61 protein-coding genes and 3 pseudogenes are annotated in these 55,083 nt (G+C 69.7%); 26 read left to right on the plus strand and 38 right to left on the minus strand.

The genetic code is table 11. The annotated features are described in order from the left end of the window. The 5 genes from ACEXOX_RS46780 to ACEXOX_RS46800 all read left to right on the plus strand — a co-directional run. A partial coding sequence (locus ACEXOX_RS46780; RefSeq protein WP_406527065.1) for a Helicase associated domain protein occupies positions 1-1,916 on the plus strand: 1,916 nt, incomplete at its 5' end. Between the two features lie 96 nt (positions 1,917-2,012). After that, positions 2,013-2,717: a hypothetical protein gene (locus ACEXOX_RS46785; protein WP_406518327.1), complete on the plus strand. Its 705-nt coding sequence runs from the start codon at positions 2,013-2,015 to the stop codon at positions 2,715-2,717. After that, a complete protein-coding gene (locus tag ACEXOX_RS46790) occupies positions 2,714-4,723 on the plus strand; it encodes a hypothetical protein (RefSeq protein ID WP_406518328.1) in 2,010 nt (669 codons plus the stop codon). The genes ACEXOX_RS46785 and ACEXOX_RS46790 overlap by 4 nt, the downstream gene beginning before the upstream one ends. Before the next feature lie 41 nt (positions 4,724-4,764). Further along, complete coding sequence (locus tag ACEXOX_RS46795) at positions 4,765-6,483, plus strand: hypothetical protein (protein ID WP_406518329.1); 1,719 nt, start codon at positions 4,765-4,767, stop codon at positions 6,481-6,483. Then, positions 6,480-6,854, plus strand: a complete 375-nt coding sequence (locus ACEXOX_RS46800; RefSeq protein WP_406518330.1) for a hypothetical protein — start codon at positions 6,480-6,482, stop codon at positions 6,852-6,854. The genes ACEXOX_RS46795 and ACEXOX_RS46800 overlap by 4 nt, the downstream gene beginning before the upstream one ends. Before the next feature lie 158 nt (positions 6,855-7,012). Here the strand turns inward: ACEXOX_RS46800 and ACEXOX_RS46805 are convergent, their stop codons facing one another. From ACEXOX_RS46805 to ACEXOX_RS46850, 10 genes and pseudogenes are all read right to left on the minus strand, one after another. Further along, positions 7,013-8,038, minus strand: a complete 1,026-nt coding sequence (locus tag ACEXOX_RS46805) for a hypothetical protein (RefSeq protein WP_406527182.1) — start codon at positions 8,036-8,038, stop codon at positions 7,013-7,015. A gap of 236 nt (positions 8,039-8,274) precedes the next feature. Then, positions 8,275-8,439, minus strand: a pseudogene (locus ACEXOX_RS46810) (DNA-binding protein); the annotation flags it as partial. 25 nt (positions 8,440-8,464) lie between these two features. Further along, positions 8,465-8,821, minus strand: coding sequence for a hypothetical protein (locus ACEXOX_RS46815; RefSeq protein WP_406518333.1), 357 nt, complete (start codon positions 8,819-8,821; stop codon positions 8,465-8,467). A gap of 95 nt (positions 8,822-8,916) precedes the next feature. Then, the gene (locus ACEXOX_RS46820; protein WP_406518335.1) at positions 8,917-9,108 is read right to left on the minus strand and encodes a hypothetical protein; all 192 of its coding nucleotides are present in this window, start codon (positions 9,106-9,108) and stop codon (positions 8,917-8,919) included. A 581-nt stretch (positions 9,109-9,689) separates the two neighbouring features. Continuing rightward, positions 9,690-10,433 carry an AAA family ATPase gene (locus tag ACEXOX_RS46825; protein WP_406518336.1) on the minus strand — a complete coding sequence of 248 codons (744 nt, stop codon included), beginning with the start codon at positions 10,431-10,433 and terminating at the stop codon, positions 9,690-9,692. A 72-nt stretch (positions 10,434-10,505) separates the two neighbouring features. Then, complete coding sequence (locus tag ACEXOX_RS46830) at positions 10,506-12,032, minus strand: Mu transposase C-terminal domain-containing protein (protein WP_406526678.1); 1,527 nt, start codon at positions 12,030-12,032, stop codon at positions 10,506-10,508. Between the two features lie 166 nt (positions 12,033-12,198). Next, positions 12,199-12,402: a hypothetical protein gene (locus ACEXOX_RS46835; RefSeq protein ID WP_406518337.1), complete on the minus strand. Its 204-nt coding sequence runs from the start codon at positions 12,400-12,402 to the stop codon at positions 12,199-12,201. Further along, positions 12,396-12,773: an ATP-binding protein gene (locus ACEXOX_RS46840; RefSeq protein ID WP_406518339.1), complete on the minus strand. Its 378-nt coding sequence runs from the start codon at positions 12,771-12,773 to the stop codon at positions 12,396-12,398. The genes ACEXOX_RS46835 and ACEXOX_RS46840 overlap by 7 nt, the downstream gene beginning before the upstream one ends. Positions 12,774-12,804: 31 nt before the next feature. Beyond that, complete coding sequence (locus tag ACEXOX_RS46845) at positions 12,805-13,455, minus strand: hypothetical protein (protein ID WP_406518340.1); 651 nt, start codon at positions 13,453-13,455, stop codon at positions 12,805-12,807. Between the two features lie 286 nt (positions 13,456-13,741). After that, complete coding sequence (locus ACEXOX_RS46850) at positions 13,742-14,221, minus strand: hypothetical protein (RefSeq protein WP_406527066.1); 480 nt, start codon at positions 14,219-14,221, stop codon at positions 13,742-13,744. Between the two features lie 195 nt (positions 14,222-14,416). On the opposite strand from ACEXOX_RS46850, the gene ACEXOX_RS46855 reads away from it, so the two are divergent. Then, positions 14,417-14,881, plus strand: coding sequence for a hypothetical protein (locus tag ACEXOX_RS46855; protein ID WP_406527067.1), 465 nt, complete (start codon positions 14,417-14,419; stop codon positions 14,879-14,881). A gap of 148 nt (positions 14,882-15,029) precedes the next feature. Here ACEXOX_RS46855 and ACEXOX_RS46860 read toward each other — a convergent pair whose 3' ends face one another. Then, a complete protein-coding gene (locus ACEXOX_RS46860; protein WP_406527068.1) occupies positions 15,030-16,877 on the minus strand; it encodes a pRL2-11 in 1,848 nt (615 codons plus the stop codon). 536 nt (positions 16,878-17,413) lie between these two features. Here ACEXOX_RS46860 and ACEXOX_RS46865 point away from each other — a divergent pair. Then, positions 17,414-17,689, plus strand: a complete 276-nt coding sequence (locus ACEXOX_RS46865; protein ID WP_406527069.1) for a hypothetical protein — start codon at positions 17,414-17,416, stop codon at positions 17,687-17,689. A gap of 56 nt (positions 17,690-17,745) precedes the next feature. On the opposite strand, the gene ACEXOX_RS46870 is transcribed toward ACEXOX_RS46865, so the two are convergent. The 5 genes from ACEXOX_RS46870 to ACEXOX_RS46890 all read right to left on the minus strand — a co-directional run bounded on the left by ACEXOX_RS46870 (position 17,746) and on the right by ACEXOX_RS46890 (position 23,730). Then, positions 17,746-18,597, minus strand: a complete 852-nt coding sequence (locus tag ACEXOX_RS46870; RefSeq protein WP_406527070.1) for a hypothetical protein — start codon at positions 18,595-18,597, stop codon at positions 17,746-17,748. A gap of 94 nt (positions 18,598-18,691) precedes the next feature. Further along, on the minus strand, positions 18,692-18,973 hold the full coding sequence (locus ACEXOX_RS46875; protein ID WP_406527071.1) for a hypothetical protein: 282 nt from the start codon (positions 18,971-18,973) through the stop codon (positions 18,692-18,694). 51 nt (positions 18,974-19,024) lie between these two features. Further along, a complete protein-coding gene (locus ACEXOX_RS46880) occupies positions 19,025-19,501 on the minus strand; it encodes a hypothetical protein (RefSeq protein ID WP_406527072.1) in 477 nt (158 codons plus the stop codon). Positions 19,502-19,793: 292 nt separating this feature from the next. After that, on the minus strand, positions 19,794-20,003 hold the full coding sequence (locus ACEXOX_RS46885; protein ID WP_406527073.1) for a hypothetical protein: 210 nt from the start codon (positions 20,001-20,003) through the stop codon (positions 19,794-19,796). Between the two features lie 76 nt (positions 20,004-20,079). Next, positions 20,080-23,730, minus strand: a complete 3,651-nt coding sequence (locus ACEXOX_RS46890; protein ID WP_406527074.1) for a hypothetical protein — start codon at positions 23,728-23,730, stop codon at positions 20,080-20,082. A 270-nt stretch (positions 23,731-24,000) separates the two neighbouring features. Here ACEXOX_RS46890 and ACEXOX_RS46895 point away from each other — a divergent pair, with 270 nt between their 5' ends. The 3 genes from ACEXOX_RS46895 to ACEXOX_RS46905 all read left to right on the plus strand — a co-directional run bounded on the left by ACEXOX_RS46895 (position 24,001) and on the right by ACEXOX_RS46905 (position 25,748). After that, positions 24,001-24,420 carry a peptidase inhibitor family I36 protein gene (locus ACEXOX_RS46895; protein ID WP_406527075.1) on the plus strand — a complete coding sequence of 140 codons (420 nt, stop codon included), beginning with the start codon at positions 24,001-24,003 and terminating at the stop codon, positions 24,418-24,420. Positions 24,421-24,655: 235 nt separating this feature from the next. Continuing rightward, the gene (locus ACEXOX_RS46900) at positions 24,656-25,360 is read left to right on the plus strand and encodes a hypothetical protein (RefSeq protein WP_406527076.1); all 705 of its coding nucleotides are present in this window, start codon (positions 24,656-24,658) and stop codon (positions 25,358-25,360) included. Positions 25,361-25,520: 160 nt separating this feature from the next. Continuing rightward, positions 25,521-25,748 (plus strand): hypothetical protein, encoded by a 228-nt coding sequence (locus ACEXOX_RS46905; RefSeq protein WP_406527077.1) that lies wholly within the window; start codon positions 25,521-25,523, stop codon positions 25,746-25,748. 117 nt (positions 25,749-25,865) lie between these two features. Here the strand turns inward: ACEXOX_RS46905 and ACEXOX_RS46910 are convergent. Further along, positions 25,866-26,665, minus strand: a pseudogene (locus ACEXOX_RS46910) (NAD(P)/FAD-dependent oxidoreductase). Positions 26,666-26,751: 86 nt separating this feature from the next. On the opposite strand from ACEXOX_RS46910, the gene ACEXOX_RS46915 reads away from it, so the two are divergent. Beyond that, positions 26,752-26,916 (plus strand): hypothetical protein, encoded by a 165-nt coding sequence (locus ACEXOX_RS46915; RefSeq protein WP_406527078.1) that lies wholly within the window; start codon positions 26,752-26,754, stop codon positions 26,914-26,916. A 146-nt stretch (positions 26,917-27,062) separates the two neighbouring features. Here the strand turns inward: ACEXOX_RS46915 and ACEXOX_RS46920 are convergent, their stop codons facing one another. The 5 genes and pseudogenes from ACEXOX_RS46920 to ACEXOX_RS46940 form a co-directional block, all read right to left on the minus strand. Then, positions 27,063-27,422, minus strand: coding sequence for a hypothetical protein (locus ACEXOX_RS46920; RefSeq protein WP_406527079.1), 360 nt, complete (start codon positions 27,420-27,422; stop codon positions 27,063-27,065). Positions 27,423-27,930: 508 nt separating this feature from the next. Next, the gene (locus ACEXOX_RS46925; protein ID WP_406527080.1) at positions 27,931-28,116 is read right to left on the minus strand and encodes a hypothetical protein; all 186 of its coding nucleotides are present in this window, start codon (positions 28,114-28,116) and stop codon (positions 27,931-27,933) included. Positions 28,117-28,598: 482 nt separating this feature from the next. Then, positions 28,599-30,086: a carboxylesterase/lipase family protein gene (locus ACEXOX_RS46930; protein ID WP_406527081.1), complete on the minus strand. Its 1,488-nt coding sequence runs from the start codon at positions 30,084-30,086 to the stop codon at positions 28,599-28,601. Positions 30,087-30,516: 430 nt separating this feature from the next. Continuing rightward, a pseudogene (locus tag ACEXOX_RS46935) lies at positions 30,517-30,797 on the minus strand (hypothetical protein). Positions 30,798-30,892: 95 nt separating this feature from the next. Next, on the minus strand, positions 30,893-31,705 hold the full coding sequence (locus ACEXOX_RS46940; RefSeq protein ID WP_406527082.1) for a replication-relaxation family protein: 813 nt from the start codon (positions 31,703-31,705) through the stop codon (positions 30,893-30,895). Between the two features lie 785 nt (positions 31,706-32,490). On the opposite strand from ACEXOX_RS46940, the gene ACEXOX_RS46945 reads away from it, so the two are divergent. After that, entirely contained in the window at positions 32,491-32,688 is a 198-nt protein-coding gene (locus tag ACEXOX_RS46945; protein ID WP_406527083.1) for a hypothetical protein, read from the plus strand. 78 nt (positions 32,689-32,766) lie between these two features. Continuing rightward, positions 32,767-33,090, plus strand: a complete 324-nt coding sequence (locus tag ACEXOX_RS46950; RefSeq protein ID WP_406527084.1) for a hypothetical protein — start codon at positions 32,767-32,769, stop codon at positions 33,088-33,090. 1,361 nt (positions 33,091-34,451) lie between these two features. Here ACEXOX_RS46950 and ACEXOX_RS46955 read toward each other — a convergent pair. Continuing rightward, positions 34,452-34,622, minus strand: coding sequence for a hypothetical protein (locus ACEXOX_RS46955; RefSeq protein ID WP_406527085.1), 171 nt, complete (start codon positions 34,620-34,622; stop codon positions 34,452-34,454). A gap of 345 nt (positions 34,623-34,967) precedes the next feature. Beyond that, entirely contained in the window at positions 34,968-35,363 is a 396-nt protein-coding gene (locus tag ACEXOX_RS46960) for a restriction endonuclease (RefSeq protein ID WP_406527086.1), read from the minus strand. A gap of 669 nt (positions 35,364-36,032) precedes the next feature. On the opposite strand from ACEXOX_RS46960, the gene ACEXOX_RS46965 reads away from it, so the two are divergent. Continuing rightward, positions 36,033-36,155, plus strand: coding sequence for a hypothetical protein (locus tag ACEXOX_RS46965; protein WP_406527087.1), 123 nt, complete (start codon positions 36,033-36,035; stop codon positions 36,153-36,155). A gap of 142 nt (positions 36,156-36,297) precedes the next feature. Here ACEXOX_RS46965 and ACEXOX_RS46970 read toward each other — a convergent pair whose 3' ends face one another. Continuing rightward, positions 36,298-36,813 carry a hypothetical protein gene (locus ACEXOX_RS46970; protein WP_406527088.1) on the minus strand — a complete coding sequence of 172 codons (516 nt, stop codon included), beginning with the start codon at positions 36,811-36,813 and terminating at the stop codon, positions 36,298-36,300. A gap of 78 nt (positions 36,814-36,891) precedes the next feature. Beyond that, positions 36,892-37,065, minus strand: a complete 174-nt coding sequence (locus ACEXOX_RS46975) for a hypothetical protein (protein ID WP_406527089.1) — start codon at positions 37,063-37,065, stop codon at positions 36,892-36,894. 285 nt (positions 37,066-37,350) lie between these two features. Here ACEXOX_RS46975 and ACEXOX_RS46980 point away from each other — a divergent pair, with 285 nt between their 5' ends. Next, the gene (locus ACEXOX_RS46980) at positions 37,351-38,526 is read left to right on the plus strand and encodes a restriction endonuclease (RefSeq protein ID WP_406527090.1); all 1,176 of its coding nucleotides are present in this window, start codon (positions 37,351-37,353) and stop codon (positions 38,524-38,526) included. A 147-nt stretch (positions 38,527-38,673) separates the two neighbouring features. Here the strand turns inward: ACEXOX_RS46980 and ACEXOX_RS46985 are convergent, their stop codons facing one another. The 3 genes from ACEXOX_RS46985 to ACEXOX_RS46995 are packed head-to-tail and all read right to left on the minus strand — an operon-like array spanning position 38,674 to position 41,058. Beyond that, entirely contained in the window at positions 38,674-39,114 is a 441-nt protein-coding gene (locus ACEXOX_RS46985; RefSeq protein ID WP_406527091.1) for a hypothetical protein, read from the minus strand. Then, positions 39,111-39,344 (minus strand): transposase, encoded by a 234-nt coding sequence (locus tag ACEXOX_RS46990; RefSeq protein WP_406527092.1) that lies wholly within the window; start codon positions 39,342-39,344, stop codon positions 39,111-39,113. The genes ACEXOX_RS46985 and ACEXOX_RS46990 overlap by 4 nt, the downstream gene beginning before the upstream one ends. After that, a complete protein-coding gene (locus ACEXOX_RS46995; protein WP_406527093.1) occupies positions 39,295-41,058 on the minus strand; it encodes a tyrosine-type recombinase/integrase in 1,764 nt (587 codons plus the stop codon). Before ACEXOX_RS46995 ends, ACEXOX_RS46990 begins: the two co-directional genes overlap by 50 nt. A 212-nt stretch (positions 41,059-41,270) precedes the next feature. On the opposite strand from ACEXOX_RS46995, the gene ACEXOX_RS47000 reads away from it, so the two are divergent. The 10 genes from ACEXOX_RS47000 to ACEXOX_RS47045 all read left to right on the plus strand — a co-directional run bounded on the left by ACEXOX_RS47000 (position 41,271) and on the right by ACEXOX_RS47045 (position 47,159). Beyond that, a complete protein-coding gene (locus ACEXOX_RS47000) occupies positions 41,271-41,663 on the plus strand; it encodes a BlaI/MecI/CopY family transcriptional regulator (protein ID WP_406527094.1) in 393 nt (130 codons plus the stop codon). Positions 41,664-41,692: 29 nt separating this feature from the next. Next, a complete protein-coding gene (locus ACEXOX_RS47005) occupies positions 41,693-42,598 on the plus strand; it encodes a hypothetical protein (protein WP_406527095.1) in 906 nt (301 codons plus the stop codon). A 129-nt stretch (positions 42,599-42,727) separates the two neighbouring features. After that, on the plus strand, positions 42,728-43,486 hold the full coding sequence (locus tag ACEXOX_RS47010) for an ABC transporter ATP-binding protein (RefSeq protein ID WP_406527180.1): 759 nt from the start codon (positions 42,728-42,730) through the stop codon (positions 43,484-43,486). After that, positions 43,483-43,866 carry a hypothetical protein gene (locus tag ACEXOX_RS47015; RefSeq protein WP_406527096.1) on the plus strand — a complete coding sequence of 128 codons (384 nt, stop codon included), beginning with the start codon at positions 43,483-43,485 and terminating at the stop codon, positions 43,864-43,866. The genes ACEXOX_RS47010 and ACEXOX_RS47015 overlap by 4 nt, the downstream gene beginning before the upstream one ends. Before the next feature lie 14 nt (positions 43,867-43,880). Next, positions 43,881-44,405, plus strand: coding sequence for a hypothetical protein (locus ACEXOX_RS47020; RefSeq protein ID WP_406527097.1), 525 nt, complete (start codon positions 43,881-43,883; stop codon positions 44,403-44,405). Then, entirely contained in the window at positions 44,375-44,995 is a 621-nt protein-coding gene (locus tag ACEXOX_RS47025) for a hypothetical protein (protein ID WP_406527098.1), read from the plus strand. The genes ACEXOX_RS47020 and ACEXOX_RS47025 overlap by 31 nt, the downstream gene beginning before the upstream one ends. Continuing rightward, complete coding sequence (locus tag ACEXOX_RS47030; protein WP_406527099.1) at positions 44,992-45,426, plus strand: hypothetical protein; 435 nt, start codon at positions 44,992-44,994, stop codon at positions 45,424-45,426. The genes ACEXOX_RS47025 and ACEXOX_RS47030 overlap by 4 nt, the downstream gene beginning before the upstream one ends. Positions 45,427-45,580: 154 nt before the next feature. Further along, positions 45,581-45,844, plus strand: coding sequence for a hypothetical protein (locus tag ACEXOX_RS47035; RefSeq protein ID WP_406527100.1), 264 nt, complete (start codon positions 45,581-45,583; stop codon positions 45,842-45,844). Positions 45,845-45,918: 74 nt separating this feature from the next. Next, the gene (locus ACEXOX_RS47040; RefSeq protein WP_406527101.1) at positions 45,919-46,257 is read left to right on the plus strand and encodes a hypothetical protein; all 339 of its coding nucleotides are present in this window, start codon (positions 45,919-45,921) and stop codon (positions 46,255-46,257) included. A gap of 563 nt (positions 46,258-46,820) precedes the next feature. Then, positions 46,821-47,159, plus strand: a complete 339-nt coding sequence (locus ACEXOX_RS47045) for a hypothetical protein (protein ID WP_406527102.1) — start codon at positions 46,821-46,823, stop codon at positions 47,157-47,159. Between the two features lie 104 nt (positions 47,160-47,263). On the opposite strand, the gene ACEXOX_RS47050 is transcribed toward ACEXOX_RS47045, so the two are convergent. The 3 genes from ACEXOX_RS47050 to ACEXOX_RS47060 form a co-directional block, all read right to left on the minus strand. After that, positions 47,264-47,989 carry a hypothetical protein gene (locus ACEXOX_RS47050; protein ID WP_406527103.1) on the minus strand — a complete coding sequence of 242 codons (726 nt, stop codon included), beginning with the start codon at positions 47,987-47,989 and terminating at the stop codon, positions 47,264-47,266. A gap of 52 nt (positions 47,990-48,041) precedes the next feature. Further along, entirely contained in the window at positions 48,042-48,542 is a 501-nt protein-coding gene (locus ACEXOX_RS47055; protein ID WP_406527104.1) for a hypothetical protein, read from the minus strand. 209 nt (positions 48,543-48,751) lie between these two features. Further along, on the minus strand, positions 48,752-49,144 hold the full coding sequence (locus tag ACEXOX_RS47060) for a hypothetical protein (RefSeq protein WP_406527105.1): 393 nt from the start codon (positions 49,142-49,144) through the stop codon (positions 48,752-48,754). A gap of 547 nt (positions 49,145-49,691) precedes the next feature. Between ACEXOX_RS47060 and ACEXOX_RS47065 the strand changes: the two genes are divergently transcribed. Further along, entirely contained in the window at positions 49,692-49,922 is a 231-nt protein-coding gene (locus ACEXOX_RS47065) for a hypothetical protein (protein WP_406527106.1), read from the plus strand. Positions 49,923-50,054: 132 nt separating this feature from the next. Here the strand turns inward: ACEXOX_RS47065 and ACEXOX_RS47070 are convergent, their stop codons facing one another. From ACEXOX_RS47070 to ACEXOX_RS47095, 6 genes are all read right to left on the minus strand, one after another. Further along, positions 50,055-50,798 carry an HNH endonuclease family protein gene (locus tag ACEXOX_RS47070; protein WP_406527107.1) on the minus strand — a complete coding sequence of 248 codons (744 nt, stop codon included), beginning with the start codon at positions 50,796-50,798 and terminating at the stop codon, positions 50,055-50,057. Positions 50,799-50,871: 73 nt separating this feature from the next. Beyond that, positions 50,872-51,780: a hypothetical protein gene (locus tag ACEXOX_RS47075; RefSeq protein ID WP_406527108.1), complete on the minus strand. Its 909-nt coding sequence runs from the start codon at positions 51,778-51,780 to the stop codon at positions 50,872-50,874. A gap of 224 nt (positions 51,781-52,004) precedes the next feature. Next, on the minus strand, positions 52,005-53,114 hold the full coding sequence (gene aroB / locus ACEXOX_RS47080; RefSeq protein ID WP_406527181.1) for a 3-dehydroquinate synthase: 1,110 nt from the start codon (positions 53,112-53,114) through the stop codon (positions 52,005-52,007). Between the two features lie 46 nt (positions 53,115-53,160). Continuing rightward, a complete protein-coding gene (locus ACEXOX_RS47085) occupies positions 53,161-53,475 on the minus strand; it encodes a hypothetical protein (protein ID WP_406527109.1) in 315 nt (104 codons plus the stop codon). Positions 53,476-53,779: 304 nt separating this feature from the next. Beyond that, a complete protein-coding gene (locus ACEXOX_RS47090) occupies positions 53,780-54,091 on the minus strand; it encodes a hypothetical protein (RefSeq protein WP_406527110.1) in 312 nt (103 codons plus the stop codon). Between the two features lie 325 nt (positions 54,092-54,416). Next, positions 54,417-54,929 carry a hypothetical protein gene (locus ACEXOX_RS47095; protein WP_406527111.1) on the minus strand — a complete coding sequence of 171 codons (513 nt, stop codon included), beginning with the start codon at positions 54,927-54,929 and terminating at the stop codon, positions 54,417-54,419. Positions 54,930-55,083: the final 154 nt, after the last annotated feature.

A 55,083-nucleotide genomic window follows, 5' to 3' on the forward strand; every position in this document is an offset into this window, starting at 1 on the left:
AGATCGACGTCCTGGAGATCCGCGACCCCTCCCCCGTCCTCGGGGAGTCCGAGGAAGCCCGGCGGGGCCGGCGCCTGGCGCTGCTGCAGACCGCGCTCCTGGAGCACGCCGCCGCGCACAACCTCCGCACCGTCATGACCTTCCACCAGAAGGTCGAAGAGGCCCAGGCCTTCGCGGACAAGCTCCCGAAGACCGCAGCCGAGCTGTACGTCAACGACGCCACCGATGAGGACCTGGCCGCCGCCGACAAGCTCCCCGCGTCCTCCATCGACGCGGCCTTCTACGAGCTGGAGGCCGGCCGCCACGTACCCCCGGACCGCGTGTGGGCGGCGTGGCTGTGCGGCGACCACACCGTCGCCGAACGGCGCGAGAAGATCCTCCAGTTCGCCAACGGCATCGACGCGGCCGGCCGCCGGGTCCACCGCGCCTTCCTCGCCTCCGTACGCGTACTCGGTGAAGGCGTCGACATCACCGGCGAGCGCGGCGTGGAGGCCGTCTGCTTCGCCGACACCCGCGGCTCGCAGGTGGAGATCGTGCAGAACATCGGCCGCGCGCTCCGGCTCAACAAGGACGGCTCCACCAAGGTCGCCAGGATCATCGTGCCGGTCTTCCTGGAGCCCGACGAGGACCCGACGGACATGGTCGCCAGCGCCAGCTTCCGCCCGCTCGTAGCGGTCCTCCAGGGCCTGCGCTCCCACGACGAGCGCATGGTCGAACAGCTCGCCTCCCGTGCCCTCACCAGCGGCAAGCGCAAGGTCCACCTCCAGCGCGACGAGGACGGGCGGATCGTCGGGGCCGGCGGCGAGAGCGACGGCGACGACCAGGAGCAGGATGACACCGACGCCGCTGCCGAGTCCGCGCTGCTGCACTTCTCCAGCCCGCGCGACACCGCGACCATCGCCGCTTTCCTGCGGACCCGGGTCTACCGGCCCGAGGCCCTCGTGTGGCTGACGGGCTACCAGGCCCTCATCCGCTGGCGGAAGGAGAACCAGATCACCGGCATCTACGCCGTGCCCTACGACGTTGAGGTCGAGGTCGGGGTCACGAAGGATTTTCCCCTCGGGCGGTGGGTGCACCAGCAGCGCAAGGCCCTGCGGGCCGGGGAGCTGGAGGAGCGGCGTAAGACGCTGCTGGACGCGCCGGAGGCCGGGATGGTCTGGGAGCCGGGCGAAGAGGCGTGGGAGGCCAAGCTGGCCGCCCTGCGGTCCTACCGGCGGGCGACCGGACACCTTGCTCCACGTCAGGACGCGGTGTGGGGCGAGGGCGAAACGATGGTGCCCGTAGGACAGCACATGGCCAACCTCCGGCGGAAGGGCGGCCTCGGCAAAGACCCGAAGCGGGCCGCTGACCGCGCGGAGCAGCTGACGGCGATCGACCCGGACTGGGACTGCCCCTGGCCGCTGAGCTGGCAGCGGCACTACCGGGTACTCGCCGACCTGGTCGACGCCGACGGCCACCTGCCCTACATCGCGCCGGGCGTCGTCTACGACGGCGACGACATCGGCATTTGGAGGTGGCGCCAGCAGGAGCCAGGCACCTGGGCACAGCTCCTGCCCGAACAGCGCGAGCGGCTGACCAAGCTGGGCGTGCGGGGCGCCACCCTCCCCCTGGCTGCCGCTGCCCCGACAGAGCTTGCTCCGGCGCCGGCCGACACGGCCAAGGGGCCGAGGAAGGCAGGGGGCAAGGCTGAGGCGGCGTTCCAGCGGGGCCTGACGGCCCTGACGCAGTGGGTGGAACGGGAAGGGCAGCGGCCCGTCCCGCGTGGCGCCGTCGTGGAGATCACGGTCGAAGACCAGGCGGAACCGGTCCCGGTGAAGCTGGGCGTGTGGCTCTCCAACACCAAGAGCCGACGGGACAAGCTCACCCCGGAGCAGCGCGCCGCCCTACGGGAGCTGGGCATCGACTGGGCTCTGTAAGACACATGTATAACGCTTCCTGAGTCTGGCGTGCAGGCCCGTCTGCCTGTAAAGATGCCCCTTCGTGATGGCGCGGACACTGGTGTGAGGAGCACGATGGTCGCACCCTTGGCGGTACGCAGGGCAAGCCGCTGGCAGGATGCCATCCGGCTGCTGCTGCTGATCGACGCGGCCGCCAAGCCGCCAGCCGAGGACGATGACGTACCAGCGGCAACTGTGGGCGTGGTCCGCACACAGGTCCGCCTACAGAAGTTGGATTTTTGGGTCCGCTACCCGGACTACCTGGCCTTCGAGCTGATGAACGAGTACGAGGCGGCTCCCGATGAGAGGGGGCTGCTCACCCTCGCTTCGGACATCCTGAGCTCCGAAGAGCCCGATCTGAGGCGCTTCCTCATGCTGCGCCATAAATTCGGCGCTTTCGAGGAACTGGATGACGCGCTTGCCCCACTCGTGGAGCGCGGTCTGATCCGCAAGACGCAAGTCCTTGGCAGGAGCGGTCAGAAGCGCGTCGTCGAGCACGTCTACTTCCTCCTCGAACGAGGCCGTGAGGTGACCCGGTCGCTAGTGCATGACGCCCCCGCGCTGGAGTGGTACATCCAGCGCACCCACCTGGTCGTGGCGCTGGTCGATGGGCTCGGCGGTACGCAGATCAAGAACCGGCAGTATCTGTTGAGCGACTACGCCGACACTCCGTGGAGGCAGTACATCTCTCCCATCACCGAGCAAGCCCGCGCCCGGCTGCGTCACCTGGAGGCTGCCGCCTCGATGCCGGTGTCCGATGTCGACCAGGAGGCCTCGTGACCGTGTCACCCGAGACAACCACTGCGGCGACCCCCGAGGTGCCGCGGGCCAGCGACATTCTGCAGAGTGTCGCCATGAAGCTGGGGGTGACTCCGGAGCAGGTGGAGCGGTCACTCGCGGAGGCCAACATCACCCTGAAGAGTCCGGCAGCGGCCGACCGCCGACTGCGGATGCTGCGCCTTCGGGTCCAAGGGGTGAAGCACTCGGGCGAGCCTTTCCGCGTGGAGCAGGACTTCTCGTCTGGCGTGTGGGCCGTCGTCCACCCTGACAACAGTGCGGGGAAGACGAGCATGCTGGAGTTCATGGTTTGGCCGCTTCGTGGAGAGCCTCGCGATCTGCCTTTGGACGTTCGCTCCTGGGTGCGGCATCTGAGCATGGACATCGCGGTAGCCGGACGCCCTATCCGGATCGTCCTGGATGTCGATCCCGACGCCCATCCCGCGCTGAGCGGGCGGATCCTCACCGCCGACACTCTGGAGCAGCTCCTGGCTGCCGACGACGGCGGGGACGGCCTGCGCCTGCTGGAGCAGGCTTCCGGAGCCGACGAGGTGGAGCGCAGCATCGGCGCCTTCTTCCTCGACTCGCTGAGGATGGGCCACACGAGCCTGTGGCAGGCGGGCGGAGGCGCCGACGGCGAAGGCGCCCCTCAGGTCCACGGGTGGGCCTCGTACTTCGGAGCGTGTTACCTCAACCCGGGGGGCGACGAGATCCTTCTCGGGGATGTCAACGCTGTAGGCCTATCCGCCCGACTCATGGAGCTCTTCGTCGACATCCCCTACAGCACCGTGCTCACTCAGCTGTCGGTCGCGGACAAGCGCGAGCGCAAGACCCTCGCTCAAGGAAAGCGCCGTGCGGAAGGAGACGCCGACGCCCGCAGGGCCGAGCGCACCGCGTGGCAGGAGCAACTGGAGCAGCTCTCCCAGCAGATCGCCGAACTTCGGGACGTGGCGAGCCGGGACGTGTCTCCCTTGCTCCAGGTCGCCGACCAGGCGGCAGCAAGCCTTCGGGACACGCAGAGTGTGCTCCATGAGGCCGAACAGAGCCTGACCGAGACGAACACGGCGCGGGTGCGCGCCGACCAGGCGCTGCTGGACGCCCGTGAGACCTGGCAGGCGCGGCGGGTGCTCGGCCGGCTCGATCCCGTGTGCTGTCCGCGATGCGAGGAGCCTCTCGATCGTGACCGCCGCCAACAGGAGCGCGAGGACGCCTCCTGCGCTGTGTGCACCCGGCCGCTGCCCGAGGTCGACGAAGAAACCGCCGAGCTGCTGCTGCAGGGCTTGGAGCAGCAGCTCGAGAGCGCGCGGGAGGCGGAGGACGCGGCGAGTCAGCAGCGCGACGCCGCAGCGGCCGCAGTGAACGCCGCGCTCACCGAGCAGCAGACGGCCGCGGCCGCGCTGCAGACAGCGCTGGCCACGTCGCAGAACCACGAGCGCCTTCGCCAGCTGGAACTTCAGGCGGCCGGCTTGAAAGGACGTCTCGCCGCCACCGGCTCCGGACGGGAAGAGCCGCCCGTTCCCGTGTCCGCCCAGATCCTGGAGGCCGTGACCGAGGCCGTACGAGAGGCCGTCGATGCAGCCGCCAAGCGGCTCTTCCCGGCGATGAATACCCAGATCGTCGAGCTGGCGACCCGGTTCGGAGTGCAGAACCTCGACAGCGTGCGGCTCGACCGCTCCGGTCGGGTCAACGCCGTCAAGGCCGGGGTAAAGACCTCATTCAAACGCCTCAGCCGCGGTGACCGGCTGCGCATGCGGATCGCCACGGTCATCGCGCTGCTCCGTGTCGGGGCGGACCGCGGCGTGACGGCGCACCCCGGTCTGCTGCTGATTGACTCCGTCGCCGCCGAGGAGGTCACCGAAGTACCGGCCCGGACCCTGATCGCGGAGCTGCAGGCCATCACCAAGGACCTACCGGACCTCCAGGTCGTGCTGACCACCGCCCAGCCCGAGCTTGTCAGCGATCTGCCTGCCGACCACCTCATCACTCGCAACAGTGAACACCTGTTCTAAGCTGCTCGCTTCCGGCACAGCCCAGCAGAAAGGAGAGGACAGTGTCTCCGAGCGTGGACCAGGCCCTCCAGGAATGGGCCAGCCGGGCGAGCGATGAAGAACTGGACGCCGGACCCCGGCTAGAGGACCTCGGCGGTGCAGACACGGTCGCGGCTGAGGCGGACTCGCTGGCTGCCGGCCCTCAGCTGCCGTACCTTCTCACCGCGCTGGCCCACGGCCTTGACACCATCCCGGCCGAGCAGGCTGCTCCGCTGCTCGCGGCTGCAGCTCGCGGCCTGCGCCATCCTCACTCGGCGTGGGTCCTCGCCGACGCGCTCGACGTCGTGTGCACCAAGCCGGGACTGGCCGCCCGCCTGGGCAACCGGATCGTACGAGATCTGGCCACGCTCGCAGAGGGCGCGCTGACCGGCGACTGTGACGCCGCCCTCGCCCAGCCGGCGATCACTGGCCTGCTGCGCCTGGCGGTAGCGGGAGGTTCCCCACACCGTCTGCTCGCCCTCCTCACCGAGATCACCGGCAGGGAGCCTGCCGACGCCCTGGAACGTCTGCCGATCCTGATCGGCATCACCCGCGACCACTTCGCCGACACCGGCCCCCTCCTCGACGTCCTCGGAATTCTGGAGAACCAGCCCGACCTGACTGCGGCGACCCGAGCCGACGCGAGCTTCGAACTTGCCCTGGCCGACGAGCGAACCGCGCTGGAGGCCGCCGACCGCGCCACCGCCGAGGAACAGCTGCGGCGAGCCCTGATGCGGTTCACCGAGCTCGACCGCACCCACGAGAGACGCCTCGACGCCCGCGCCCACGCCGCCGCCATCCAGGCCGTCCTCGCCTTCGCCGACCTCGAAAACGACCCGACGGGCGACAACAGCGCCCGGCAACGGCTCGCCGACGCCGCCTGCCAGTTGGACGCCACAGCCGCACACCTCACTGCCTGGACCGGCCGCATGCACCAGCTCGACTGGCTCAGCGCCCGCAGCCTGACCCAAAGCGCTTGGTCGAAGCTCGTCACCACACTCAACACCGCACAGGCACACCTGGACCAGCCCAGCTGGTACAACCCCGCCGACGCCCTGCACGACCTCCTGCAGGTCTACCTGACCAGCCGCAGCATCCAGTCCGCCACCCATGGCTCCCTGGGGCTTACGGCGCTGATCAGCCCGGCAGTAGAGGCGCCGTTCGTGCGCAGCCAAGGCCTGCTGCACCAGCTGGAGCTGGCTCTCACCCACGACCCTCAGTTCACCGACCACCCGGACGCCCAGACCCTGTATGACGCTGTGCGCCAGCGACGCAAGCAGTCGGCTGGTGAGCCGCCACGACCGGAGGCGGTGCCGGGAAAAGCGTTGGAAGGCCGACCCGCACTTGCCGCCCTCTTCCGTTCTGACGCCACCGGCCTACGCGAGGACGTCGACCCTCACCAGCTCGACCGGCTCGAGCAACTCGCCCACCTACTCACCAAGGGCTACACCCCCACCGGCAACGCCCGCGTGGACACCCACTTGGAAAACCTGCTCGACATCCTGACAACCAGCCCAGCTTGGAAGCCAGCCGATAGCCACTACTTCACCCCCTGCTGGAGCACTTCCTGCGCTTCCTCTACGACCGGTTCGATGCCCAGGCCAACCTCTACGGTGAGCGCACCGCCTACCTCGGGCCGGCACGCAAGAACACCGACGGCACCGCTGAGGCTTGGAACGAGAAGCACCTCCAAGACGACTTCCATCAACACATCAGCCCCCTGTTTCCCCCTGGCACCGTGACGCGGGAGAAGTGGGACGTCGCTGGCGGACGGGCAGACGTCATCTACACGCCCGACCCCGCTAGCCGCTTCGTCGCCGAGATCAAGTGGCGCACCACGCGGTGGAAGACCCAGGACGTGGTTGAGCGGGACTACCTCGCTCAGGCCGCCAATTACACCGCCACCGGCCCGCCCTTCGCCCTGCTCCTCGTCGGCGATGCCAGCGACCACTCAGCCGGATACCGCGACATCGAAGACAGCATATGGATCATCCGGCATGCCCGGAGCGCCACGGAGATCCCCCGGCTGATCGTGACCGGTGTCCTTCCGACCACACGACCTACCCCGAGCGCTCTACGCGTAGGGCGCACGGCCGGGCCAGCAGGCCGGTGAAGCTCTTCGGCAGCGGCTCCTGCTGGGCCACCGGGCGGGATCGGGCAGCCGCGTCCGGTGATGACAACCCTGCCTAGCCGGGGTGACCTGCGGAACGCCATGGAACACGCCGACCTCGACGACCCAGTCTTCAGCCAGCACATCGTCGAGCGCTGACGCTACGTCAACGACTCAGCTTGTCGTTTATCGTCCAGGGTCGAACGTGACTCGCCCAGGGTGGAGACGAACTTGGCGTACATCGCCTTCACATACGCCTCGGTGACGTCGTCGCCGGTCTCGATGGCCTTGGTCCGGGCGCCGGCGAGCAGGACGCGCAGGGCGTCCAGGAAGTTCTCCGTGGCGCCGGAGGTCCAGGATTCGTGGATGACCGGCGGGGCGTCCAGAAGGCCGTACTTGGGCCCGGCCAGGCGCAGCAGCAGGCGCAGGGTGGATTCGGTGACCCACAGCGGGCCCGGTTCGTCGCGGTCGCCGAGGGGGTTGGGCAGGTCGCGGTGGTTCCAGGCGGGTGGGGTGATCAGGTGGACGCCGGCGCGTTTGCGGTCGTGGAGGCCGTCGGTGGAGTGCTCCAGCTTGCCGATCGGCAGCCACGTCTTCATCGCCGAGAGGTAGGCGGCGTTCACGTCCAGGGCGGTGACGTGGAGGGTGCCGTCGGGGTGGCGGCGAAAGTCGGGGTGACGCCAGTTCGGGCGGGCCTCCCAGATCAGGTCCGGGTCGCCCTTCTTCGGCTTGTGCAGGACCTCCGGCAGCGCCGGGTAGGCGGTGTAGTCGTAGCGGGCGTTGGCGCGGGTTTCGTCGAACAGGGCCATCACGTCGGGGATGGCGCGCTTGATCAGCGCGGCGGTCGCGGCGTCGGCATCGCCTTCGGTCTTGTCGAGTTCGGTGCGCACCGCGCGGACGATGAGCTGCTCGGTGTCCGCCTGGGCGCGGGCGGCGGAGCGGGCGCGGCGCTGGGACTGGTGACGCTGCGCGTTCTGCGCCGCCAGCGCGGCCGGACTCGTCCCCTCCGCCGGTTCCGGGGCCGGTGCAGGCTCGGAGGCCGCGGAGGTGGTCGGCGTCGGAGCGGCGGCAGTCGGTGCGGCGACCGGTGACGCCGGGGCGGCGGCGGGGGTCGGGCAGAAGCCGCCCGGGTGCAGGGAACGGCCGTCGGTCGCCTTGTAGGGGTGGGGGCGCCGCAGCGCAGACACGGCGCCATCTCGCCCTGCACCACCAGGCCGTCGGGGCCGAAGGCGCTGTGCGCCTCGGCGAACACCGGCGCCTGCGTGGCGGGGGCGGCGGCGTGCGGAGACGCGGGCTGGGGGTGAGGGGCGGCCGCCGAGATGGCGGCGGGCTCAGCGGTGTCAGCCAGTTGGGTGGCCATGCCGTCCAGGAGCTTGGCGTAGGCGGCGCGGGTGGTTCCCTGGGGTTCGCTGCGGCCGCTCTCCCATCCGGCCACCGTCGAGCGGGCGACCGAGAGGGCTTGGGCGACCTCGGTGCGCGTCAGCCCGTAGGCGGTGCGCAGACGTTCCCGTTCGGCGGGTTCGGGCAGTTCGGTGCGGCGCGGTCCGGACTGCAGGAGGGCGTCGATGGGGTCGGGCTGGGGCGGCATGGCGTCGGATTTCCCTTTCGGCTCGTCAGGCCTGGTCCGTCGGGGAGAGGGGGTGCGGGGCGGCGTCGAGGAAGGCGCGCAGGTGCTGGCCGGTGAGGATACGGGCCGGGTTGCGTCCCGGTGGCAGCGGCAGGCGCTGGCCCAGGGCCCATTGGAAGCGGGCGGCCGGGGCGAGGTCGAAGGTGTATTTGCCGCCGTGCGTCTCATCCGCGGTGTGGCCGCGGATTTCGAAGGCGCCGACGCAGACCCCGCCGTCGACGAAGGCCAGCAGGAAATCGCCGTGCTGGGCGACGGTCTGGTGTGCGTAGCGCCACCAGCGGGAAGCGCCCTGCTCGACGCTCTGGCCGGCGCGCAGTGACTGTCGGACGTCCACGGCGAGCATGTCGCCCCCTAACTGGGATTTAAAAAGCGAACAAAGCTATCGTAGCGCAGTTCAGCGCTTTTTATCGATGCTTAAAGTTGGTCCGGGATCCGGCGTCAGCCTCGTCCGTCCCGTGCACCGCGCGTCTGGGGCGGCAGCGGTCTGCCTGCCGCGGGCGGGTGCAGGGCCTGCATCGCCTCGAGGGTGTCGAGGACGCGGTGGTCGCAGTGCTGCAGCAAGTGTTCAAGGTCTGCGGACAGCTCGGCGTGGTGCACGAGCACCACGTCCACCCGGGGCGTACGGTGCATGGATCAGCGCCTCCCAGCCGCCGGTCATCAGGTGGGCCCGCAGGACGGTCAGCTGACCGCCGGGCCATTCCCGCGCCGCGTGATACGCGGCATCGGACAGCGCTGCTGCCGCCGTCCGGCGAGCAGGCCAGCGCCCGGGCGGAACGGACTCCAGGGCCGCGAGAAGGTCGTGCCGCACCAGGCGCTTCCCGCCGGGCACGGTCGGATGGACCACAACGCGCCCCACCGCGGGATCATGGGAGCACAACGCCGTCCGAGTGAAACGCACATCGTCGGTGCGGTCCACCACCACCGTGACCGGAGGCCGCCCCGGTGTCCGCAATGCATCCCGGGACAGCGGCCGGTGACCCCGGACACTGCACAGCAGCACCTCGACTTCCGTCTCCCCCAGCATGTTGATCGTGCTCACGGCCTGTCCTCTGCACCTCGTGAGCTGCCTCGTCCTGCACAGGTGCTGTGTGAGCGGCAGGCGCTGTGGCACAGATGCGGGTGCCCGGCCAGGGCTGGGCAAATGTGGGGCGCGCTCTCGTTGCGACCCACGAGCGTGACGGGTGACGGGGATATGACGAAAGGTGCGCCCGTCATGCGAAGCGGCTGAAGGCCCAGCGCAGCAGTTCCCGGTCGACGCGGGGGCGGCCGGTGCGGGCCAGGGCAGTGCGAATGTGGGCGGTCAGCTGGGCCCGGGCGCGGAAGTTGCCGTGTGCGGCGTGGCTGTCGGCGAAGGTGATGTCGTCCGGGTCGGCGTCGGCCCAGATCGGGTGGAACAGCGGGATGACGTCGAGGACCTCGCTGGGGGTGAGGCGGGTGAAGTGCTGCCAGATGAAGATGCGGGAGGAGAGCATCGGTTCGCGGCGCAGCACGGTGTGGCAGCCCTCGCCGCCGACGAAGATGATCGCGAGCTGGGTGGAGGGTTCGTCCCACAGGTAGCGGAAGTATTCGAATGCCTCGCCGTTGAGCCACTGGGCCTCGTCGACGAGGAAGGTGCGGGGGCGTTCGGCCAGGGCGGTCTTCAGCAGGCGGTCGAATTCGCTGGGGTGGCGCGGTGGCTCGCCGGCCAGGTCGAGCGCGGTGAACAGTTCGTAGCGCACCGCTCGGGCGGTGGGCCGGGCCCGGAAGGTGATCTTGCGGACGTCCTCGCCGGGTTCGAGTTCGCGCAGGCAGGTGTTGACAGCGAGGGTCTTGCCGAAGCCGGCGCCGCCGTGGGTGCACATCATCGCGCGGGCGGCGACGGTGTCAGTGATGTTCTCGCGGGCGGTGAGCAGGGCGCGGGTGGTGACCACGGAGGCGTCGGGCAGGTCGACGTACTGGTAGGTGGCCGCGGTCACGAGGAGTCTCCGTCTTCGTCGATGGTGGAAGGTGCGCCCCGCCCGCCCGGGCCGTCCGGGGCGAAAGCGCCGTCACGGCCGGACGGGCGGGTCTGGTGTGGTCAGCGCGGCCAGGGAAGCCGGGGTGCGCCAGTCGGCCGGGGGCGCGGCGTGCGGGATGAGGTCCGGCATCGCGAGCTGCGCGAGGTCGGAGTCGGCACTCTGGGCGAGTTCAGCCTCGGCCTGCGCGCCGGTCAGCGCGCCGAGCCGCTGAGGTGCCTCGGGCTGGTTCACGGCGGCGTAGCGCTCGCGCTGGGAAGCCTCCAGGTCCTTCTTCAGGCGGCGTGCGCGAGCGGACCGCGCCCTTCGTACGGCGCTGATCTGTTCGTCGGTGGCCTGGTCGGCCAGGTCCGCGGGGCCCAGGTAGCGGCCGGTGGCGGCGTGGTAGACCTCGATGCGGTGGTCGTGGTGGGGCATGAAGCGGATACGGACCCGGATCCCGGCCTGGCCGGTCATCCACGGCCCCACGTAGTCGCGTTTCCTGAAGCGGATGCCGCGGGTGGTCAGCGTGCGGACGCCGGCGTCCTCCAGGGTGAACGTCCACAGATCCGCGGCCGGCACGTCCCGCAGCGGGGTGGGATCGTCCTGCCACGCCTGAAGCGGAGTCCTGCCCCGCAACGGCGCCGGGCGGTGCTCGGTGTTCCACCAGAGCGTCCAGGCCAGAAGCTGGGTGGTGAAGTCCTCGAATCCCAGCAGCACTTCGTTCTTCGGCCGGGCAGCCCGTTTGCCGGGGCGCGGCTGGCGGGCGTAGCCGGGCAGCGCGGCCAGGAACATGCTCTCCACCGCCCGGTTCAGGCCCTCCACGGTGCCCTTGAGGTGAGGGGTGTAGGCGGGCAGGTCCTCCACGGTGACGTCCAGGAGGTCGAACGCGGCGGTCACCGTCCGGGACAGGAAGTCCTTGCCGCGGCCCACCCGCGCCTTCTCAGGCACGCCGCCGAACGGGCCGTAGGGTTCCTCACGCAGGACCGCGGAGCGCAGCGCGGCCAGCACCGACTCTCGCGACGGATCCCCCGGCGTCACCGCGATGCCGGTGATCGCGTTGGTGGCGCAGTCGGTGAACCAGGTGATCCACGGCCTGCGGGCCTTGCCGTCGACAACGACCAGCACCGGGGCCTGCATGTGGTCGGTCTCCCACACCTGGTTGCGCCAGCCCCGCGGCCTGGCCAGGAACACATCGTGCTTGCGCGCCGCCCGCTCGCCACCGGCGAGCCCGGCCCGCTCCCCCGGCGTCAGATCACGGCGGATCGCCCGGTGCAGCGTCGTCAGCGACGGTGCGTTGGCAGGCGGAGACTGCCTGGCAGCACGCAGGACCAGTTCGCGGTGGACCGCCCGCACGTTCCCCTTCCACAGCGCCAACAGTCCACGGACCTCGGGCGTGACCGTGAACCTCGCATCGATCTGGGAGCGTGCACCGGGGTTGGCGGCCGCGGTCTCATCGCTCTGAGCGGTGGCCAGCCAGCGCCACACCGTGCGCTCCGCGACTCCCAGCGCGTCCGCGGCCACCCGTACATGGACTGCTGTCAGCTTCTTCCCTGCCCGCAGCGCAAGCAGCCGCCGCACGGCCGGACCGCGCAGCGCCGTCCTCGACGCCGCAGGCAGTCCGCCGTCTGGGCGGATGGCGTCGCCGTCCTTCATGTCAGCTCCCCTCACGCGGGTGCGACGTCGCGTGCTTGCCGGTGGCCGGGAGCATGCGATCGCCCTTGCGTCTCTTGCAGGAGCGCTCCGTTCACAGTGGCGGCACGACCCGCTTGAACAGCCGCCTCAGCAAGGCCCGGTCGACGGATGCATCAGCGGTGGTGAGCAGCGCGTTCTGCAGGTGCACAGTCAAAGCGGCCCACGTGCGGAACGTGCCGTGCGCGCACGACCGGTCGATCCACATCAGGTCCGGGGCCGGTACGGTGCGCCACAGCGGATGGAAGCCGGTCACCACGGTCGCCGCTTCCGCTCGTGGAACCTCCTGCCAAGCGCCGATACGCGAGGCCAGCTGCGGCAGCCGGGACAGCGCCGCTCGCTGCCCGCCCCGTACAGCACCAGCGTGATCCGGGTGCCGGGGTGGTCCCACAGGCTCTGCAGGTACTCCAAACACGGCACGGGCAGGCGCTGTGCCTCATCGACCAACAGCACCCGCGCCTCACTCAAGGCCCCCGTGACTGCGGCGTCGCCCAGCGCCGACGTGTGCGGGAAGCGGCCCGCCAGTGCCAGCGCTTCGAACACCGCACGTCTCATGCCGGCCACCGACGGACGTACCGGTACTGGCACCCACGTCACCTCCCAGCCCGGGGGCACTTCGCGAAGCGCCATCCGCACGGCGACGGTCTTGCCCCGGCCCGGGTCACCGAACACACACCGCGCCCGCCGTCGCCATCGCCTGCCCGACCGCCTCGGTCACCGCCCGCACCGACGACGTCCGCACCAGCTGCGCACCCGCCGGCAACGCCACACCCTCCAGCGCACCGTTCTCCCCCACCGGCAAGCTCCCGGTCGCCTCTGGTACAAGACGCGGCAACCGGCGCGCAGCCACTTTCGCCGCACCTTTCTCACTCGATCCGGCCAGGGCCAGGTCAGCCAGTGCCTGCCGCGTTTGCTGTTCTTCGCGCTCCCGCCGCGCCACCGCGCGGTCCGGCAGGACCCTGCCGGACCGAAGGTCCCGGCGCACCGCCCGGTGCAACGACGCCAGGGAAGGCACCTCGCCCCCGGCCGCCTTCAGATGCCGGTGCAGCGCCGCAACATTCCCGCCCGCCTGAGCCAGCACCTCCCACATCTGGTCAGACAACTCCAGCCGGACCCGCGGCCTGCGCTCCACGCGGCCCTCCGTCCGCGCCGCATCCAGCCAGCGCCACACCGTGCGCACATTCACCCCGCCGACCTGCGCGCCCGCACACACATGCGCCGTCGTCAACGTCCCAGCCGCCTCCAGCTCCAGCAGCCGCGCCACCAGCACCGGCCTGGACACCCGAAGCCCCGCCGTGACCTCACCCCACACGCCCGGCTCCCCCACCCCGGCCCCTTCCGCCCGCGCAAAACCGACACGGACCACCGTGCCGCCGCGCAGCCCTCGAAAGGTTCAGAAGTGCCGTTCTCAAGACAGCGGAGCGGAGCGGGGTGTACCGCCCCATGACAGCCGCGCCCCCGCATACACCGCCCCACGGCAGCGACCCCGCCCTTGCTCAGCATCCCACCAGCGAAAACACCAAGTTCTGACATGCCGTCACTGACACCCACCCACCGACACCAAACCAGCACATCGCACCCAGCTCGGCCGACTCGGTTCACCCGCGTGCCTTCCTCAGCAGCCGCTGGGCCGTACGCGTCGTCATCGGGTACCCGGCTTCAGTCAGCTGCCGGGCGACTTCAGGCCCGGTCACCACCGGGTTGGTCCGCAGGCACTTGGCCACCAGGACGTCCCGCTCACCGGCCGGCCGGGCAGGTCGCTGTGCCGCAACTGGTCTCGGAGCGGTATCGGAGGGCTTCGATGGGGTATGCGACTGCGCGGGCACGTCGGCCCTCGGGGCCGGCGCGGTGTTCGGGGACTCTGAAGCGAGCAGGGACCGTTTCAGCGGCGTCCGCAATCGCACGTACCTGTTGGCGACCGTCAGCGGCGGCACTCCTGAGACAGTGGCCTCCTCGATGGCGTCCCAGACGAACATGTCCAACTCCCGCAGCAGGGCCCACGCCCTCTCGGGCTCTTCCCCGCACACCGTCTCCGGCTTCTTCGAACCCGCCACACCGGCGGACAAAGCATCACTCATACCCAGACAACGATCACCCGCAGCCCGGGACATCCCACCAAGAGCCGGGCGGGCCGCTGTTGGCGCCACCGGCGTTTTCGGCGACGAAAACCGAAAGCCGGATACCGAAAAGGGGATATGACCGCCAGGGCCGACTGGACTCAGCCTTTGAGTAGGCAGCCGAGTCCTCGTCCTCTTCCAACTCGTTAAGCAGACGTGAACAACGAGAAGGCGGAGTCATCGGCGCCCTCGGTGCTGGCGCTGGCCGAAGAAGTACTCCTGGAGGAGTTTCAACGACAGGTGGTGACAGACCCGCAGTCGGCGCTGGAGACGGTGGATCGGCTCGTGATGGGCATGCATTCGGCATCGTGCGGGGTTACCGACACGGCGCGAGAGTCCGGCGCCAGCTGGCACGAGGTCGGGCGCGCACACGCCGCGCTGGAGGGCGCGGGCATTCTCCTGCGGCAGGCGGCAGCGCTGTTCCTGGCCCTGCCCGCCGCCGATCGTGCCGCTGAACGCGAGATGCTCGCTCAAGCCCTCGGTGAGCAGCCGTACGAAGACGATGACGAGGCTCGCGGCTCCGAGGGCACAGGCAGAGTGCAGGCTGTCGAGGACAATTGGTCGGCGGCCGTGGAGCGGTTTCGGCGTAACGTCCGGGCCCCGCTGCCGCCCTGCCGGTAGGTGGCTTCTTTCCACAGCGCCGACGCGGTCGTTCGCCTTCGACAACGTGATGCCCGGAAGAAAGCCGGGTGGGCCGGAGGGATTGCACCTCCGACCCACCCGTCAGCCTCAGTCCAGGTCGGTGGTGCCGGAGGCGGCGCGGGGCCGGTTACGGGCCCACTTTTTGAGGTCGCCGACGCGGTAGAGGAGTTCGGTGCCGCGCTTGCCGGCCGAGGCCGGGAAGGTGGGGTCGTGGGCGCGGGCGTGGCGCAGGGCGGCGAGGGTGATGTCCGGCAGGTGGTGCTCGTGGGCCGCGCGCAGCCCCACCACCGCCTGGTCGCCATCGCCCGCGGCTGCCTTCTCCGGGGGCGTTGCCGCCTGGGTGGTGTCGGCCTCGTCGGGGCCAGCAGCCGGGGCTGGTGATGTGAGGCTCCAGGCGTCGGCCAGGTCGTCGCGGTCGGCGGCCGGGGCTGGCCCGGCGGCGGGTGCGGGTGGGAGGGCCGCGGTGTCGTCCCCGGCTTCGGTGAGGGAGTCGGCGGGCTGTGCGGCAGGCGCGGACGGTTTGGCCAGCGGCACCGGCCCCGGTTGCGCGGGCACGACCGCGCCCTTCTCGGTGGCGGCTGGTCCGGTGGTGGCCCACTGGCGGGCTTCGGCGTCGGTGAAGAACAGCACCTGCGTCTCGCGCGCGGTGCCGCCGATGACGACCTGGGCGCATGGCGAACTGCTCGCGCACCTCCGGGCCGCCGAGGGCGCGGGCGGTGGCGGACTGGGCGACCAAGAGCACATGCAGACGGGTCTGGCGGCCCATGAAGAGCACCTCATTGAGCGCGTCGACGGCCGGAGAGGTCTTCGGCTCACCGGGCCGGCGGGTCTTGTCCCAGTAGCGGGCCAGCTGCCGCATGGTGGCGTTGACCTCTTCGAGCAGGAGCAGCAGCCGCGGGCCGATGGCGTGCGGGTCGGCGTCGATGCCGAGCTGTTCGGCGAGGCGGATGCGGCGTCGGCCTTCGGCGCCGAGCTGGATGAGGGCGTCGTGGATGTCGGCGATGTCGGCGCAGTAGGTGGCTCCGTCGATGCCGCGCGCCCACGGGTGGGAGATCCGCTTGTAGTCGAGGACGAACACGCGTGCGCCGTGGTGGAGCATCTGGCAGGCGATGCCGCGCATGGTCACCGACTTGCCGCCGCCGGGTGAGGCGTTGATGAGGATGTGCGGGGATTCGGCGTCCAGGTCGACGGCGACGGTCCGGCCACTGGCACCGATCCCGATGAGGGGCGCGGATTCCGGGGCCTTGGCTACCAGCTCTCGCATCTTCGGGTCCTTGAACAGGGCCCGGGCCGGGGGCTTGCGGGTCATTTTCACCAGCACGTACGGTGCGGCCCCGGCCGGGTGCCAGGCGAAGGTGACGCCTTCCAGGGCGAGTTTCTGGGTGATGAGGTCGGCGACGACGTCGCGGGAGAAGGCCAGGCTGGTGGGCAGGGCGATGCGTATCTGCGCGTCGTCATCGGAGAAGTTCTTCGGGATGTGCAGGTAGCGGCGCGGATCACTCTGCTCTGCGATGCCCAGCGGCCGGTGGAGGGCTTCGTGCAAGGGGACGATCCATTCGCGCATCAGCTCCCGCCGCTCCCGGCCCAGAACCCCGTACGCCAGGCCGCCCGCGACCGCGACCCCGGCCGCGCCGATACCGCTGGTCTCCAGCACCTGCAGGACGCCCTGCGGCTCCTCCCACAGCGCGCGGGCGGTCTCGAAGGTGGTGTCCGGGTGGCGGCCGGCCAGGTAGCCGGTCTCGGTGACCGCACCCAGGACGGTCAGCCGCACCGCCAGGCGCTGCCACCCGGCCTGGTAGGAGGCACGGCGCACCCGGCCCTCGACCTTCGGCAGCACCCGGCGGCCCGTACGGAAGAACGTCGCATCCGTGCGGCGGATGCCGTCCAGGTCCCGGCCGGTCAGGAACCGGCCGATGCCGAACGCCAGCGTTTCGGCGGTCTCCTCCACCTGCTTGTCGAACTTGCTCTGCGTCATGCGTGATGCCTTTCGCCGTGCCTTCCGGCATCTCACCCCCGGAAGCGGACAGCGAACGTAAACCAGCTCACCTGTGGACAGAGTTACGCAAATGCCGCCGCCTCTGTGGACAGTCTGACGGCAACGGACACCACCTCGCAGCAAGGCCCGGACCTCTCGGCCCGGGCCTTCTCCATGAACGTCACCGGCCGCTGCTGTCCGCCCGCCACCGAGGCCCGCTCAAGCAGTGGCCGGAGGTGCGGGCCGAGGACGAGACACAAGCGTCGGCGCCACTGCACTCTTCCGCCCACACGTAAACGATCAATGCCCTGGAGGTACACGTGACCGGCCGTCAGGACGAGCCCGGGGCAACACCGACGCCGACTCCACCTACCGTGGAAGCACCGACCGGAGCCGGGGCCCGACAGCCCGCCTCCGAGACGCGTTCTGGCAGCACGCCCAGACGCCAGCCGACCGCGCGGCGAACCCCCGCGGACGCGACAGCCCAGCTGTTCGCCGCCCACCACCGCCCGTCGCTCGCGCCGAGGAGTGCACCCATGTCCCAGTCCGAACCCACCCCTGCCCAGTCCCAGCCGCCCTGCCCCCGCATACCTCGCCACCGCCGGATCGCCGCCCGGCTACGCGCCCGCACCTGGCAGGGCGTACGCCTCTTCAGCAAGCACTTCTTCGGCACGCTGGGAACCCTCGCCGCCGTCGCGCTCTTCGTCGCCGTCATCTGCGTGCTGTCCGACACCCCCTTCCTCGAAGTGCTCGACAAGGTCAGCGCATTCGCAGGAAGCCTCGGCATCCGGGATCTTCTCCGCCGCCGGTGACCTGACGACGGCGTTGCCGGCCCGACCGCACACCCGGCGGGCCAGCAACGCGAGCACTACCCGCTCGCCGTGCCCCAGCCGCCGAGGAAGTCGGCCAGGGCGCGGCGCTGGGCTTCCTCGCGGGCGATCTGCTCGGCGAGCACCTGGCGGTCGATGTAGGGGGCGACGGCGGCGAGGACCAGGCGTTGCAGCTCGTGCGGTTCGAGGGCCTCGACCTCCCACTGCACCGGGCGCGCGGGATCGAGGTCGTAGCGGCGGGCGAAGGACGGCCAGCGCGGGTCGCCGCGCTTGCCCTCAGTCGCCGGCAGTCCGTACGCGCGCACCTGCTCATACGTGAGCAGCACGCGGGTGACCCGGCCAAAGCACCCGGTGCGCTGGACCCAGTCGCGTTCGATGTCCATGCCCGAGGCGTCCAGGTCCCCGAGGTAAGCCAGATGCGCTGCGCGGGGGTCAAGGGCGGTGCGGCGGCGGACGACATCGGCGTAGGACTGGGAGCCGAAGCCGCGCACCACCAGGACGGGAATGCCGTACTCGGCGAGCCAGCCGGTCAACTGCTGTCGGAGAGTATCTTTCTCCGCCGCGACGTACAGGGCATGCTGCTGGCCCGCAGTGCGATCCAGACGGAACCACTCCGGCATCTTGCGTACGAACGTGTCCGCGTCCGGCCAGCTTTCCGGTACGTGGACGTCGCGGACGGTGTCGATCAGGTCGGGGAAGCGGCCCTCGCGGCGGGTCTGCGCCAGCCGCGCGGACAGCCGCCGGTACATCGGCGCCGTGTGCGGCAGCACCCCCGTGGAGACCAGGCGGTACATCACTTGCCGCAACGTCACCTTCAACGGCGCGTACCCATCCACGATCTGTCGTGCCCGGTCCACGACGGCCGGCCACCGCACTCGCTGCCCCGTCATGCGGTACATGTACCGCGCCACACCGCTCAGCGCCATGGTGCGTCGGGCGGGGCCGCGCCGCAGCCGCTGCGTGCCTCCCGCGGCAGTCCGGTTCTTAGGGGACGTCGCCGTCCCAGTCCCACCGGCCGGTATCTCCCGGCCGGGGCTCGTACAGCGCCCGGCCGCCGGCGCCGAACTGTCCGAGCTCCGTCATCAGCGCGGCGCCCGTGGTGATCTCCTCCGTTGTCCAGCCGGTGATGTCGAGCAGCAGTCCGTCCAGCGGCCCGCCCACCAGCTCCGCGTACGTCCGGCCCGGCCGCGGGCCTGGGTGCGGATCGTCGAAGTCCGTGGCGTAGACCCGGCCGCGCAGCAGCTCCTCATCCCTGTCCCTGTCCATAGCAGCCAGGCTCCCAGCACCCACCGACCACCTGGGCGGCCTTCACCCCGGTCAGCGAACGACGGTGGACCGGCCCGTCTCCAGGTCCAGGGTTGGTACGGGTTGGCGCTGATCGTGCTGGCACACGGCGTCGCGTCCGCGGTCGCGGGCCCACTGCCAGCTCAGGCGTTCGCCGCGGTCGGCCGGCTCCGGCAGCAGGGCCATGAGCTGATCGCCCCACACGGACAAGGCCTGCGCCGCGGCCTCGGGTGTCACGCACGCCGCACCGCGGTAGGTGTCGGTGTCGACGTCGGTGACCACACCCGGCAGCAGGCGCAGCACCTCCCGGGCGTCGGTGAGCGCGGCGACGGCGTCGTTGACGAGGGCTTCGTGGTGGGCTTCCTGCTGGTGGCGGGCGCCGTGGACGGCGGCGAGGTCGTCGTGCTGGTCGCCGCGTGTCGTACCGGTCTGCCCGCAGCCTGGCCGTTCGCAGGTCCAGCGGGACCAGGCGCCCCGCCCCTCCACCGTGTAGCCCCTGCTGTAGGTCACGCACAGCTCCTCTCGTGAGATTGAGGGAGTCAGTACATCAGCAGGCGCCTGACCGTACGACGGGTTCACTGGGATCGGGCAGGAGGGCTCTGCCGGGTAGTTCGCCGACGGCCCACTGGGTGAGGCGCTCCTCGCGACGCGGAGCACAGATCCAGTCGATAATCCAGCAGCCATCACCTTGCAGCCGGTCGGCCGCCCGCCCTACGGCGCCGGGGCGGCCGACCCAGTCAGCGGCTGAACATCTGCGGGTAGCGGGTACGCCGGCGGCGGTGGCCGTCGACGGCTAGTTCGTTCACGGCTCGCCGCGCTTCAGGCACGGCAGCATGGTGGCCAGCACCGCGATGGTGATGCCCTCGACGTCACGGGCGAGGGCCTGAAGGTGGCGCTGGACATTCGGGCAGACCAGCCAACAGCGGGTACCGGCCGTGGTCCTGCATGCCCAGGGCCTGGCGGCCCGGCGAGGCCTCGATGAACCGGGCGGTGGTGTCCGAGTGGAGATCACCGCGGTAGGTGTCGCCCGCTGGGGCCGCAGAGGTGGATTAGGCAACCGGCTGCCGGGCCAGAGGTTACGGACAAGCTCAGGGGCACAGGTCCTGCACCGGCTGGTGCGGCAGGAGCCTGGACCAGTGATGGAGCGTGCTGAGGCGGCACACGCGTGTCGCGACGTATTCGGCGTCGGTGCTCCAGAGGTGGGTGGTGCCGGGGGCCGTGATGGTCGCCAGCGCGCGTCCGGTCGGGGAGAAGTGGATGCTGCTGCCGGCCTCGGCACCGGTGAGGGTGGCGCGCAGGCGGCGGGTGCGGGTGTCCCACAGTCGGATGGTGCCGTCGGTGGCCGTGGTGGCGAGGGTGGAGCTGTCGGGGCTGAAGGCCATCGCGCGCGTCAGGCCGTCGTTTGTGCTGAGCGTGGCCGTGACGCGGCGGGTGGCGGCATCCCATAGCCGCACACTGTTGCTGGTGTTGCCGACAGCCAGGGTGCGGCCGTCCGGGCTGAAGGACAGGATCCTGGTCGCATCTTTGGGACCGGGCAGAGGTGTGCGGGTCTGCTCGGAGCCGATGGTCCACAGCCGTGTGGTGCCGTCGGCGCTGACGGCGGCCAGAGCGCGGCCGTCAGGCCGCAGGGCCAGGCCAAGCACCGAGACGGGTGCGTGCAGGACCGCGGTGGGCTGCTGGACACCGGCGTCGACGTCCCATACCCGGATGGTGCCATCGTTGCCGGCGGCGGCCAGAGTGTGCCCGTCAGGCGTCATCGACAGCTGCCACGTGGTGGTGGCGGCCGTGGCCCGGGGCAGTGCCGCGAGGAGCTTGCCTGTCGCCAGGTTCTGCACGCGTATGACTCCATCATTGCCGACCGTGGCCAGCGTCCGGCCGTCTGCGCTGGCCACCCTCGCTTTGGCGGGCTGAGGGCGGCGCGGGGACGGCGGATCGGTACGTGGTGGAGTCGTGGACCAGCGGGTCACCAGGTTGTCGTGATCGACGGTCAGAAAGAAGTGGCGGTCCGCGAAGGACGTGTCGGCAGTGGTGGTGCCGGTGCGCCCGGTCAGCGTGACGGGGCGGCGCCTCGCCACGTCCCACAGGAGGGCAGTGGAGCCTTTGCCCGTGGACGCAAGGCTGTGGCCGTCGGGCGAGAACGCGAGGGCGTAGACGGGTTGTGCCACGGTCAGCGTGGCCAGCACGGTGCGTGCTCGCGGGCGCCACAACCGTACGGTGCCGTCAAGGCTCGCACTGGCCAGCGTGCGGCCGTCCGGTGAGAACGCCACCTCCTGTATCTCGTCGCTGTGGCCGGTCAGCGTCGCGAACAGGCGGCGGGAACGTACGTCCCACAGCTTGATCCTGTGGTCGGTGCTTCCCGTGGCAAGTGTGCGGCCGTTGGGAGCGAAGGCCACGGCGTTGACCGCGCCGGTGTCTCCGGCCAGCTCGGCCAAGGGTTTGTGGGTGGAGGTGTTCCACAGGCGGGTGGTGCGGCCCATGTCAGCGCTGGCCAAGGTGCGGCCGTCCGGCGAGTAGGCCAGCCGCATCACTGCGTCGGTGTGCCCGGTCAGAGCGGCGCGTTCCCGGTGAGTGCGCACGTTCCACAGGCGGACCGTGCGATCGCTGGCGGCGCTGGCCAGTTCCTGGCCGTCGGGCGAGAACGCGACGTCTTCGACCGTGTTCGTGTGGCCGGTCAGGGTCGCCAGGAGGCGGTGGGAGCGGGTGTCCCACAGCTTGACGCTGCGGTCGTTGCCGGCGCTTGCCAGGGTGTAGCCGTCCGGGGAGAACGCCACCGTGTTGACCAGGTCAGTGTGGCCGGTCAGGGTCGCCAGGAGGCGATGGGAGCGGGTGTCCCACAGCTTGACGCTGTGGTCGATGCTGGCCGTGACCAGGGTGCGGCCGTCGCGTGAGAAGGCCGTGCTGCTCACCGGCAGGCTGTGGCTGGTGAACTGGTTGGCGTAGAAGCGGGCGTAGGCGCTGAGCAGCCCGCCCCGCGCTTCTGCTGTGGGGGCCTGGCGGTACCCGTTCAGGGCGAGGAGCATGGCAGCCTCGGGGGATGAACCGCTCAGCCGTAGAGCTCGGTCGGCGAGTTGGCGCGAGGAGGCCAGCCGCTGTTGTGCGTCCGCCACTGACGACTTGCGTACGGCCACCGCTGTTGCGGCCACCGCGAGGACCAGCAGCACACTGACGGCTGCCGTGAACTGACGGCTGCGACGGGCGCGCCGCCGGGCGGCGCGGACGGACTGGTGCAGGAAGCTCCTTTCCAGCGCGGACAGTTCTGCCTGCTGTGCGGGAGTGTGAAAGGCGTCCTGGGCCTCTGCGAGCGCGGTGCCGCGCAGCAGCGCCCCGCTGTCGCGGCGGCGTTGGTGCCAGTTGCGGCTGGCATCGGTCAGGCGCCGGTGGTGCCGCAGGCGCTCGCGATTGTCCTCGATCCATTGGTGCAGCCGGGGCCATGCGGTGATCAGTGCTTCGTGCGCGAGGTCGACGGTGGTGTCGTCCAGGGTGACCAGCCGGGCACGAGCCAGTTGCTGCAGCACGGCGTCCGGGGCCGCGCCCGGGGCGGGTCCATCGCCCGGGGCCGCGCAGTGTGCAGTGGCGAGCTCGGTCCGGTCGATGGGGCGGCGGGTGTCCGGGGCGCCCTCTCCCGGGGTGATCAGGCGCAGCAGTATGTGCCGGGCGGCCTCCGCCTGGGGCGGTGTGAGCCGGGAGTAGAAGTCCTCGGCCGTCTGGGCGATGGCGCCGTGGATGCCGCCGGCGGCCTGGTAACCCTCCAGCGTCAGGGCGCGGCCGCGGCGCCTGCGCCAGGTCTCCAGCAGCGTGTGCGACAGCAGTGGCAGGCCGCCGGGCTCCTGCCCGGCCTCCTCGACGAGGCGGGCGGTCAGCGTCCGCTCCACGATCAGCCCTGCGGCGGCCGCGGGTTTGACGATCACCGCACGCAGTTCGTCTGGTGTCATCGGGCCGACGGGCAGACTCGCCTCCCGAATGACCGCGGCCAGGCCCTCGTGCTGCAGACAGCGGGCGTAGAAGTCCGCCCGCACTCCTGCCACCACCCGCAGCCTGCTGCCGGGGGCCCGGGCCGACAGCAGCAGGCCGATGAACTCCTGCCGCTCCCTCGGCTCCTGGCAGAGGGTGAAGACCTCTTCGAACTGGTCCACCACCAGCCAGGTGTCTCCCGATCCCGCGGCCGGGGTGAACAGTTTGCGGTGCTCGTGCACCGGCCGGGGACCGGGAGTGAGGATACGGATCGCTGCCGGGCGCCGCGCCGGGTCCGTTGTGTTTCGCAGGCGGGGGATGAGCCCGGCGCGTAAGAGCGAGGACTTCCCACTGCCCGAGGGGCCGACCACCAGGACGCACCGGTGTTCAGAGGTCAGGTCGGTGAGTTCGTCCGTGAGGTGGGTGCGGCCGAAGAACCGTGCGTGGTCGCCGGGTTCGAACCGGGCCAAACCACGGTAGGGCGGTTCCGCCGCCTCCTCGTCCGGGTCGCGGGGCAGGTGAGCCTCTTCATCGCGCACCTCCTGCCACCGCTGCTCCCATTCTTGCGGGTTTCCGCCGCACGCCTGCACATAGGCCAGCGTCAGCGACAGTGACGGCAGTGCCTCGCCCGCCGCCGCGCGGGACAGCGCGGCGGTCGAATATCCCGCCTTTTGGGCCATCGCTCGGTAGGTCGGACCGCCGGCCTCTTCCCGCAGCTTGCGCAATGCGAAGGCGAACCGCTGCACCGGCCCCGCACCCGGATCGATCGGCTTTTCACGTCGCCCCACTGCAGTCCAGCCTCCCCGTTCATCTGAGACCGTCCACCTCAGCACGGCCGCCACAGCGCCACAAGACGCCCGCGGGCCAACCCTGGTCCCCCAATCGGTTCGCCGTCGCGTTGTCTACCAGTACAAACAGGGGATGCGAGACAACCATCCGGCCGCTGAGATCACTAGGGCACGACCTGGACCGGCACTCCCCACGAGAGCGGCCCGGGTCTGCACAGAAGTGCCGAACACACCGCAGCTACACCATCATCGAAAGGGATCATCATGCGTATGGGCCGTATAGCCGCGCTGGGCATCGGTATCGTCACGCTCACATCTGGGGCGGTCGTTCCCGCGGTCGCCGACAGTTCCGAGGGCGTCGCGCAGACTCGCCAGGCGCAGTCCGGCTCCGGTGACGCCACGGGGGTGCAGCTCGCGAAGGGGAAGCTGCACCTGTACAAGCACACGTATTTCAAGGGTGCCCACATCGCGCTCTCCAAGACGGACAAGAAGCTCAAGAACAACGGGTGGGCTGGCGGCAATGCGGACAACGCCGTGAGTTCCGTACAGAACAAGACCTCGCGCTCCGTCACGTTGTGGGACCGCAGCGGCAAGGACTGCAATGGCCCGCACATCAAGATCCCCGCGCACAGTGAGCAGAAGAAGCTGGGCAAGATGAACGACAAGACGAGCTGCGTCATCTTCCACTAATCGCCTCTCACGGGTGTGGTCCCGGCAACTGCATGCCGGGAGCACACCCGTGCTCGCGACGTAACCCGATCACCTGGGAGCCCTCTTGCACCGACATGCTCGGACCGCTGCCGCGTTGCTGCTCGGCCTAACCGCCGCACTCATAGCCACCGGCTGCGCGACTACTGCGCAGCCGGGCACAGACGGCGGAAACCCTCTCGCGCCGCCCGCTGCGAGCAAGGTGGCGAGAGAGCTGGTGCTGCCCTTCGACGCTTACGAAATGTCCAACACCGAGAACCTCATCATCGAATCCGCCGAGGACGTGCTGCTGCGGGACTGCATGCAAAGGCAGAAGCTGCCCTTCACGCTCTTGTCCCCGCCGGATCAGAACGAAGCGGATGCGCCCAACCGTCACCGCTACGGACTCATCGAACCTGCGATCGCCGACCGCTTCGGCTACCACCGCCCTCCGCAAGACCCGGCCACCGCACAGCGCGATGCCGACTGGGACGCCCGGCTGAAAAGAATGACCCCGCGCGAACGGTACGCGGCCTACGGCAAGGACGGGGACGGCGGCTGCTCACGGGCGGCGAATGCGGAGCTGCTGCAGGCAGTGCCCCGGTCGGGCCACAGCGAGTACAACGTGCGCATCACCGAGGTGTTCGACCGTTCCGAGCGGGCCCCGGAAGTGAAACAAGCCGTCCGTGCCTGGAGTGCCTGCATGCGGCAGCATGGATTCCCTTATACCGCCCCCTTGACGCGGCCAGCGACAGCCGTTGGGCCAAGACCAACCGCCCCACTGCGCACGAACGGCACGTGGCCCGTGTGGACGTACGCTGCAAAGATCACACCCGGCTCGTGCACATCTGGAAAGACGTCGAAAGCCGGCTTCAGAGACAAGTCATCACCGCCCATGCCGCCGACTTCCGCGCGCTCGCAGCCACCAACAAAGCCTGGCTGAGAGCCGCCCGCACCATCTTGGAGCAGAGGTAGCCCCGCTGCCAGATTCCAGACTCTGACACAGCTTTCGTGACGTCGTCACCGTGCATGACAGGTGAGCGTCTCGGGCCAGCTTCGGAAGCCGCCCGACGTCACCGGCGTGGTGGGCCGAAAGTCCAGCCATGAAAGAGGGCGCACTCCGGCTGAAGAGGCTGTTGTTCCCGTCGATCGCGGACACCGCCGTACTGTCGGTCGACTACGTCTACGACGGCGGCACCTGGAAGTACACGCCGGTGACGGCGCGCCTGGACCACGCCGACGTCCGCACCGAGCTGGGTGAGACGCAGGCGCCAGAGCCAGAACACGTCGCGGGCGGCGGCCCGTTCGTTGAGGGCGGGCCGCCGCGGTGAGGGCTGAGCTTGTTGCCTATCTGAAGAGGTCGACTCGGGCCCCGAACTGGTCTCTCCTCTGCGAAGAACTGCCCCAGCCCTGTGATCGGTGCCTGCTGACGGCCTGCAGGCAAGCTCTCATGCCCGACTTCCGACCACGAAGATCCGTGGGTCGCTCACGCTGCGCAGGTATGCATCGACCACCGCACGCCCCTCCTCATCCACCTCAAGACCACTGCAGGCGGCAAGGTCGGGCACGGTACCGATGACCGCCCACAGCGTGAGGGCGGACGTCAACGGCGAGCGGGTGTGCAGGCGCACCACGGCGGCGGCGCCTTGCCCGCCGCCGGCATCGATCCGCTCGACGCCGTCCTCCACGACCTCCACGTTCAAGCGGTCCAGGCCACTGCGTATGCGCTGCCGGGCGCCGGGCGAAAGGCTCGCGGCGATCGTCTGTCCCACGAGCCGCACCCGCAGGTCGGGGCGGCCGAAGGCGATCTCGGACACGGTCTCGATGCCTGTCAGCCCGCCGCCGATGACGGTGACCGCTGCGCCGCCGGGCAACACGGCCAGCGCGGCCCGCGCCTCCTGCGCCCCTCCCAAGTCCCCGACGCAACGGTGCCCGGCAGGGGTGCGGCCGTGCTGCTCACCGCGAGGAACAGGCGGTCGAAATCCAGGCGCTGCCCGTCGCGGAGCATCGCCTGCCTGTCGCCGATCTTGTCGACGGTGCCCACCCGCGTCGCGATCCCTTCGCCCAGCATGGACGCCAGCGGAACCGCCGCGGCTCCGGTCCCGGCGACCTGCTCGTGCAGCCGCACCCGCTCGACGAAGTCGGGCCGGGGATTGATCACCGTGGTGTCCGCCGCCTTCACCCTCCTGGCCAGCCTGTTCGCCGCGATCGTCCCCGCATAGCCGGCTCCCACCACCAGGACCTTCATCTGTACCTCCCGTTGTGTCTTCGCTTCACACACGGGAGGCAGGCGGTCTGGTGTCTGTGACGGCCAGACCAAGTGAGCCGCGTCACGTGCGACAAGCGCGGCTGCATCCTCTGCGGCACCGTCACGGCCTGCCTCGGTCCGGCGTCGGCGCCCACCCCGAGGCCGACTGGGAGCAACTGCGCACCGTCGGCAAAGGCCGGCGCTCTCCGCTCGCCGCCCTGGCCAAAGCCAAGGCGGGCACCCCGGCGTGAGTGCTGCTGCCAGGACGGGCGGAGCGCCACAAGCTTCGCCCGCCCGGGCAATCCGCCTCAGAATCCATCTTTGAACCTGCCGGTCAAGTCCGTGCGGGGCCCGCTGATTGGTGAAGCCCATCGATAGAGCTATGTACTCGTCGTGCTCAGGTGAGGAGACGCCAGTCCTGGGGGTCGAAGCAGACGAGGCCGAGTGCCCGAGCCCGCTCCACGGCAAAGTCCGCGGCCTCCTCGTACTTGCTGAAGACCATGCCGAAGTAGATCAGCGGACCGCTGGCTTCGCTGATCAATGGTCCGGCGGACCAAGGGATGGCGTCATCGTCTTCTTCATCGTTCTGGCCGAGGTCGGGCCAGCGCTCCAGCAGGTCACCGACGAATCGTCTGATGAGATCGGTGGGCGGGATGCTCTGCCCCATGCATGCGGCATGAAGGGCGTCGAAGACGTCGCCTGCCATCGTGTCGTCGGAGGGGCGCGGGCCTTCCCAAACTGCCAGGTCATAGATCATTCGCACATTGTGCTGGGCTGCACTGACAATCCCGTTGCAGGGGGCCGAACCACTTCGAGCTCCAAGGCCGCCAAGCTCACCGTTCATGCACCATAGACGGTCTCGGCTGGTCGTGGCCGCGCCGCGTCAGGGTAGGCCGCAGGTCGGGTGAGACGTCGGGTCATGAGCGTGATGGCCGCGAGGGTGAGCATCGCCTCGGAATGCTCAGGAAAGGTTTCGTAGTCGCGCACGTTCCGGCGTGCATGAAGCAGCCACGCCAGACTGCGCTCTACCGCCCAAGACGTGCCTCTTCTTCCGGGCGTCTTCTTGCCGTTATCCCGGTGCCGGCCCCCGGCATAACGCGGAAGCGGTGCTGCCTCGCACGGCTGCCGCCGCTGCCCCGCGGAGCCACCGGGTGTGGCCGACTCGCTCACTCACCCGGCTCTCAGAACGAGTCGTCCGCAGGCGGAGGCAGCGTACGCAGCACCGCCTCCGGGCGGCAGATCGCGCACGTGGTGGCCACCTCCGGTCACTGCGCCAACAGCCGCAGGGCGTCCGCGTCGGTGGCCAGGCTGCCGCCCTCCGATCCGGCGGCGCAGTCCAGGCGGTGCACCAGGCGCCGCCCGTCCCGCGCCACATCGACGCGCCAGCGGGTGCGCTTCTCCGGCGGCGGAGGATCGAGGACGGTGTAATCCTGGTCCTCAAGGGGCTGCACGATCGGATACGGCGCGCAACCACTGACCACGTGGGGCTGCTGGACCAGGTGCCCGAACGGTCACGGCGACGCCGGGCCCCCGGTTGCAGCAGCGGTCCGCGTGGATCGACCACGACAGCGAGCTGCCCGTCATCGAGGGCACGCTGATCCGGCTCAACTTCGATCACCTGCCCGGCGACCGCGACGCCCCGCCGGTCCGGCTGGTCCTCCGCGATCGGCGTCAGCCCGGACGACGTCGGCTTCCTGGTCCTGCTACCTGCGCCGATTCGACCTGGAGCGCTGCTTCAACCGGCTCAAGGGCTTCCGCGGGATCGCCACCAGATACGAAAAGACCGCCACTTCCTACGAAGCGGCGGTCACCCTCGCATCGTTCCTGCTCTGGGCAAGTCCAGTTTGAATGCGAACCCTAGCGCCCAGGGAGGCACTGATGGGTACGGGCTGCTCCCGGCCCAAGCGCGCCGGGAGCAGCGGACGGGCGTCGGTCAGGCGCCACCCGGCACGGCCTCGCGCAGACCGCGCCACAGCTCGCGCTCCTCCGCGGCAGGGTCCTCAAGCACGAGGGGTGCGCCCGCGCCGCCCAGACGCATCACGGAGCGCCCTCCGGCGTAGGCCGGCCAGTGCGGCAGCCCGCCGCCAGGAGTGCCCGTGCCAGTAGGACGGCCGGTACGGGCGAAGGAAGTCCAAGCCGCCCGCATGTGAGCGGAGAGTTCCCGCGGCGCGTCGGGACCGGCGAGCGGATTGTCGAGCGTGCCGAAGACGAAGCCGATCTCCGCCATGTGGCAGGCGCCGAGGGCTCCCCCGAGAGCGGGCGAGGGCCAGGCGAACTCGTACACGAAGGTCTGCGCACCGTGCGCGGCGCGCGCCTCGGCCACGCGGAAAGCGGGGATCCGGTACGCATGGTCGCTCAAGGCCGCGGACAGCAGGTCGCCCGGAGCAGCCCCGGAGCGCGCGTAGACCTTGCGTGCTTCGGCCGGATCGAGGCCGAGACCGGCGAGGAACCCCTGCAGCACCTGGTCCGTGATCCGCGGGCCGATCCCCAGCGGCACGAGGAAGAGGCGGAATTCCTCGCTCGTCGTCCCGGTGAGCAGATCGACGTCATGGCCCGCTCCACCGGCGAGTGCGTCGATCGGCCGTTGCGGCAAGGTGGCGCCGTCGACGACAGGCAGCACGGTGGTTCCACCGCCTGCCGACTCGCCCCACTGCTCGGGAGCAGCCGCTTGCGCGATCTCCTGTCCCAGGGCCGCGTCGGCGGCGATGAGCCGCTCGGGCGGCACCTCGGCCAGACTCTCGCGGGTCGGCTTCGCCCCGGCAAGGGCGGCCAGCCGCTCGGTGACGCGTCGGGCGATGTGCTCGGGGTGGCTGTGGTGGCCGGCGCCGCTCTGCGTGATCGCCCGGCGGAACAAGCCCCGCGCCCGGGGCATGGTCATGAGCGCGGTGATGCTGATGGCTCCCGCGGACTGGCCGAAGACAGTGACGTTGTCAGGGTCGCCACCGAACTCCGCGATGTTGTCGCGGGCCCATTCCAGCGCGGCGACCTGGTCGAGAAGGCCGAGGTTGGATGTGCTGTCGGGCAGCAGGAGGAACCCCTCCGCGCCGAGCCGGTAGTTCAAAGTGACGCAGACGACGCCTTCGGCGGCGAGCCGCGTACCGTCATAAGAGGGCAGTGAACCGGAGCCGTTGCGGAACGCGCCGCCGTGGATCCACACCATGACCGGAAGCCGTCTTCCGGTGCGGCCCGGGGCCGGCGTCCACACGTTGAGGTTCAGGCAGTCCTCCCCCGGCGCCGCCGCTTCTTCCAGCAGACCGGCCATCGCGGGGAGATATCCCGGCTGGGGCGCGGTGGGTCCCGGGACGAACGCGTCGCGCACCCCGGTCCACGGCTCCGGCGGCACGGGCGGCCTCAGACGCCGCGGCCCGAACGGCGGTGCCGCGTAGGAGACGCCCATAAACGCCGCCACTTCCCCTTCCACTGTCCGCGTATACGGCCTGCCGAGGTGGGGACGGTGACGTGCATGGTGCCTCTCGATGTCGTGCGCTGTCCCGAACATCCTCACCAGGCGGCCGGGGGGCAGACAACTCAATTTTCGAGCACCCCTCACACCCGGCGTGCACAAACCTCCCAGCTCATGCGCCCCATCGGCCGGTGCTTCCTCGCAGACCGCGCGAACTACAGCGCTCTGCGAAGGACGCTCCTTCCTCCCCGCACAACAGCTGGCGCAGCGTGCAATTTTCCGGCCCGTAGCCGTTCGCGCTCTGCCGCGCCCGCGCCACCACCGCGGCCCATCGGACTCGCCGTAAGCCCATACCGGTACATGTACCGCGCTGCGCCGCTCAGCGCCACGATGCGTAGGACGGAGCCGCGCCGCAGCCGCTGCCCTCCTCCCGACGGCGACCCGGTTTTCAGGGAATGTCACCGTCCCAGTCCCACCGGCTCGCGTCTCCCGGCCTGAGTTCGTACAGCGCCCACCCGCCGGCCCGAACTGCCCGACCTCCGTCATCAGCGCGGCGCCCGTAGTGATCTCCTGCGGCGTCCAGCTGGTGATATCGAGCAGCAGGCCGTCCAGCGGCCCGCCCACCAGCTCCGCGTACGTACGGCCCGGCCGCGGACCCGGGTGCAGGCCGTCGAAGTCCGAGCCGTAGACCCGGCCCCGCAGCAACTCCTCATCCCTGTCCCTGTCCATAAGGCCAGGCTCCCAGCCACCACCGACAACGCGGGCGGCCTTCGCCGGGTCAGCGCATGGTGGGCCGGGCTGTCGCCTTCGGGCGGCCGCCCCGGTCAGTGGCTGAGCATCTGCGGGTAGCGGGCGCGCCGACGGTGGTCGTCGTCGACGGCGAGTGCGTACCACGGCTCGCCGCGCTTGAGGCGCGGCAGCGTGGTGGCCAGCACGGCGATGGTGATGCCCTCGACGTCGCGGGCGAGAGCTTCCAGGCGGCGTTGGAGGAGGTGTTCGGGCAGGCCGGTCAGGACGACGTGCAGGGTCGGGAAGAGGCGGCTGCGGGTGTAGCGGTGGCGGGACCAGAAGTCGTACGAGCGGCCAATGGTGCCGCGGGCGCCTTCCCAGATGCGGTGGCCGGCGTAGCGCTCGTAGTCCCAGACCTCCTTCGCCAGGCGGGCGCGGCTCATGGTGCCGTTGTCCACCTCGAACAGGCTCGCCTCGCTGGTGGCCGTGGGCAGGGTGAGGACGGCGTCGGTGCTGAAGCGCAGGCCGATGGCCTTGATGGCGTGGTTGACCTCCACCTGCCAACTGGTCAGATGGTGGCGGCCGCCGTAGGCGAGGATCGTCTCGGTCACCGCGATGCCGTGCGGCCCGAAACCGGCCCGGATGCCCCTGGCCCCGGTACCGGCGCGGGGGCGCGGCGGCAGTTCGTTGCCTGCGGCCAGAGCCTTCAGCCCTGCCGAGGTCAGGTTCCAGATCGGGTCGCGGCCGTGCTTGCCGTTCGTCTCCGCCAGGCCCTGGGTCTTCAACTGCTGCATCGCCCTGCGTACGTACGACCGGCCGTCCGAACCTTCCGCCGTGATGACCTGGGCCATCTGCCGGACCGTCGCCATCCGCACGCACCCCAGCATCCGCAGAGCATCCGCACGCACCCGGCAAGCAGTAGGAGTAGACCTTGGCCCAGTCGCTGACGCTTCAGGGACAAGGAGAGAGGTGTCGGCCCGCCGGAAAGCGGCCGTGCAGGGGGTGTGGCCTGCGGTTTCCTGCGTAACCGCCGCTGCTGTCGCGGCACTGGTCACGGCACTGGCCTGCCAGCCGTCGGCAAGGGGGCGCGCGTCGGCCATCGCCGTCGTCCGGGCGTGGTGGTGGTACGTCATCGCGGGTGACCTCCAGCGATCATGCGGGCTCCGGACAGAACCCGCGCTTTCGACCTATAGAGGTCCGGCCCAGCGCCCCCGTGTGACCGGAAGCGCCGCGCTTCTTCAGCGGAAGCCCGCCAGCAGCCCGCCGGTTTTTCGCGCGCACGGACCGGCAGCAGGCGCGCATCCCGTGTCCTGACCGCGCCCCGCCCCAGCAGACGCGCGCACCCGGCAATGCCTGGCGCGCCCGGTGCGCGCACGCGCCGCGCATCGTGCGCGCGCCGGACCGGGCGGGCGCGCTTTCGAAGGGTTCGGCGCGCTCGCCGGGGCGCGCCACGCGCACCAGCCGAACCTGATCACCTCGGGCGCGCCGCACCGCGCCGTATCACAGCACCCCTTGCCGACACCCTTGCCAACCCGCGCCGGAGCCGCGCGCACCCTTGCCGAAAAGCGTGCGCGCCCGGCAAGGGTGCGCGGTCCCGGCGCGCCACCCCTTGCCGAACGCGCGCACCGGTCCCCCACACCGCGTTGCGCGCAGCCGGGAACCGAGGAGGCTGGAAGGAGAGGAGGTAGGGATCATGGGCAAGCACAGCAGTGGAAAGGGCGGCGGGTCGAAGAGCGGTGGTGGCCAGCGCATGAGTCCGGCCGCAGCCTCGCGGGTGCAGTCCGCCAGCGCGAAGAACCCGGGCAGCCGTACGGCCGAGAGCGGCTTCGCATCCCGCGCGCAGTCCGCCGCAGCCAAGAGCAGCGGCTCCCGTCAACAAGGTGGCCGCTGAGACGCCGGATCACATCGGCCAGAGGGGCCTTCACCGCGGCCGCCCGGTCTGTCACTGCTCACGCGCATCATGAAAGGCGTGAGTGAGCAGATCGAGGAACCCGAGCAGGTCCCGCCGTGGCGGCCCAAGGCCGGGCCCCAGCCCCGGGTGTGGTGCTGGCCGCCCGGCGACCGGCCGGCCCTGTACGTGTACGACGGCGGCAAGTGGAAGTACGCGCCGGTGACGGCGCGCCTGGACCACGCCGACGGCCGCACCGAATACCAGGTCGCTCTCCAGACCAGCCGCGACCGGGGCACCGTGCACCGGGCGTACTGGTGGCCCCAGCCCGGCCTGCGCCGCGCCCACGGCAGCACCTGCGAGCCCACCGACCGCGAACCCATTCCGAAGACCGCAGCCGACTGATCTCCCGTTGCCCGCTGTACGCAGCCCGGACCGCCTGCGGTGCCGTGCAGGGTGGCGCGGGCGGCGGGGCAGGATCGGCCCGCCTCACTCTCGGGGAACACGAACGAGGTACAGCGGCCCCGGGACGGCGGCCAGACGCCGGTGACGCCCCGGTGCCCGGGGCCGCCCGCATCACACTCCCCGACCGGCGCTGCACGCCGCGGCCCGCTGCGTCCTTGCGCATCTGCCATATCCGAGGGCTGGGCGGGCGCCTGACACCGTGGTCCGCTGGGCAGTACGGCACACCGGGAAGGAGCGCGGATGGAGAGCGCGGAGGAGCTGCGTGCGGTGATGAAGGCGTATGCGGAGCTCGATCCGCTCACCGAGGCGGAACGGCGCGCGCACCCTTGCCGAGCGCGCATCCATCGCAGAGCGCGGTGCGCACGGTGAGAGACGATGCGCACGGCCTCTGGAGCTGGTGCGCGTTTTCGTCCAGAGGCGTGCACCGGCTCCAGAGGCTGGTCGCCGCGTTGCGGACGGCCGGGAACCGATGAGGGGCGATCTGCTCGGCGAGCGCCTGGCCCGACGTAGGGGTCGACGGCGGCGAGGGCCAGCACATGGCCGAGGTGGCTGCCATGGGCACCGATGCCTTTCCCCCGGCACCGGTGCCCATGATCAGGACTGCACCGGCCGTGGAGGGGAGCTGAGCGCGGGCGGTGCGTCCTTCCTCTACTCTCCTCGTCTCACAGAGCCGCAGGCGGCCTGCACGGCGCATTTCGTCTACGCCATACCGGGCTTCGTCTTCCTCCTCAGCACACCCAAAATGGCCGACGGCCGGAGCAAAAGCCTGGCTGGCCCGCCCCGTTGAACCTCCCGTCCAGCGGATCTAATCTGAAGGCTGGCCACGCCTCAGCTACTGGCCGGCCCCATGAACTCCTCAGCGGCACGTCAGGCGCCGGATCCGCACATCGCAGCGGACGCACGGACCCGGCTGTCCCGCCGGCACCGGGGCACTCCCGCCACCCCGGTAAGCCGGCGCGGACACCTCCCGGAACGCGGAGAGGAGCCGTGCCCGGGACGCGGTGGCCGCCGGCGCGAACAGGCGGCCACCGTCTGCTGTCCACTGTCCTCGCCCAGGGGCGAGGCGGTACCGCTACTGCACGCCAAGCTCCGCCGCTTCGCACCGCCCTGTCTTCGGCCGCGGCCTGGCAGGCACCACGGCCCGCAGTGGCCGACGGTGCAGCGGGCCTCCTCGGGCACCGCAGCCCACGACGAGAAGACCGGCCGCAGCCGTGGCACCAGTACCGCCGCGCAAATCCGGCGAAGGACTGCCGCCCTGCCCCGCCCGTCTACTGCCGACGGCAACGGTGACGTGCGCCGCGTCAGCTGGGTGCTGGCTCCAGGGCGAAGGTGGTGCCGCAGATGTCGCAGGCGAAGCGGCCGTTGAGCCCGTCGATGGCGCTTTGGCACTGCGGGCACGTCGAGGAGGTGAAGTACGCCGCCGGCGCCACGGCGGCATCGTGCTGCGGTTCGGGAGCAGCGGGGTCGGTCATCCGGATGCCCCGCAGTTGCAGGACCAGCGGCCGTCAGACCCCTGGATCACCTCGGCACCACACCGGTGACAGTGCATGGCGTCCTCTCCGCCGGCGGGAGCAAGCACTCCCTGTACGGCGAGTACACCCGCGGCAACATCACGAAACCAGCAGGCGCTCTGTCACATGCCTGCAGGTGCACGCGGTGGACGCGGGCAGGCGGACGGAGCGCCGTGTCAGCAGACGCTGGGCGGGGTGGGTGGCCTGGCGGCGGGGGTGCGGGGCCGGCCCCGGCCGTACTCGTCCCGTCACAGGGGACCGGGGCCTGTCCCGCACACTCCACACTGGCACGGGCCGAGGCGGAGTCTAGTGCTCCTGGGACGCTGCGGCGGGCGATTCGGTGAGGCGGTCCAGGCGTGCGTAGAGCGCGCGCACCAGCCGGGCCCGGCTCTGGACACAGCGCACGGTGCCCACCAGCGGTACGGCCAGCCGCCTCTGGGTCTCGCGCAGGACGATGTCGGTAAGGGCCCGCCGGCCGCTGCCCCAGGGCAGGGCGCAGGCGCGGCGCTGGACGTCGGCGGCCACCGCGCGGGCCTGCCCGGTCAGCTGCAGTGCGATCTGTTCGTAGTCACGGGGCTGGAGTGTCTCCTTCGGCCCGGTCCAGGCCAGTACGGCCCGGATGAGCGACAGGTACGGCTCCCGGTCGAGCGCCGTCGCCTCGTGGAGGACGCCGGGCGTGGCCGGTGCCGGATACGGGGTCATCGTGGTTTCCGCCAAGGGGCATGTCGGTGCTGAAACGCGCCGTCCAGAAGGGCTCAATATCCTCGCTGCCCGCCTGCCGCTGCAAGTACATCTGCAATTGCATCCGCAAGAACAGTCGCGCGAAGCCGCTTTCAGGCCACGCGCGGCCGGGATCGCACCGATCGGCGACAGCCTCCGGCCGGAAAGACCATCAGATCAAGCCCCCGCCCCGAAGCGATGCGAGGGCCGCCGCAGCAGCTCCACCGGAGACCGTAGAGCTGGCCGTTCGGGCCCACGGCAAGGGCAGCGCACACTCCGCGCGGCGCGGAAGACCAGGCATTGCCCTCCACCCACGGTGAGGCCATGGCCTTCGCCCACGAGCCGGAGCCGGAAACCTCAGCGATCCGCCCGGGCCGAGCTGACGCATATGTCGACCGGATAGTCACCGCACACCGTTCGAGACAGTTCAGCCCCCGGGCCGAGGGCAGGGTTTCAGTTTGGCGCAGCGCCGGTGGGCCCGGGTGGTCCCGGGACCGTCATTCGTGCCGCCGGAACATGTTCACAGGGGCGCGCCGTGCGGGCCGTATTTGGGGTACCCAGGGTGCTTCCGGAGCGCCGGCGAGAGCGTGGTGCCCCGCTGGAGCATCGCCAAGAAGAGGAGTTGCTGTGCTTCCTGGTCACATTCACCGGATGAAAGGCGCCGTCGTGCTGGGCGCCAGCCGCCCCGGCGAGCCCGGGCCCTTCGGAACCTGGCCGAACGACGAAGACCAGCTCGACGACACCCTCCAGGAGGAACCGGACGACGAGGGGTAACCCGCGCCTTCACCGCCCGTTGAAGCAGATGCACGACAGGCGCCGGACCATGCGGCCATGGTGGGGCCCGGCGTACGGCCCGGCGCCCCGGACCATGAACGCGCAGCGGCCGGATGCCGGTGACGACACCAGCTCGGCCCGCCTACGCCTCCGGACCGCTCTCTTCGTCCTCGTCGTAGTCCGGCATCGGCAAGGGCTCGGCCTCCCGCATCAGCTCCGCCGTCCAGTACCGCTCCACCGCGGCGGGATCCTGCGCCGCCGGAGAGGTCACAGTGGGCTCGGCGGCCGCAGCGTCCTCCGCCTGCGTGCCGGGGGCACGGAAGCCGTCCGGCCAGCTGCGGGCGAGGCGCCGCTGGGCGCGCCGCTGTTCCTCTTCGCGCGCGATCTGCCGGGCCAGGACCGCGCGGTCGATGTGCGGTGCAACGGCGGCGAGGACCAGGCGCTTCAGCCCGTGCGGTTCGAGGGCCTCGACCTCCCACTGCACCGGGCGCGCGGGATCAAGGTCGTAGCGGCGGGCGAAGGCCGGCCACCGCGGGTCGCCGCGCTTGCCCTCAGTCGCCGGCAGTCCGTACGCGCGCACCTGCTCATACGTGAGCAGCACGCGGGTGACCCGGCCAAAGCACCCGGTGCGCTCGACCCAGTCGCGTTCGATATCCATGCCCGAGGCGTCCAAGTCCCCCGCGTTTCTCCGGGGCGCCGCGAGCGTGCGATTCAAGTTCACGCAGCTCAGAAGCTGTCAGAGCGACCATAGCGGGTGCCACACGTGTGGTGCATGCAGGCGCGGATAAGCTTCTGCCGCTACGTGCCAGGGGGTCTTGATGTCCAGCTCTACCGAGAACGCCGCGCCGCACTCCAGGGTTTCTTCGGAACGGTCGGCCGCTCTGCCCATCGGGGCGATGTTCTCCGTCACGCGAGGCTTGTTCTCCCTACGCAGTAAGGGCAGTCGCGCCACCGACGTCGGTGCCGTGCGGGTCCTCCGGATCCGGGACATCGGCTCTGACGGGACCATCGCGGAACGGGATCCGACGAGTGACAGTTGGGAGACCGACGTTCCCGAACGTTTCCACTTGGAAGCCGGTGATGTGCTGGTTCAGGGGGCGGCTTGCGAACGGGGAGTGGCGCCAGAGCTGCTGTAGTCAGGCCACAAGATCTTCCAGCAGCAGCCGGTAGCCACACCATCGTGCTCCGTCCAACGGTGGCCGTTTCGCCCGATCACATGCGTCTCATATTGGCCTATCTCCGCTCGTCTGCGGTCCTGCGCGTGACGAGGGGGCACGCCGACATGCGGCGCCTGCCCCTGAAGGATCTGACTTCGCTGCCCCTGCCGCAGGCCGATGAAGCGCTCTCCTCCGCCCTCGCCGAACTGGAGGTTGCAGGACAACGGATGGGCAGCTGGCATGCTGAGGCCGGCAACCTCGTGAGATCTGTCTACGATCAAGGCCAAGATGCTGGGCAGGCCAGACAGCGGATCATTGAAGCAGGACAGACGCTTCGTCTTCGGGCGGAGACCGCTGCTCAACTCGATGACTTTGGGTATATCGTCCGCACCCGATTCCCCTACCCCATCGCGCTTCGTTGGCGCGAAACCGAAGCCAGAATGAGCACCAGGGACCTTGGGCCGGCTTACGACGCCGTGCTGGAGACCGCAGAGATTCTTCTGTGCTACAGCGCTCTGGGCACCGCAGCATTGGCACGCAGCGCGTCCATTGACCTCTCGGCCGTGGCCGCGCTGCGCGGCAAGCTCTCCAACCGGCGCGGGGGGCCGGGGCTGGGCGAGTGGGTAGCGGTTCTCCAGGAGATCTCCGGGGCGAAGAAGCGGCGTGCCTTGAGCCCTGAGCATCCTCTACATGAGCTGGGTGCGCTCTTAGCTGACGATGCTGCCAGTGCTGCCCGGCAGCGGCTTTCAGCTCGTCGTAATGATCAGGCACACCTGCGTCGGGTCGACCCCGTGGATCTCCCTCGAACGCTAGAGGAATCGTTCAACGACCTGACTATTCTGCTCACGCGCGCGCGATTCCTGGCTGACTGGCCTCTCATCGAGATCACGTCCGTCGCCTGGGATGCGTTCGCCGACCGAGCCGTTCTGGGTTACCGCCGTCTGATGGGAGACCACCCTGTGGTTGCCACGGAGACGATGGAGCATCCGAGCAGCGCGGTGGAAACCGGGAGCCTCTACATGGTTGACCGCGACCACAAACTGCACCTCCTTCGGCCGTTTCTGTCGGGGCGGATCTGCCCGACGTGCCGTTCGTGGTCGACGTTCCATGCTGACTTGGTCGCTGGCGACATCGTGTTGAAGAGCCTGGAGCATGGTCATTGTCTTCCGGCAGCGGCAGAAATTACTTCCCTTCAGCAGGCGGGACTGCTTTGACCTCGGGGTTCATCCCTGCTGTCAAAGCGTCCGGTTCCCTGGACCGGACCCGCTCCGGTTGAGCTGAGCCATCAGCTCGCGGTTGGCGGTGCGAGCAGCAGCGAGGTCGTCGTCACGGTCTTGGAGCTTGAGTTTCAGGTCGATGACCTACTGTTCGAGGGTGGTGATGCGGGCTTGGAGCTGTTCGGTGTCGTCCGGGCCGCCGATGCCGAACTCGCGCCAGACCTGTGCGCCGAGGACTTGGCTGAGCCGGCTTTCGAGGCGGCGGATGTGTGCGGCAAGGCGGGCGGTGCGGGCGTCGGCTGCCGCTAGGTCGGCTTGCAAAGAGGCCCGGCTGACCGCCGGGCCCCGGCCGCCCAGGATTGTGGGCGGCCCCGCAGCCTGCGCGTGGATCTGGCCGAGCAGGTCGCGGTGGCGGTAGAGGAAGGTGCGGTCGACGCCCGCGCGGCGGGCGATCGCGGCGACGCTGGTCTCGGAGCCGTCCTTCGCGGCCTCGGCCAGGGCAGCGAGGACCCGCTGGCGGCGCCGGCCGGTGTCGGCCCGGCGGCCTTCCAGCATGGCCTGGACTGCGGGGTCGGTCGGAGTCATGCGGGTCGCTCCGGTCGTAGGTCGGGCAGGGGCTGGGGGATGCGGGGCATGCCGAGGAAGCCCTGGCGGGTCTTGCGGACCATGGCGGCTGCTTGCTGGATCTCGGCGCGTTCGGCGTCGGTGAGTCTGTCGGCCTCCTCGGTAACACGGCGGATCAGCCGCCGGACGCGGGCGATCTCCTCATCGGACGGGGTGGCCTCGGCGCGGGCCCAGTCGTCGGCCTCGGTCATCGACCGCAGCCGCTCGCGCTGCCGCAGCAGGCCGTCGAGGTAGGCGGAGAGCTCGGGGAGGTAGGAGATGTCGGTGGAGTAGTGGTCGCATCCCACGCAGCGGAACCGCAGGGGCAGGCGCCGCCTCCGGCGGCGACGTTGGAGGGCTCGGAGCAGGTGCCGAAGGGGACCTGCACCGACCCGATCGCCAGTCGGGTTCGTTCGGCGTCCAGCAAGGTGGTGACCGCTCCCCAGACGCGCTGTCCGTGGCGGTCGAACTGCATGGCGGTGACCTTGTCGACGGCTTCGCGCAGGCGTACTTTTTGACCCGGTAGTAGCAGCGGGTCGACTCGTAGGAGTCGTGATCCATCAAAGGGGAGAGGACCTCGATGGGGACGCCGGCGTCCGCGTGGCGCTGGGCGAAGGAGTTTCGGTAGGCGTAGGGGAAGATCTTCTCCTTGTCGAAGACGGTGCCGTCGTCGAGGCGGAACTCGGGGAGCGCCTCGACCCAGTCACGGTGCATGCCGCTGAGGTGGTTGGAGTCGACGGCCCGGTCGCCGTGCAGATTCAGGCTCTGGGTGGGCAGCAGGACCAGCTTCGACGGGGGCTCGTCGGGGAAGCGGGCGCGTACGCGTTCCTGCTGGGCGAGGATCAACTTCGCGGTGGGCTCGTGGATGGGCATCTGGCGCCGCAGGCGCTGTTCCTTCCAGTTGTCGTAGGCCAGCACGGGCTTACCCTGGCCGTCGCGGGTGAGGCAGTGCAGCTCCAAGCGGCAGATCTCCTCGGGCCGGCGGCCGGTGTCCATCAGCAGCTCGACGCTGAGCCGCAGCTCGCGGCAGGTCATGTCCTCGAAGAGGTCGAGGTGGGCGCAGAGCTGGCGTGTCACATCGGGGGGCAGGTCCTGGCCCTCCTCGGGAGGCTCCGGCGCCTTGGGGACGTCGTGGCGGGTGATGGTGAAGTCGTCCGGCAGGCCGGCCATCGTCCCGCCGGGACGGGTCAGCCCGAGAGCCCGGGCCTGCCTGAGAACGTTGCGGGCCATGCGCACGTAGGAGCGGCGAGTGTTGGTGGTCATCCGTCCGTTGGCTTCGAGGAAAGACATCCTGTTCAGGAAGTTCTCGATGTCGGCGCGGGAGAGCACGGCCAGGTCGAGGCCGCTGTCCGGGCGGGCGCGCAGGGTCTCCGCGAGCTTGGCGAGACCGTTGACGTGCTGCCGGGCGTGCGAGGAGGTGCTCTTGGAGCGGACTCTGGACAGGTAGTCGCGGGCCCAGCGCTTGGCGCTCTCGCGCAGCCAGGGCTGGGGGATCACGGTGAAGTCCAGCGTGCCCCGGTGCCCGAACGCCATCAGGTCCCAGATGTCCTTGGCGTACTCGCCCTCGGGCGTCTTGCAGGCCCGGATCGCGTAGGCACGGGTGCGGTTCAGCAGGGTCAGGGCCTCGCTGTTGGCGGCCGGGGCCGGGACGTCCTCCAGGCGCCGTGCTCCCGAGGGGCGGACAGTCCTGTCGATCAGGGCCCTGAAGTTGCCGATCTCCGTGCGGGCGCCCTTGTGGCAGCGGTGCTGGAGCCCGAACAGCAGCTGGGCGACCACGAGGTCGGGCAGGCCTCGGAAGCTGACCTCGGCGGCGAAGCTGCCCGACGGCGCGGTCCGCAGCCACGTGTCCTGGTCGAAGCCGGGGTTCTTGCGCAGGGCCCAGAGCCGCTTCTCGTGGGCATGGCGCCGACCTGGGCCGCGTGGCACCGACGCTGGGTCACAAGGCGATCTGGGCCGCGGTGATGCTGCCCGTCGGGGTTATTGTGTTCGCCGTAGGTATGTCGCGGGCTCGGCAGGCCGGTTCGCTCGGCGAGTACTGATCCTCCAGAATCCGAAAATCAAATGCTATGCTCTGTAGCATGTCATCGTGGCGGAAGTCGCAACGTCTAGGCCTAGAGGGCCACTTCGGGCCGCTTGAGTTGGCAATCCTGAATGTCATGTGGTCGGCGGGCACGATGGACGTCGCGACATGCACTCGCCGTCTCGATAGCGGCCAGGCATACACCACGGTCAAGACCGTGATGGAGCGCTTGGTGCGCAAGGGGCTGCTGGGGCGGGAGAAGGAGGGTCGTCACTATGTGTACTGGCCCGAGCGGACGCGTCGCGAAGTCGAAGAGAGCGTGGCGGCCGAGCAGGTACGCCGCGTGATGGACGGCTTCGGCGACCTGGCCGTCGCCAACTTCGTCCAGACCGTGAGCGGCGACGCCGACCAGCTCGCCCAGGTGCGAGCCATGCTGGCCGACATCGCTGATACGCAGGACGACGACGATACCGAAGGGCTCAGCCGGGCGGCGCCGGAGCCTGGCGCATGAGGGCGAGTTGGCTGGGCTACCCCCAAATCGTGCTCGCCTGGTGGTGCCCGCTGGTCGCGATCGGCCTGTGGCACCTGTTTCGTCGGCTGTCGGCCCGACTGCCGGCCCGCGAGCGGTTCATCCTCGCGATGGCCGCGGCGGTGACGCCGCTCCTGGCGATGGCAGTCCCCTACGTGCCGCACAGCCCTCTGCGCGACGTGTTGCCGTGGCGCGCGCCGATGGCGTGGGGCATCAGCAACGGCATCACGGACATCGCCGGCCACCACCCGCTGACGGCTCTCGGAGCACAGCTCATGATCGCTGCCTCGGTCGCACCGCTCGCCTCTCTGGCGGTGTCATTCGCCATCGGCGTCACCAACGCGGTACGCACGCGGCGCGCCGTCGCGACGCTGGCCCCACGGCAGTGCGGCGACATCTGGATTCCAATGGCACCGGGCCGGGCCGCGCAGGATGTGGCAGCCACGGTCGGGCTGATGCGTCCTCGTATCCTCCTCAGCCCCCAAGTGGCCAGGTCCGCCGAGGCGCCTACGATCATCGAGCACGAGCGCGCGCACGCCAAAGCGCACCACCCGCTGTGGATCTTTATCGCGACCTGCGTGCTGCGCTCGTGGTGGTGGATCCCTGGCCGTGGAGCGGTGCTTGCCGAACTGCGGCTGACCGCCGAGCTCTGGGCGGATCAGAGCGCACGTGAGGCCGATGGCGCCGCGGCCGTGGCCAAGGCGCTCTGTGCACGGATAGAGACCATGACCCGCCCGTCCCGCCAAGGCATCGCAGCCGGGGGCTCGGCACCGGTTTTCTTACCCCGGATGTCGAACTCGCCCACCGGGCACGGGCCCTGGCGCGGCCGCCTCGGGTTCTCCCGCCTCGGCAGGCGTGGGCGGTGCGTACGGCGGCGGTTGCCACTGTCGTCATGGTGGCTCTCCTGCTCTGATTGACCTGCCGGTCCGCAAGCGCCCCCGACTGGCAAGGGGACGTCCAGTCCTTGTGTGCCCGCTCGCCTACATCTGCTACGTCAAATAGCAGGCTTAATTGCTACGCTTTGTAGCAGGAAAGGTATCGTGCTGATGTACTCCACCCCCGGACAGGAGTCCTCTCCCCCGGATGCACCCGTGATCGAGACTCGTGGACTGTCCAAGGCCTTCCGCCGCGCGACTGCCGTCGACTCCGTCGACCTCACCGTGCGGCCGGGGAGGGTCTATGGTCTTCTGGGTCCCAACGGCGCCGGCAAGTCCACCACGCTGAAACTCATCCTCGGCCTCATTGGCCCCACTACGGGCGAAGTGCGCCTATTCGGCCAGCCTTGGAGTCGGCAGGGCCTCTCCCGTATCGGAGCAAGCATTGACGGGCCCAGTTTTTACGGCCACTTGTCCGCCAAACAGAACGTGATGATCCACGCCCACCTGCTCGCCTTGCCGGAGGCCGAGGCCCACAGCGCCCTGGCCGCCGTGGATCTGGATCCCGCAGACCGGAAGAAGGCCAAAAGCTTCTCCACCGGCATGAAGGGCCGCCTGGCCCTGGCGATCGCCATGCTGGGCAGCCCGGACCTGCTCATCCTGGACGAGCCGCAGAATGGTCTCGATCCGGAGGGCATCGCCGCGCTGCGCACCATGATGCGCCGCTTCACCGAGACCGGACGCACCATCGTGCTCTCCAGCCACCTGCTGGGCGAAGTCGCTTCTGTCGCCGACGATATCGGGCTGATCGCGCAAGGACGTCTGCGCTACCAGGGGAGCCTCGCCGACCTTGCGCCCGACGGGGACCTCGAAAGCGCCTACTTCACACTGACCAGCGGCTCAAACGAAGCACGGGCGGTGACGCCGTGACCACCGCCATACCCAGGGCGCCGCTCCCCGGCCTGTCCGCCACCTTCCGCGCCGAGTTCGCCACCTGGCGGCGCAGCACCGTGGCGTACCTGCCACTGGGCGGACTGGCCTTCGCCCTCGTCAACATCGCAATGTTCATCTCGACCGGCCCCGGCAAGTCCTGGAGAGACGTCCTCGGCTACCAGAATCTCTGGGCGATGTTCGTCGGCCCGATGCTCACCGCGCTGCTGGTGGCCACTGCGGCCCGCATCGACCACGGTGCCCGCGGCGGGGCCACCTGGTACCGGCCCATCCACCCGGCGTACCGGCACCTGAGCCGCTTCACCGCCCTGGCCGTGCGATCGCTCGTGCTCAACGTACTGGGCGCCGGCGCCCCCTGATCCTCCTCGGCTTGATGTCCGGTGCGCAGCGGGTACCCCTAGATCGCGCAGTCGAGGCCATCGTGGTGCCCTGGCTCTCGCAGCTCGGCCTGCTGGCCCTGCTCCTGTGGCTGGCCCGGCAGGCATCCTGGCTGGTGACTCTCGCCGTGGGGTTCGTGTGGACGGTACTGGGCGTTGTCAACGCCGAGTCCGCGTCCTGGACAGTCCTGCCGTTCACCTGGCTCGACCGCGGGGCGCTGCCGGTAATCGGCACGCACGCCAACGGTGTTGCCCTGGGAGCCCACTCCGCGCTTACCGGCGCCTCCCCGTGGCCGCCCACCCTCCTGGGCGCACTGCTGGCGGTGCCGTTCCTCCTGCTTCCGCGGCTGCGCCTTCCCCGTTCCCGGGCCGCCAAGCACGGCCTGACACCCCCGCGGACGGCATCCGCTCACGGGGACACGGCGAACTCGGACACAGCCGCGGAGCCGGACACCGCCCACCAGCCGAGCACCCCCGCGTGGTGGCCGCAGTGGCCGGCATGCTGCGCGGCACGGCGCTGACGTGGCTGTGCCCTGGTGCGGTCGGCCTGATCGCGGTGTGGCTGTCCTGGCACGACCCGGATACGAGCATCCAACTGTTCACCTTGCTGGTCCTGCCCATCGGCACCCTCGTGCTGGGGCTGGTGGCCTGGAGCGCTGTGCGCGACGGCTGGCGAGCGGTCGCCGCCCGCAGCACCGGCACCAGAGGCCCCGCGTTCGCCCTCGCGGGTATCACGGTCGGTATCACGGTCGCCGTGTCACTGGTCACCGTCCTCCTCTATCTGGTGGCGGGCATTCCGGTCGGGCATGCCTGGCCCCTCGCTCTCAGCAGTGCGCTAGTCGGCGCGATGCTCACCACGTTCACCCTCTGGCTGGGCATCCGCACCTCGCAGGCCGTCGCGGTAGTCGTCGGAATCATCGGCATCATCTTCGGCGTCCTCGTAGGCGGCACTGGCCTGCAGCAGACGTTGTGGCCGCTGATTCCATACTCCTGGGCCAACTACCTCGATCTGCAGCGCATGGCGGTGACGCTCCCCATCAGCATCGCGGCCACGGCCTTCCTCATCTTCGGCATCGCCCACGCGGCACGAAAGGCGGCGGGAAACTCATGACCGCAACTCCTCGCACGACACGTCGCGCCCTGGCCGCGGTCATCGCCGGGCTGTCCGTCCCCCTGTTCATCTCCGCCTGTTCGCAGCAGGAGAGCGACGCCGTCCTGAAATGGCCGGCGGTCACCAGCAATCCCCAGCACGTCAGCGCCGATCAGCTCGGCGACGCCTGGCCGGTGAAGCCCAAGGAGGGAGATGTCAGGTGTGATACGACCAGTTACAGCGGCTTCGCCATCACCTTCACGGCACCTGACGGCAAGATTTACGCGCTCAACAACGTTGCCCACGACGAAATGGGCTACCCCAAGGCCGAGACCATCCAGGTGCCCTCGTCGAAGACGATGTGGCGGCTGCGGGCGTTCGGGGTGCAGGTGTGCAGTGTCGACCGGGCCAAGCACATGCAGTCGACTCCCAAGCCATCGAGAACTCCTTGAGCCTCGCGAGCAACGGTCAAGGCGCATCTTCGCATCGTCGCCTGCCCCGATCGCGGCGGCCCACGCGGCCGCGAACCGTAGCGTGGGGGCGCCACGCCCCGGGCGCCTCCACACCGAGTTTGGGGAGACCAACGGTGGCCGCTAGGGCGGCGGGGTGCCGCAGGGCACGGATTGCACGCACGCGCATGGCGGCCGGACGCTGTCGAGGGCCTTGATCGCCAATCTTTCGAAGTGCCCGTCCCTGAGCGCAGAGAGCCCCGTCCCGCTGCCCGATCCGGTCCTGGGCAACATCGAGGGCATGCCCGTCACCGGGCGGGAGACAGATGGCCGGCTCTCGCTGCTACTCGTCAGCGATGGCAACAAGAGCGGCAAACAGGTCACATGGCTATGTCAGCTCAGCATCCGGATGCCGACCTGAAATCAGCGCATGTCCATACGGCATTCATCCAGATGGCAGCGCGAAAAAAACTATACGGAAACAGGAGTTCAGTAATGCTCAAGTTCACCCAGAGGGCTGTCATAGTCGCAGGCGGCATCCTGGCGACAGGCATGCTTCAATTTTCAGTAACAGTACCGGCCCACGCCATTCCTACCGGCAGTGGCACGCCAGCTACGTGCATGGCTTCGCTGAAGAAGTGGGGATACTCCATAACCCCTGAAATTGAAGCAGGGTGCAGTGAGGCCAAAGGCGTGAGCCCCTTCAACTACGTATCTTGCACCAACGCCTTGACGAAAGCTGGCGTAGAATACGGGAATGCGTATGCTGCCTGCTGGCTTCGTCCCGAGAAGCAAAAAGAGTTTCAAGGCGCAAAGCTCCGTATAGGCGAGTGAAGTTCGGCCGCCGTAAAGGAAGCATCTGTTGTAGCGACAGAAGCGGAGGCGCGCCTCAGAAAGCATGGCCGGTTCAGTAACGGGATACGAACAGGACCGGGTCGACTCCATGTCGCCCGGCCCTGTCCGCCCGCTGCTTCAAGAGATTTCCCTGACCCGATACAGCAGGCAGGGCGGAGTGGCGCATCCCAACGCCGCCACTCCCCTGCAATGGGTCAGATATTCGCTGTCCTGCGTCACTGCGGCTCCCCGAGGCGGTCCCCTTGAGCTGCGATGAGGAATTTTGAGTGGCAAGGTGGCCTTGATCCACGAGTGCCGCTGTTCGGGGCTACAGAGAAATTCTCCAGTTGGCCTTGCTGGAATGCGGAGATGGCTGGCGAGTGCTGCTGCGGCAAGGCGATGGCGTCGGGGTGGATCGCGGCGTGTGTGGAGATGTCGGGGCCGGTCGAGCTGCGCGCAGCCCGCCCACGCGGTATGTCCGCCGCGATGCACTGAGGCAGGACGAGCGGGTCCCGACTGTCAGTGTCCGAGCACACCCCGAGTTCAGGTACCGGCACAACGCCATGTCAGCAACCGTGGTCGCCGAGCGCGCCGGTGACCACGTGGTGGTGCAGCATCCGCCGGTACATATCCCGGAAAACGCCCAGAGGTCTTCGGTCTCCCAGTACCGCTGGCACACCACATCCCACGCCACCGCGCCAGCCAGGCTCCGAGTGACGCGCAGGACCCGCTCCACGATGACCCGGTTCGTACCGGCCGAACTCGCCGACGACACCCTGGACATCATCTCCACCCCCACCCCGGCCGAACTACGGATCAGCCCGGACGTCGTCCGTGTCCTGGACCGGGCCCCGCGCTCCTGCGGGGACTGGGTGGACCGCAACATCGCCGCTCTCCGCTGAGCGGACCGGCCCGAGTCACTGCTCTCCCTCCGCTGCCGGGGCGGCAATGACTCAGGTGCTGGAGGTGCCGCAGCCGACCACCGCGTGAGGGCCGGGCCGCAGCGTCATTGGACGGTGCAGCCTGAGCCGGGCCCCGGGGACGTCATGGCTGATCCCCGGGGTCCGTGCTGTGTCCGTCGCCGGGTCAGCTGTCGTGGTCGTCCGGGGCGGTGAGCCAGTTGACGACGTCGGCGTCGGTCATCAGGACCGCCTGCGTCTCGTGGGCGCTGCCCTGCTGGACGACGTGGAAGCGGCCCGGGTGCGGATTCTGCCTTCGGGGCGGGGCCGGCCATCCGGGCGGGGCCGGCCATCGGGGCCAGGCGCCACCGTGTGTCGGCCGTGAACCGCGCCAGGATGACCGTGGCGAACAGCTCGTGGGCCGCGGGCATCCCTGCTAAGGCGGCGGTGTGGGGCCGTCCGTCGAAGATGACGTGGACGCGGGCCGCGCGTCCTGCCCAAAGGGCTTCCACGAGCGCGGCGATGTCCGGGGGCCTCTTCGGGTCGTCCTTCTGCCAGAAGGACTCCCAGTAGCGGGCGAGCTGGCGCAGCGTGGTGTTGGCCTCGTCGATGGCGACGATCAGGCGCGGCACGTCGTCCAGGTCGCCGTCGAGGTCGAGGCGGCGTTCCAGTTCGGCGGCGAGGTGGACCAGGGCGTCGTGGATGCCGGCGATGGTGCCGCGGTGGGTCACCGTCGGCAGGGCCTTCGCCCACAGGTGGGAGATCCGCCTGGGGTCGAGGACCAGGGCGTGGGCGCCCTGGTGGAGGAACTGGGCGGTCAGGAAGCGCAGCATCGTGGTGCGGCCGCCGCCGGTGCCGGTGGCCGCGGGTTCAGGGTTTGCCCGGTCAGGATCCTTCCGCGAGCCCTTGATTCGATGTACGCCTCTCCATTTTCCTGACCCCCAGGTTGGCAAGGACGATAAGCAATGCGGCCAGCAATGCCGGGAGCCATGGGTGCTGTACCCGCAGTCCGGGAGTGAAGTATCCGGTGAACAGGACGGCGAGGAACGTCGTCGCCACGGAGAGCGCGGCCTCCGTCGCCTTCTTGGTTCGCGATGCGAGAGTGGTGAGCCGAAGTCCCAAGCGCAGCGGGTAGATGAACAGCGCTGCCAGGGCGTTGCACGGCAGGAACAGCGCCACGCCCCAAAACAGGGTTCCGATACCGTCGGCTTCCACCAGGTGGAGCGACGCGGCGGCGACGGCAAGGAAACCGAGCAGCACAGCCGCAAGGACAGCAGTGATGACCCCAAGGGCGAGACCGGTCATGCCGAAAGCGGCCAGGGCCTTCTCCCTCCGGGAGAGGGACGCCCAGGTGCTTTCTTCGTCGGGCTGGTGGCTGTCGTCCACGCGTACTCCTTCCAGCGCCCAAACACTGCGGGCGGCACCCCGCCCCAGAAAACGGGGTGCCGCCGGAGAGTGTCTCCTGATCACATGGCAATCAGCATGATGGCCCTGGCGAGGTCGGCGGCGATGTCGGTCGGCACGCCGGCGTGCACCATGGCCACGGAGAGTGCGGTCTCGCTCCAGCTTTCGACGTCCTCGATCGCGTCGGCGATCTATGCGCCGTTGCGGGCGATGAAGTCACCGGCCTTCTTGCTGACCTTGCCGACGATCTTCCCGGCCCAGACGCCGCCGTGCCGCAGCCCGGCGACGATCAGCTTGCGGATGACCGTTCCCGAGCCGAGGATGCGCCCTTGGGCCTTCGGGTCCTCGAGCTGCTGGGCGTACTGCTCGAACTCCCGGATCTGGTTCTTGTCCGCGCCGTCGGCCCGCATGCGGGAGACGAGGTCGCGTACGTCGTCAGCGGTCGGGCGCAGCGGTTCGGCGGTCTGCGAGGCGGTCTTCGCCTCCCGGTGCGCTTCGACGGCATTGGCAGCCGGCGCGGCGACGCCCAGGGCGACGGCGGTCACGGCAGTGGCGGCGGCTATGCGGATGTGGTTCTTGGCCACGTAAGCTTTCCTTTTGCAGGCGAGGGAAGAGGGCATGCAGGACTGCCGGAAGGTGTGGAAACTCAACGGCCCTGAGTCTTCTTCCCCTCGGTCATTTCGAAGCCCATGGCGTAGACACCACCGTGCGGACTAGAGCTGACGCTAACTCAGTTTTTAGGCAAGCCCCCAGGCACAAAGTCCCGAAAAGCGGCCCCAAGATCATGACCCATTCGGCCATGTCTCACACACCCAGCCAAGTGGTAGTTCACGGCCTCTCGGAATGGGCGCTCTGATCGGCCCCCGCGGTTCCCCTTCGTTGGGCAGCAGCCCCGCCTTGGTCCAAGAGGGCTGGAGGGCCAGCCTCAAGTTGCTCGCGGACGCTACCCGGGCAGGTGAGGCGCAGCGAGCTCCGAGGACTGTTCTTGGTCGTCTTCCGCATAGTGCGGTGTTCCTGTTCTGTGCCGTGCCGTTCCGTGTGAACCGGACGGCTCCAGGACGGGATGAGAGTGTCGGCCGAACCGGACACGCCCCGTTTCGCGGACGTTGGCACGGGTACGCGCTGTGGGCAGTGGCCGGACGGCACCAGGACACCGGCAAGCCGCACAAGCAGATGCTGGTGACCACCTTCGTCGACCAGAGCAAGACCGTGTTGTTGCTGTGGAGGACGGGCATCGAGGCCGCGCTACCCCCGCTCGTCGGTGAACAGCCCGGCGGGGAGGTCATCAAGATCGTCGACGGCTGGCCGCTGCCCATCGAGCCCGTTCCCGCCCTCGCCCGTGGTGACCTGAAATGTGGGTAGGGGGAACACGACACCAGTGGGAACGGGCACTGACCATCATGGGCAACTCGCGGTCCAGTGTTCAGGGCTCGATGCCGACGGCCTTCCGCACCGTGGCCCGCTGCTCGTACGCGGCGTCCGACCGGATCGTGCTCACTTGCAGTCGGCGGCCTTGAGCATGGTCTCCAGGGCGCTGCGTTCGTTGCTGGTGACCGTGAGGTTGTAGAACTTTTTCACCCGCACCCAGGCTTTGGCGTAGGTGCACTGGTAGGAGGTGTGGGGCTTCCATGCCTCGGGGCCTTTGGCCCCCTTGGCGGTGTTGTCCTTCTTGTGGACCACCAGGAGCTGCGGCTCGACCATGTCGTTGGCCAGGTTGATCCGCTTTTGCTTGCCTGCGTCACCACTCCATCCGGCGGCGCCGGACTGCCAGGCGTTCTTCAGTGGCACGATGTGGTCCACATCGGCGTCTTTGGTGTAGCTGACCTTGGCGTCCGGGCCACCGTACGGGTTGCCCCAGCGGCCCGAGGTCACCTCGCACGGGTTCTTCTTGTTGGTGTGCTTGATCTGCTTGCCGAAGTAGACCAGCGTCTTGTCCCGGGTGGTGCAGTTGTCCGGCCACTTCTTCCACGCCGTGTTGTCGTCAACCTGGAACTCCCTGCGTGCGTAGCCGCCGACATTCGGTGCGTTGTTGTCCGTGGTCAGGCCGGCCAGCAGGGTCTCGGCGGTCTTCTTCGTCGGTACGTTCTTCAACGGCGGCCACGACTCCGCCCGTGGTGCAGCGGCCGGTGCTTGCGCTGCGAGCCGGGCGGCGCGGGGCTGGGCCGTGGACGGGGCGATCAGAGCGGCGGACAGTGCGGTGGCCAGGGCGGCGGGCAGCAGGGCGCGGTGCAGCGGCATCGGGAGTCCTCGGAAGTGGCGGATCAGGGCTGGGCGTGCAGAGTTCGGTGGGCGGGCCGGGCCGGCAGCACGTTCACCAGTCGACGCATTTGAAGGCCATGCCAATCCAGGCGCCGGCGATCGCGCCGATGCGTCCGTCGGTCCACATCTTCTCCAGCGACGCGCGCTTGGCTCCGTACTGACGGGCAAGTTTGCGGTAGTTCTCGCACGCCTTCGCCTTCGCATCCGGGCGCGATCCGAGCTCGGGGTAGGTACCGCTGTCGTACGGGCTGTTGACGACCATGCCGATCACCGGGGCCATGCCCTTGCCGATGGTGTCGGAGTTCCAGATCCTCTTGCGGTCGTTGGTGGAGACTTTGCGGCCTTCGTCGTCGATCAGGTTCACGCGCAGCTTGTCGCCGTCGGGGGTGCCGTGCCCGCCCCGGTACTTCCAGGTGACCAGCTCGACGGTGTACTTGTTCTTCTGCCAGTTCCAGTTGTCGAAGTCCAGGCCGGCGAAGTACGTCAGGTTGCCGTCCTTGGCGTAGTAGCTGACGCCGCCGCCGACCCCGCCGCCGCTGCTGTTGACCATCTGGATGCGGCCACTGGCGCCCGCGGCGATGGACTTGGGCGGCGCGCCGTAGGGGTACTGGCCGTCGACTCCGTTGCCGGTCGACCACGACGGGGTGTTTCCCGCGATGTGGCTGCGGGACAGCTCCAGGGTGTGGCCGGTGTTGTTGTAGATGACCACCGTGGTCGTCGGGGTGAGGTACGTTCCGGAGGTCATGCCGCCGGCCTGCAGCAGCGGGGTGAAGCTGTAGGCGCGGCCCCAGGCCGACTGCGGCGGATGCGCCGGCGGCTTCGGCCGCACCACAGCCTGCTCCCCGGCGGCCGCGGCGCCGGGCAGCAACACGGCCGGCGTCAGCGCGGCCCCCGCCGCCACCACGGCGACCGCCCATCGTCCCCGCCGCCCGAACCGGAAACTATCGGCATGCATCCGCATCGTCGTCGCTCCTTCGGCCCCGGTCACACACCGCGGCACCGCAGGAAGAGTGCCGTGCGCATCGCCCCCTAACACCCAGCGGCCTTCAAGTCGACTCGAACAGTCGAACGCAGAGGCGTACCGCGCGGGTCGAATGCGGTACGGCGCTGCCCCGGCACCCTTTTGAGACGGGCGGAAGCGCATGCTGGTCGACGACGCGACGGCGCCATGTCGTTGCCTGCCCGTCAGACGGGGCGCAGCACCTCGTCGAAGGCCTGCTGGGCGGTACGCCGTTGCGGCATGGGGACAAGGATCGCGGTGCCGCGGCGGGGGCTGAGGACGAAGGAGGGGCGGCCGGGGCTGACCTTCTTGTCCTGCTGCATCAGAGCCCACACGTGGTCGAAGGAGACGGCCGTGTCCAGGCGGGTGGGCAGGCCCACCTGGTACAGGACGTCTCGGGTGTCGGTGACGGTGCCGTCGGCTGCGGTGATCAGTTCGCAGATACGGGCGGCGAAGACCATGCCCAGAGCGACGGCTTCGCCGTGCCGCAGAGAGAAGCCGGAGGCGGTCTCGAGGGCCTGGCCAGCGGTATGGCCGTAGTTCAAGTAGCGGCGGGTGCCACGGTCGGCGACATCATCGGCGAGGAGCTGGGCCTTGGCCCGCACGCTCATCTCGATCAGGCGTCGGTACCGTTCGGACTGCTGCGCCGGCCCGCGGACCCGATCGGGCAGGAAGTTGAGAATCGCGGGGTCTGCGATGAAGCCGCACTTGATGACCTCGGCCAGGCCCGAGCGGAGCTCGCGCGCGGGCAGGCTCGGCAGGACAGTGGCGTCGGCCAGGACCCGTTCGGGCTGGTGGAAAGTGCCGACCAGGTTCTTGCCGTCCGCGAGGTTGATGCCGGTCTTCCCGCCGACGGAGGCATCCACGAGGGCCAGCAGCGTCGTCGGTGCATGGAGCAGGCGCGTGCCGCGCTTCCACGTGCTGGCCACGAAGCCGGCCAAGTCGGTGACCGTCCCGCCGCCGAGGGCGATGACCAAGTCACTGCGGGTGAACCGGGCTCGGGCCAGGGCCTGGTAGCAGCGGGAGACGACGTCCAGGGTCTTCGCGGCCTCGCCGTCGGGCACCTCGATGACGAGCTGCCGTGGCCCTGCGGTACCGGTGGCCTGCAGGATCCGGGGGAACAGAGCTGCGACCGGGCGGCTGGTGATCACCGCGAGGGTCCGGGCGCTGCCCGCGGCCTCGCGCCAGGTGACCGCACGGTCCAGCTGTCCGGAGGCGAGGGTGAAGGGGTAGGTGGTGCTACCCGCTCTGATGGCGACGGTTCTTGCAGCGGGCTGGGCGGGCCTCTCCTCCATCACGGGCGAGCCTTTCCTTGCGGCACCATCCGGCAGGGCGAAGCCGTCATGCGGCGTCCGCGCAGGCGAAGAATCTGCCCAGGCGCAGTGTTCCCAGTGCAGCGCAGCTGGTCAGGCGGCGCGCGGCGTAATACGCCGTCTGGCGGCCGGCAAAGGCGGTGGCGGCGGTGAGGATAGTGACGGTCAGCTTGACTCTGACGGGAATCCCGGAGTTTCTCCTTGCGGTGGCATGGTCAGCAGGCAGGAGGGGGCAGTGTTTCGGCCCGACCCCCGCGGGTTCCGGTCGGCACTCGTGTGCTGCCCCCTGCTGGAGCCCGTGCAGGTGAACGGGCAGGTCCTGCAGCGGGTCCACCAGGGTCACGGTCTCTGTCTCGGTTGGGGCAAGCAGGGCTCCGAGCGATTCGGGACGCTCGGCTCCGTGGGGCCACCGGGCCGCTGATCGGGGCCTGCGACACGCGCCTGGCCGAGGGCCGCCAGTGCCCTGAGCAGCTGGTCGACCGTGAGCAGGTGCCACATGAAGAAGAGTGCTGAAGCCGTTTGATGTGCCGTGTGCGCCGGTCAGACGGCGGGATCGCTTTCGGTGCCGCGGGACGACCTGGCGGCGTGCCAGCCGAAGACGCGCTTGCCGGTCTGCATCCGACCGTGTTTCCGCACCAACATGCGGCTCACCAGCTGACCGCAAGGGTCAGCGGCGACTTGGCCGGGGATTCGTCGTCCCAGGTGGGGCTGCGACCTTTGGCCGGGCGAGGCGGGGAAGCGGTCCAGCAGCGCCTCCAGGCCCGACGGCCGCGCCCGCCTGGCCCGGCACCTCGCCGCGGCCATGTCAGCTCCGTCCGTGCCAGGTGGGCGCCGATGCAGTTGTGCGCACCCCGGCCGAACACGATGTCCTGGTTCGGCCGCCGGCACAGATCGAGCCGCTCGGGCGCCTCGAACACGGTCTCGTCGCGGTTGGCGGAGGCCAGTGCCGGAAGGACCATGTCCCCGCCCGGATCGCCTGCCCGCGCAGTTCGAGGTCCTCGGCGGCCTGCAGCACCACAACGCCGTTCATCATCGGTACGCAGCGCAGGCACCCCTCCACCGCGCCGGGCAGCAGGCACGGTCATCGCACAGCAGACCATACGCCGAGGCTGGTGGGGATCAGGGCAGGAAGGGGCGTCGCCGCCGGGACTGGCCCTGCGGCCGTACGGCGTACCGCCCCGCGCGGCAGGCTGTTGGCTGCGGTGCACTGGGGTGGGGCGAAGCGGCGTCCCGATGCCGGTGCCCGAGGCGCCCCCGAGGCCCCGGGCACCGGCATCCACGCGGTCAGTGCTCCTGGTCACCGAGAGCGTCAGCGATGGCGCGGTGATGGCGCATCCGCTGGTACGTGGCCGCGAAGGAGCTGAGCGGTGTCTCGGTCTCCCAGTACCGCTGCCCCACGACATCCTGCGCCACCGCTGCGGCCACCCCCTGGGTGACGCGCAGCACCCGCTCCCAGTAGTCCCGGCCGTACAAGTGGCCCGCGTGCTCGGTCAGCATGATCCGCTCGATCCGGCCCCGCTCGGTGTTGGGGCTGTTGTTGGGCACGGTCTCGACGCACTTCAGAGCCCGCTTCGTCAGCAGCCCGGTCACCCCGCGGCCTTCCGGCGCGCACAGCAGCACGCGGTCGGTCTCCGGCCCGACCAGGACCGACGTCGTCGCCTGCTCATAGATGGCCGCCGCAAGCAGCACGGTGACCAGGCGCCGGTCCGGCTCCGCCAGGGTCAGCGCCCATTCCTCACTGGGCGCCGGCCGGCCGGCCTCCTCCAGGTAAGAAATCATCAGGGCGCCCCAGCTCACGCAGTGCTCCCACGTCGACTCCTTCATCCGTCCCGAGGCCGGCTCCCCCGGCTGCGCCTGTCCCTGCTCCGGATCCAATCATGTGCGGTGAGGACCCATGTTTCTTCCATGCCGCGGGCGATGGCTGAGAGCCGTCTTGGAACCTCCGTTGAGG

The organism is Streptomyces sp. Ac-502, assembly GCF_045222935.1.
Lineage (GTDB): Bacteria > Actinomycetota > Actinomycetes > Streptomycetales > Streptomycetaceae > Streptomyces > Streptomyces monomycini.

Excerpts from the sequence above, each read along its gene's own strand:
- ACEXOX_RS46895 (WP_406527075.1), top strand. The coding sequence starts at position 24,001 with ATGGGCCGTATAGCCGCGCTGGGCATCGGTATCGTCACGCTCACATCT.
- ACEXOX_RS47010 (WP_406527180.1), top strand. The coding sequence starts at position 42,728 with ATGTACTCCACCCCCGGACAGGAGTCCTCTCCCCCGGATGCACCCGTG.
- ACEXOX_RS46955 (WP_406527085.1), bottom strand. The coding sequence starts at position 34,622 with ATGACCGACCCCGCTGCTCCCGAACCGCAGCACGATGCCGCCGTGGCG.
- ACEXOX_RS46920 (WP_406527079.1), bottom strand. The coding sequence starts at position 27,422 with ATGATCTATGACCTGGCAGTTTGGGAAGGCCCGCGCCCCTCCGACGAC.
- ACEXOX_RS46875 (WP_406527071.1), bottom strand. The coding sequence starts at position 18,973 with ATGGACAGGGACAGGGATGAGGAGCTGCTGCGCGGCCGGGTCTACGCC.
- ACEXOX_RS47045 (WP_406527102.1), top strand. The coding sequence starts at position 46,821 with ATGTCAGCAACCGTGGTCGCCGAGCGCGCCGGTGACCACGTGGTGGTG.
- ACEXOX_RS47050 (WP_406527103.1), bottom strand. The coding sequence starts at position 47,989 with ATGCTGCGCTTCCTGACCGCCCAGTTCCTCCACCAGGGCGCCCACGCC.
- ACEXOX_RS46850 (WP_406527066.1), bottom strand. The coding sequence starts at position 14,221 with ATGAGTGATGCTTTGTCCGCCGGTGTGGCGGGTTCGAAGAAGCCGGAG.
- ACEXOX_RS46870 (WP_406527070.1), bottom strand. The coding sequence starts at position 18,597 with ATGACGGGGCAGCGAGTGCGGTGGCCGGCCGTCGTGGACCGGGCACGA.
- ACEXOX_RS46945 (WP_406527083.1), top strand. The coding sequence starts at position 32,491 with ATGGGCAAGCACAGCAGTGGAAAGGGCGGCGGGTCGAAGAGCGGTGGT.
- ACEXOX_RS46905 (WP_406527077.1), top strand. The coding sequence starts at position 25,521 with ATGAAAGAGGGCGCACTCCGGCTGAAGAGGCTGTTGTTCCCGTCGATC.
- ACEXOX_RS46990 (WP_406527092.1), bottom strand. The coding sequence starts at position 39,344 with ATGACCGAGGCCGACGACTGGGCCCGCGCCGAGGCCACCCCGTCCGAT.
- ACEXOX_RS46820 (WP_406518335.1), bottom strand. The coding sequence starts at position 9,108 with ATGCACCGTACGCCCCGGGTGGACGTGGTGCTCGTGCACCACGCCGAG.
- ACEXOX_RS46815 (WP_406518333.1), bottom strand. The coding sequence starts at position 8,821 with ATGCTCGCCGTGGACGTCCGACAGTCACTGCGCGCCGGCCAGAGCGTC.
- ACEXOX_RS47020 (WP_406527097.1), top strand. The coding sequence starts at position 43,881 with ATGTCCGGTGCGCAGCGGGTACCCCTAGATCGCGCAGTCGAGGCCATC.
- ACEXOX_RS46985 (WP_406527091.1), bottom strand. The coding sequence starts at position 39,114 with ATGACTCCGACCGACCCCGCAGTCCAGGCCATGCTGGAAGGCCGCCGG.
- ACEXOX_RS46860 (WP_406527068.1), bottom strand. The coding sequence starts at position 16,877 with ATGACGCAGAGCAAGTTCGACAAGCAGGTGGAGGAGACCGCCGAAACG.
- ACEXOX_RS46865 (WP_406527069.1), top strand. The coding sequence starts at position 17,414 with ATGTCCCAGTCCGAACCCACCCCTGCCCAGTCCCAGCCGCCCTGCCCC.
- ACEXOX_RS46840 (WP_406518339.1), bottom strand. The coding sequence starts at position 12,773 with ATGGCGCTTCGCGAAGTGCCCCCGGGCTGGGAGGTGACGTGGGTGCCA.
- ACEXOX_RS47075 (WP_406527108.1), bottom strand. The coding sequence starts at position 51,780 with ATGCGGATGCATGCCGATAGTTTCCGGTTCGGGCGGCGGGGACGATGG.
- ACEXOX_RS46960 (WP_406527086.1), bottom strand. The coding sequence starts at position 35,363 with ATGACCCCGTATCCGGCACCGGCCACGCCCGGCGTCCTCCACGAGGCG.
- ACEXOX_RS47040 (WP_406527101.1), top strand. The coding sequence starts at position 45,919 with ATGCTCAAGTTCACCCAGAGGGCTGTCATAGTCGCAGGCGGCATCCTG.
- aroB (WP_406527181.1), bottom strand. The coding sequence starts at position 53,114 with ATGGAGGAGAGGCCCGCCCAGCCCGCTGCAAGAACCGTCGCCATCAGA.
- ACEXOX_RS47030 (WP_406527099.1), top strand. The coding sequence starts at position 44,992 with ATGACCGCAACTCCTCGCACGACACGTCGCGCCCTGGCCGCGGTCATC.
- ACEXOX_RS46785 (WP_406518327.1), top strand. The coding sequence starts at position 2,013 with ATGGTCGCACCCTTGGCGGTACGCAGGGCAAGCCGCTGGCAGGATGCC.
- ACEXOX_RS46970 (WP_406527088.1), bottom strand. The coding sequence starts at position 36,813 with ATGGATATCGAACGCGACTGGGTCGAGCGCACCGGGTGCTTTGGCCGG.
- ACEXOX_RS47070 (WP_406527107.1), bottom strand. The coding sequence starts at position 50,798 with ATGCCGCTGCACCGCGCCCTGCTGCCCGCCGCCCTGGCCACCGCACTG.
- ACEXOX_RS47090 (WP_406527110.1), bottom strand. The coding sequence starts at position 54,091 with ATGGTCCTTCCGGCACTGGCCTCCGCCAACCGCGACGAGACCGTGTTC.
- ACEXOX_RS46965 (WP_406527087.1), top strand. The coding sequence starts at position 36,033 with ATGAAAGGCGCCGTCGTGCTGGGCGCCAGCCGCCCCGGCGAGCCCGGG.